This is a genomic window from Desulforamulus putei DSM 12395 (genome assembly GCF_900129195.1).
GTDB lineage: Bacteria > Bacillota > Desulfotomaculia > Desulfotomaculales > Desulfotomaculaceae > Desulfotomaculum > Desulfotomaculum putei.
This window is the reverse complement of sequence record NZ_FQUY01000010.1, coordinates 1-56,542: the sequence shown is the minus strand read 5'-3', so window position 1 is coordinate 56,542 and position 56,542 is coordinate 1. Positions and strand designations below refer to the sequence as shown.

Annotated in this window: 65 protein-coding genes, 1 tRNA gene and 1 other annotated feature (1 of these 67 cut by a window edge); of the genes, 45 read left to right on the top strand and 21 right to left on the bottom strand. The window is 48.6% G+C overall.

Annotated features, from left to right (window positions below; all coding sequences use genetic code 11):
- The 6 genes from BUB67_RS08270 to BUB67_RS08245 all read left to right on the top strand — a co-directional run.
- Positions 1-790, top strand: partial view of a YIEGIA family protein gene (locus BUB67_RS08270; RefSeq protein WP_073238567.1) — the 3' portion only. The gene continues 101 nt to the left of window position 1, outside the view; only the last 790 of its 891 coding nucleotides appear in the window; its start codon lies off the left edge, out of view; it ends in the stop codon at positions 788-790.
- A 21-nt stretch (positions 791-811) separates the two neighbouring features.
- Entirely contained in the window at positions 812-994 is a 183-nt protein-coding gene (locus tag BUB67_RS08265; RefSeq protein WP_073238563.1) for a capping complex subunit for YIEGIA, read from the top strand.
- A 62-nt stretch (positions 995-1,056) separates the two neighbouring features.
- Positions 1,057-2,385 carry a DUF512 domain-containing protein gene (locus BUB67_RS08260; protein WP_073238694.1) on the top strand — a complete coding sequence of 443 codons (1,329 nt, stop codon included), beginning with the start codon at positions 1,057-1,059 and terminating at the stop codon, positions 2,383-2,385.
- A 160-nt stretch (positions 2,386-2,545) separates the two neighbouring features.
- Positions 2,546-3,865 (top strand): ribosome biogenesis GTPase Der, encoded by a 1,320-nt coding sequence (der, locus tag BUB67_RS08255; RefSeq protein ID WP_073238560.1) that lies wholly within the window; start codon positions 2,546-2,548, stop codon positions 3,863-3,865.
- 47 nt (positions 3,866-3,912) lie between these two features.
- Positions 3,913-4,515: a glycerol-3-phosphate 1-O-acyltransferase PlsY gene (gene plsY, locus BUB67_RS08250; RefSeq protein ID WP_073238557.1), complete on the top strand. Its 603-nt coding sequence runs from the start codon at positions 3,913-3,915 to the stop codon at positions 4,513-4,515.
- A 15-nt stretch (positions 4,516-4,530) separates the two neighbouring features.
- Positions 4,531-5,568 carry an NAD(P)H-dependent glycerol-3-phosphate dehydrogenase gene (locus tag BUB67_RS08245; protein ID WP_073238554.1) on the top strand — a complete coding sequence of 346 codons (1,038 nt, stop codon included), beginning with the start codon at positions 4,531-4,533 and terminating at the stop codon, positions 5,566-5,568.
- A gap of 44 nt (positions 5,569-5,612) precedes the next feature.
- Here BUB67_RS08245 and BUB67_RS08240 read toward each other — a convergent pair whose 3' ends face one another.
- Complete coding sequence (locus BUB67_RS08240) at positions 5,613-5,795, bottom strand: hypothetical protein (protein ID WP_073238551.1); 183 nt, start codon at positions 5,793-5,795, stop codon at positions 5,613-5,615.
- Positions 5,796-6,216: 421 nt separating this feature from the next.
- Here BUB67_RS08240 and spoIVA point away from each other — a divergent pair, with 421 nt between their 5' ends.
- From spoIVA to BUB67_RS08210, 6 genes are all read left to right on the top strand, one after another.
- On the top strand, positions 6,217-7,695 hold the full coding sequence (gene spoIVA, locus BUB67_RS08235) for a stage IV sporulation protein A (protein ID WP_073238548.1): 1,479 nt from the start codon (positions 6,217-6,219) through the stop codon (positions 7,693-7,695).
- Positions 7,696-8,039: 344 nt separating this feature from the next.
- The gene (locus BUB67_RS08230) at positions 8,040-8,486 is read left to right on the top strand and encodes an ACT domain-containing protein (protein ID WP_073238691.1); all 447 of its coding nucleotides are present in this window, start codon (positions 8,040-8,042) and stop codon (positions 8,484-8,486) included.
- A gap of 23 nt (positions 8,487-8,509) precedes the next feature.
- Complete coding sequence (locus tag BUB67_RS08225) at positions 8,510-9,802, top strand: homoserine dehydrogenase (RefSeq protein ID WP_073238545.1); 1,293 nt, start codon at positions 8,510-8,512, stop codon at positions 9,800-9,802.
- An 8-nt stretch (positions 9,803-9,810) separates the two neighbouring features.
- Complete coding sequence (gene thrB, locus BUB67_RS08220; RefSeq protein WP_073238543.1) at positions 9,811-10,713, top strand: homoserine kinase; 903 nt, start codon at positions 9,811-9,813, stop codon at positions 10,711-10,713.
- Between the two features lie 53 nt (positions 10,714-10,766).
- Positions 10,767-12,005, top strand: coding sequence for an aspartate kinase (locus tag BUB67_RS08215; protein ID WP_073238540.1), 1,239 nt, complete (start codon positions 10,767-10,769; stop codon positions 12,003-12,005).
- Between the two features lie 164 nt (positions 12,006-12,169).
- Positions 12,170-12,592, top strand: a complete 423-nt coding sequence (locus BUB67_RS08210) for a universal stress protein (protein WP_073238537.1) — start codon at positions 12,170-12,172, stop codon at positions 12,590-12,592.
- A gap of 54 nt (positions 12,593-12,646) precedes the next feature.
- On the opposite strand, the gene BUB67_RS17210 is transcribed toward BUB67_RS08210, so the two are convergent.
- The 4 genes from BUB67_RS17210 to proB form a co-directional block, all read right to left on the bottom strand.
- The gene (locus tag BUB67_RS17210) at positions 12,647-12,775 is read right to left on the bottom strand and encodes a hypothetical protein (RefSeq protein ID WP_274377234.1); all 129 of its coding nucleotides are present in this window, start codon (positions 12,773-12,775) and stop codon (positions 12,647-12,649) included.
- A gap of 68 nt (positions 12,776-12,843) precedes the next feature.
- Positions 12,844-13,689: a pyrroline-5-carboxylate reductase gene (gene proC, locus BUB67_RS08205; RefSeq protein ID WP_073238534.1), complete on the bottom strand. Its 846-nt coding sequence runs from the start codon at positions 13,687-13,689 to the stop codon at positions 12,844-12,846.
- A gap of 17 nt (positions 13,690-13,706) precedes the next feature.
- Positions 13,707-14,954, bottom strand: coding sequence for a glutamate-5-semialdehyde dehydrogenase (locus BUB67_RS08200; protein WP_073238531.1), 1,248 nt, complete (start codon positions 14,952-14,954; stop codon positions 13,707-13,709).
- On the bottom strand, positions 14,942-16,042 hold the full coding sequence (gene proB / locus BUB67_RS08195) for a glutamate 5-kinase (RefSeq protein ID WP_073238528.1): 1,101 nt from the start codon (positions 16,040-16,042) through the stop codon (positions 14,942-14,944). Before proB ends, BUB67_RS08200 begins: the two co-directional genes overlap by 13 nt.
- A 42-nt stretch (positions 16,043-16,084) precedes the next feature.
- Positions 16,085-16,301, bottom strand: a binding site (T-box leader).
- 160 nt (positions 16,302-16,461) lie between these two features.
- Between proB and BUB67_RS08190 the strand changes: the two genes are divergently transcribed.
- From BUB67_RS08190 to BUB67_RS16625, 7 genes are all read left to right on the top strand, one after another.
- Positions 16,462-17,559: a GNAT family N-acetyltransferase gene (locus BUB67_RS08190; protein ID WP_143157026.1), complete on the top strand. Its 1,098-nt coding sequence runs from the start codon at positions 16,462-16,464 to the stop codon at positions 17,557-17,559.
- 108 nt (positions 17,560-17,667) lie between these two features.
- On the top strand, positions 17,668-18,114 hold the full coding sequence (locus tag BUB67_RS08185) for a hypothetical protein (protein WP_073238525.1): 447 nt from the start codon (positions 17,668-17,670) through the stop codon (positions 18,112-18,114).
- Between the two features lie 160 nt (positions 18,115-18,274).
- Positions 18,275-18,502 (top strand): FmdB family zinc ribbon protein, encoded by a 228-nt coding sequence (locus tag BUB67_RS08180; RefSeq protein WP_073238522.1) that lies wholly within the window; start codon positions 18,275-18,277, stop codon positions 18,500-18,502.
- 196 nt (positions 18,503-18,698) lie between these two features.
- Positions 18,699-19,601 carry a potassium channel family protein gene (locus tag BUB67_RS08175; protein ID WP_073238519.1) on the top strand — a complete coding sequence of 301 codons (903 nt, stop codon included), beginning with the start codon at positions 18,699-18,701 and terminating at the stop codon, positions 19,599-19,601.
- Positions 19,602-19,671: 70 nt separating this feature from the next.
- Positions 19,672-21,294 carry a bacillithiol biosynthesis cysteine-adding enzyme BshC gene (bshC, locus tag BUB67_RS08170; protein ID WP_073238516.1) on the top strand — a complete coding sequence of 541 codons (1,623 nt, stop codon included), beginning with the start codon at positions 19,672-19,674 and terminating at the stop codon, positions 21,292-21,294.
- Between the two features lie 66 nt (positions 21,295-21,360).
- Positions 21,361-21,576, top strand: coding sequence for an NEDD8-activating enzyme E1 regulatory subunit (locus BUB67_RS08165; protein WP_073238513.1), 216 nt, complete (start codon positions 21,361-21,363; stop codon positions 21,574-21,576).
- Between the two features lie 107 nt (positions 21,577-21,683).
- Entirely contained in the window at positions 21,684-21,860 is a 177-nt protein-coding gene (locus BUB67_RS16625) for a hypothetical protein (RefSeq protein WP_200798149.1), read from the top strand.
- A 49-nt stretch (positions 21,861-21,909) separates the two neighbouring features.
- Here the strand turns inward: BUB67_RS16625 and BUB67_RS08160 are convergent, their stop codons facing one another.
- Positions 21,910-22,665, bottom strand: a complete 756-nt coding sequence (locus BUB67_RS08160; RefSeq protein ID WP_238456991.1) for an LCP family protein — start codon at positions 22,663-22,665, stop codon at positions 21,910-21,912.
- Positions 22,666-22,757: 92 nt separating this feature from the next.
- On the bottom strand, positions 22,758-23,609 hold the full coding sequence (locus BUB67_RS17205; RefSeq protein ID WP_073238510.1) for a methyl-accepting chemotaxis protein: 852 nt from the start codon (positions 23,607-23,609) through the stop codon (positions 22,758-22,760).
- 168 nt (positions 23,610-23,777) lie between these two features.
- Here BUB67_RS17205 and BUB67_RS08150 point away from each other — a divergent pair, with 168 nt between their 5' ends.
- On the top strand, positions 23,778-24,335 hold the full coding sequence (locus BUB67_RS08150; RefSeq protein WP_073238507.1) for a pyruvate kinase alpha/beta domain-containing protein: 558 nt from the start codon (positions 23,778-23,780) through the stop codon (positions 24,333-24,335).
- Between the two features lie 181 nt (positions 24,336-24,516).
- Here the strand turns inward: BUB67_RS08150 and BUB67_RS16400 are convergent, their stop codons facing one another.
- From BUB67_RS16400 to BUB67_RS17200, 4 genes are all read right to left on the bottom strand, one after another.
- Complete coding sequence (locus BUB67_RS16400) at positions 24,517-24,666, bottom strand: hypothetical protein (protein ID WP_159431821.1); 150 nt, start codon at positions 24,664-24,666, stop codon at positions 24,517-24,519.
- A gap of 2 nt (positions 24,667-24,668) precedes the next feature.
- Entirely contained in the window at positions 24,669-25,577 is a 909-nt protein-coding gene (locus BUB67_RS08145) for a selenium metabolism-associated LysR family transcriptional regulator (protein ID WP_073238503.1), read from the bottom strand.
- 12 nt (positions 25,578-25,589) lie between these two features.
- Positions 25,590-26,612, bottom strand: coding sequence for a YeiH family protein (locus tag BUB67_RS08140; RefSeq protein ID WP_073238500.1), 1,023 nt, complete (start codon positions 26,610-26,612; stop codon positions 25,590-25,592).
- 117 nt (positions 26,613-26,729) lie between these two features.
- On the bottom strand, positions 26,730-26,861 hold the full coding sequence (locus BUB67_RS17200; RefSeq protein ID WP_274377233.1) for a hypothetical protein: 132 nt from the start codon (positions 26,859-26,861) through the stop codon (positions 26,730-26,732).
- A 233-nt stretch (positions 26,862-27,094) separates the two neighbouring features.
- Between BUB67_RS17200 and BUB67_RS08135 the strand changes: the two genes are divergently transcribed.
- From BUB67_RS08135 to BUB67_RS08090, 9 genes are all read left to right on the top strand, one after another.
- Positions 27,095-28,540, top strand: coding sequence for a VanW family protein (locus tag BUB67_RS08135; protein WP_084127678.1), 1,446 nt, complete (start codon positions 27,095-27,097; stop codon positions 28,538-28,540).
- A gap of 178 nt (positions 28,541-28,718) precedes the next feature.
- Positions 28,719-30,236, top strand: coding sequence for a Ppx/GppA phosphatase family protein (locus tag BUB67_RS08130; protein WP_073238497.1), 1,518 nt, complete (start codon positions 28,719-28,721; stop codon positions 30,234-30,236).
- A gap of 508 nt (positions 30,237-30,744) precedes the next feature.
- Entirely contained in the window at positions 30,745-31,542 is a 798-nt protein-coding gene (gene xth, locus BUB67_RS08125) for an exodeoxyribonuclease III (RefSeq protein ID WP_073238494.1), read from the top strand.
- A gap of 145 nt (positions 31,543-31,687) precedes the next feature.
- Positions 31,688-31,764, top strand: a tRNA-Pro gene (locus BUB67_RS08120).
- A 631-nt stretch (positions 31,765-32,395) separates the two neighbouring features.
- Positions 32,396-33,586, top strand: coding sequence for a DNA polymerase IV (locus tag BUB67_RS08115; protein WP_073238491.1), 1,191 nt, complete (start codon positions 32,396-32,398; stop codon positions 33,584-33,586).
- Positions 33,576-33,893: a hypothetical protein gene (locus BUB67_RS08110; RefSeq protein WP_073238488.1), complete on the top strand. Its 318-nt coding sequence runs from the start codon at positions 33,576-33,578 to the stop codon at positions 33,891-33,893. The genes BUB67_RS08115 and BUB67_RS08110 overlap by 11 nt, the downstream gene beginning before the upstream one ends.
- Before the next feature lie 165 nt (positions 33,894-34,058).
- On the top strand, positions 34,059-34,409 hold the full coding sequence (locus BUB67_RS08105; protein ID WP_073238485.1) for a hypothetical protein: 351 nt from the start codon (positions 34,059-34,061) through the stop codon (positions 34,407-34,409).
- A complete protein-coding gene (locus BUB67_RS08100; RefSeq protein ID WP_073238482.1) occupies positions 34,406-35,278 on the top strand; it encodes a diguanylate cyclase in 873 nt (290 codons plus the stop codon). The genes BUB67_RS08105 and BUB67_RS08100 overlap by 4 nt, the downstream gene beginning before the upstream one ends.
- A 421-nt stretch (positions 35,279-35,699) precedes the next feature.
- Complete coding sequence (locus BUB67_RS08090) at positions 35,700-36,161, top strand: hypothetical protein (protein WP_073238478.1); 462 nt, start codon at positions 35,700-35,702, stop codon at positions 36,159-36,161.
- 10 nt (positions 36,162-36,171) lie between these two features.
- Here the strand turns inward: BUB67_RS08090 and BUB67_RS16395 are convergent, their stop codons facing one another.
- Entirely contained in the window at positions 36,172-36,330 is a 159-nt protein-coding gene (locus BUB67_RS16395; protein ID WP_159431819.1) for a hypothetical protein, read from the bottom strand.
- A 4-nt stretch (positions 36,331-36,334) separates the two neighbouring features.
- A complete protein-coding gene (locus BUB67_RS08085; protein ID WP_073238474.1) occupies positions 36,335-36,859 on the bottom strand; it encodes a hypothetical protein in 525 nt (174 codons plus the stop codon).
- A gap of 205 nt (positions 36,860-37,064) precedes the next feature.
- Here BUB67_RS08085 and BUB67_RS08080 point away from each other — a divergent pair, with 205 nt between their 5' ends.
- Together BUB67_RS08080 and BUB67_RS08075 are read left to right on the top strand one after the other, a co-directional pair.
- Positions 37,065-37,247, top strand: a complete 183-nt coding sequence (locus tag BUB67_RS08080; protein WP_073238471.1) for a hypothetical protein — start codon at positions 37,065-37,067, stop codon at positions 37,245-37,247.
- Positions 37,248-37,344: 97 nt separating this feature from the next.
- Positions 37,345-37,944, top strand: a complete 600-nt coding sequence (locus tag BUB67_RS08075; protein WP_073238468.1) for a superoxide dismutase — start codon at positions 37,345-37,347, stop codon at positions 37,942-37,944.
- 43 nt (positions 37,945-37,987) lie between these two features.
- Here the strand turns inward: BUB67_RS08075 and murI are convergent, their stop codons facing one another.
- Complete coding sequence (gene murI / locus BUB67_RS08070) at positions 37,988-38,797, bottom strand: glutamate racemase (RefSeq protein ID WP_073238685.1); 810 nt, start codon at positions 38,795-38,797, stop codon at positions 37,988-37,990.
- A 223-nt stretch (positions 38,798-39,020) separates the two neighbouring features.
- Here murI and selD point away from each other — a divergent pair, with 223 nt between their 5' ends.
- From selD to BUB67_RS08025, 9 genes are all read left to right on the top strand, one after another.
- Positions 39,021-40,085, top strand: coding sequence for a selenide, water dikinase SelD (selD, locus tag BUB67_RS08065; protein WP_143157025.1), 1,065 nt, complete (start codon positions 39,021-39,023; stop codon positions 40,083-40,085).
- The gene (yedF, locus tag BUB67_RS08060; protein WP_073238462.1) at positions 40,069-40,659 is read left to right on the top strand and encodes a sulfurtransferase-like selenium metabolism protein YedF; all 591 of its coding nucleotides are present in this window, start codon (positions 40,069-40,071) and stop codon (positions 40,657-40,659) included. Before selD ends, yedF begins: the two co-directional genes overlap by 17 nt.
- A 235-nt stretch (positions 40,660-40,894) precedes the next feature.
- Positions 40,895-41,443 carry a tryptophan transporter gene (locus BUB67_RS08055; RefSeq protein WP_073238458.1) on the top strand — a complete coding sequence of 183 codons (549 nt, stop codon included), beginning with the start codon at positions 40,895-40,897 and terminating at the stop codon, positions 41,441-41,443.
- A gap of 21 nt (positions 41,444-41,464) precedes the next feature.
- Positions 41,465-42,349, top strand: a complete 885-nt coding sequence (locus BUB67_RS08050; protein ID WP_073238455.1) for an energy-coupling factor ABC transporter ATP-binding protein — start codon at positions 41,465-41,467, stop codon at positions 42,347-42,349.
- On the top strand, positions 42,328-43,179 hold the full coding sequence (locus BUB67_RS08045; protein WP_073238452.1) for an energy-coupling factor ABC transporter ATP-binding protein: 852 nt from the start codon (positions 42,328-42,330) through the stop codon (positions 43,177-43,179). The genes BUB67_RS08050 and BUB67_RS08045 overlap by 22 nt, the downstream gene beginning before the upstream one ends.
- A complete protein-coding gene (locus BUB67_RS08040) occupies positions 43,163-43,957 on the top strand; it encodes an energy-coupling factor transporter transmembrane component T family protein (protein WP_073238449.1) in 795 nt (264 codons plus the stop codon). Before BUB67_RS08045 ends, BUB67_RS08040 begins: the two co-directional genes overlap by 17 nt.
- A gap of 13 nt (positions 43,958-43,970) precedes the next feature.
- Positions 43,971-45,773, top strand: coding sequence for an indolepyruvate ferredoxin oxidoreductase subunit alpha (gene iorA, locus BUB67_RS08035; RefSeq protein ID WP_073238446.1), 1,803 nt, complete (start codon positions 43,971-43,973; stop codon positions 45,771-45,773).
- Positions 45,770-46,360 (top strand): indolepyruvate oxidoreductase subunit beta, encoded by a 591-nt coding sequence (locus BUB67_RS08030; RefSeq protein WP_073238443.1) that lies wholly within the window; start codon positions 45,770-45,772, stop codon positions 46,358-46,360. Before iorA ends, BUB67_RS08030 begins: the two co-directional genes overlap by 4 nt.
- Positions 46,361-46,445: 85 nt before the next feature.
- Positions 46,446-47,651 (top strand): phenylacetate--CoA ligase family protein, encoded by a 1,206-nt coding sequence (locus BUB67_RS08025; protein WP_143157028.1) that lies wholly within the window; start codon positions 46,446-46,448, stop codon positions 47,649-47,651.
- 147 nt (positions 47,652-47,798) lie between these two features.
- On the opposite strand, the gene BUB67_RS08020 is transcribed toward BUB67_RS08025, so the two are convergent.
- The 3 genes from BUB67_RS08020 to BUB67_RS08010 all read right to left on the bottom strand — a co-directional run bounded on the left by BUB67_RS08020 (position 47,799) and on the right by BUB67_RS08010 (position 50,765).
- Positions 47,799-48,938 carry a hypothetical protein gene (locus BUB67_RS08020; protein WP_073238437.1) on the bottom strand — a complete coding sequence of 380 codons (1,140 nt, stop codon included), beginning with the start codon at positions 48,936-48,938 and terminating at the stop codon, positions 47,799-47,801.
- A gap of 311 nt (positions 48,939-49,249) precedes the next feature.
- Entirely contained in the window at positions 49,250-49,510 is a 261-nt protein-coding gene (locus BUB67_RS08015) for a hypothetical protein (protein ID WP_073238682.1), read from the bottom strand.
- Between the two features lie 166 nt (positions 49,511-49,676).
- Positions 49,677-50,765 (bottom strand): NAD(P)/FAD-dependent oxidoreductase, encoded by a 1,089-nt coding sequence (locus BUB67_RS08010; RefSeq protein WP_073238434.1) that lies wholly within the window; start codon positions 50,763-50,765, stop codon positions 49,677-49,679.
- Between the two features lie 128 nt (positions 50,766-50,893).
- On the opposite strand from BUB67_RS08010, the gene BUB67_RS08005 reads away from it, so the two are divergent.
- The 3 genes from BUB67_RS08005 to BUB67_RS07995 all read left to right on the top strand — a co-directional run bounded on the left by BUB67_RS08005 (position 50,894) and on the right by BUB67_RS07995 (position 52,240).
- Positions 50,894-51,100 (top strand): hypothetical protein, encoded by a 207-nt coding sequence (locus tag BUB67_RS08005; RefSeq protein ID WP_073238431.1) that lies wholly within the window; start codon positions 50,894-50,896, stop codon positions 51,098-51,100.
- Positions 51,101-51,109: 9 nt separating this feature from the next.
- The gene (locus BUB67_RS08000; RefSeq protein ID WP_073238428.1) at positions 51,110-51,334 is read left to right on the top strand and encodes a hypothetical protein; all 225 of its coding nucleotides are present in this window, start codon (positions 51,110-51,112) and stop codon (positions 51,332-51,334) included.
- A gap of 288 nt (positions 51,335-51,622) precedes the next feature.
- On the top strand, positions 51,623-52,240 hold the full coding sequence (locus BUB67_RS07995) for a hypothetical protein (RefSeq protein WP_073238424.1): 618 nt from the start codon (positions 51,623-51,625) through the stop codon (positions 52,238-52,240).
- Positions 52,241-52,310: 70 nt separating this feature from the next.
- On the opposite strand, the gene BUB67_RS07990 is transcribed toward BUB67_RS07995, so the two are convergent.
- Entirely contained in the window at positions 52,311-52,787 is a 477-nt protein-coding gene (locus BUB67_RS07990) for a MarR family winged helix-turn-helix transcriptional regulator (RefSeq protein ID WP_073238421.1), read from the bottom strand.
- Positions 52,788-53,007: 220 nt separating this feature from the next.
- Here BUB67_RS07990 and sdaAB point away from each other — a divergent pair, with 220 nt between their 5' ends.
- Both sdaAB and sdaAA read left to right on the top strand, forming a co-directional pair.
- On the top strand, positions 53,008-53,673 hold the full coding sequence (sdaAB, locus tag BUB67_RS07985; protein ID WP_073238418.1) for an L-serine ammonia-lyase, iron-sulfur-dependent subunit beta: 666 nt from the start codon (positions 53,008-53,010) through the stop codon (positions 53,671-53,673).
- Positions 53,674-53,690: 17 nt separating this feature from the next.
- Positions 53,691-54,575: an L-serine ammonia-lyase, iron-sulfur-dependent, subunit alpha gene (sdaAA, locus tag BUB67_RS07980; protein ID WP_073238415.1), complete on the top strand. Its 885-nt coding sequence runs from the start codon at positions 53,691-53,693 to the stop codon at positions 54,573-54,575.
- Positions 54,576-54,643: 68 nt separating this feature from the next.
- Here sdaAA and BUB67_RS07975 read toward each other — a convergent pair whose 3' ends face one another.
- From BUB67_RS07975 to BUB67_RS07965, 3 genes are all read right to left on the bottom strand, one after another.
- Entirely contained in the window at positions 54,644-54,853 is a 210-nt protein-coding gene (locus BUB67_RS07975; RefSeq protein ID WP_073238412.1) for a hypothetical protein, read from the bottom strand.
- A 271-nt stretch (positions 54,854-55,124) separates the two neighbouring features.
- Positions 55,125-56,306, bottom strand: a complete 1,182-nt coding sequence (locus BUB67_RS07970; protein ID WP_238456990.1) for a 4Fe-4S binding protein — start codon at positions 56,304-56,306, stop codon at positions 55,125-55,127.
- A gap of 17 nt (positions 56,307-56,323) precedes the next feature.
- Positions 56,324-56,542 (bottom strand): DUF5348 domain-containing protein (locus tag BUB67_RS07965; protein ID WP_143157024.1); only part of this gene is annotated, 219 nt, incomplete at its 5' end.

The window sequence follows — 56,542 nt, the reverse complement described above, 5'->3', positions numbered from 1 at the left end:
CCATGGTTTTGTGACACACCTTTCCCTGGGCTTTATAGCGGCGTCCCTGGGGGCCATCGCTGTGCCGGCCCTGTTGGAGCCGGATTATGCAGCCTTTACCTTTCTGGCCCTGGCAGCGCAGCAATTTCGAGAAATCCGGAGCATGGAAAGACAAACCCTGGAAAGTCTTGAGGAAAGTGAACTGGTACAGCGGGGGAAAGATTATATCGAAGGGATCGCCCGCACCTTTGAAGCACGCAATTACCTGGTGATGGCCACAGCCTTTCTCACTTCCCTGATCACGCAATTTTTAGGGTTGCTGCCCGGCATCGCCGGTGGAATGGTGTTGATCCTCATCAGCCTGCTTTTTAAGTCCGGCGAGACCATAGGCGATATTTGCGAAGTGGTGCCGGCAAAACTACATTTTAAAGATACTGTTTTGTATGTGGATCATATCAACATTATGTCCGTGGGTCTGAAAGCAAGCCGCAGGAAAATATTAGAAGACGGTCTGGGGGTAATTCTTAAACCCAGGAATGATGACGCCCGGGCCACCATTCATGATATAGGCCAGCGACTGGCCATTGCCCACACGGCGGCTACCATTCTGGGGACCAAAAAAGACGTAGATTTACCCGAATTTACGCCCATGCTTCGTAAAGACCCGGATACCGGCCAGGTTGGTTTTTATATTGTACCCAATGAGCCGGATATGAAGGCCTTGATTGAAGCGGTGAAAAAGGCGCCTGTTTTGGAAAGCGCCGCCTCAAGACCGTTAAAATCCAGGGCAGGACGCTACGCATCCGATTAGCAGCGGTGAGGAGGTGTTCGCATGTCCAAGGGGACTATCATGGCGGCGGTGACTGTCAACCCCGATAACATTACAGGAGACCTTCCTATTATTATAGCGCGGGACGAGGACGAACGGGAAAAATTGGCCCGCCATCTTGCCAATGTTTTACAAAGTACCGTTCATGACCTGGGAAATGGGACATACCTCATTGTTCAACACTAAGTCCTTGACTATGATTGGCAAATGGTGGATAATTGATGCAGTACGTCCACGGGGAGATTTTTATGAACAGCAACGGATTATTAATCACAGGTGTCGATAGGGACAGCATTGCAGACCAATTGGGCATTCAACCGGGAGACAGGCTGGTGGCCATCAATGACCAGCCGGTCCGGGATATCTTGGATTATCGCTTTCTCTGTGCCAATGAAGAACTGGTGGCCCGGGTGGTGACCGGGGATGGCGAAGAGTGGGAAATTGAGATCGAAAAGGATTATGAAGAAGATTTGGGGTTGGATTTTGGCGAGCATTCCTTTGGGCCTACCAGGCGTTGCCGAAATCGCTGCCTCTTTTGCTTTGTAGACCAGATGGCGCCCGGGATGCGGGAGACCCTTTATATTAAAGACGATGATTATCGTCTTTCTTTTTGGCAGGGAAACTTTGTCACCCTGACCAATGTAGATGAGGCGGAACTGCAAAGAATTATTGATCAAAGGTTGGGACCTCTCTACATTTCCGTCCACACCACCAATCCCGATCTGCGCCGTCGCATGTTAAATAACCGGCATGCCGGTAAAATTATGGATCAACTGACAAGACTGGCCGAGGCGGGCATAGAAATGCAAACCCAGGTGGTCCTTTGTCCCGGCATCAATGACGGTAAAGAACTGGTGAGGACCATCGAGGATTTGTCCCGACTGTGGCCCCGGGTGCATTCCCTGGCGGTGGTTCCGGTGGGGATAACCAAGTTCAGAGAAGGGCTTTTTAATCTGCGACCTTTTAACCGGGAAGAAGCCCGGGCTGTGGTGGAACTCATAGAAGACTACCAGCGCAAGTTTTTAGCCCGCTGGGATTACCCCTTTGTCTACGCCTCTGATGAATTTTATGTCATGGCAGGAAAACCCATTCCTCCCACCGAAAACTATGGTGATTTTCCCCAAACCGAAAACGGCGTCGGCCTGGCCAGGCTGTTTTTGGATGAGTGGGAATTGCTAAAAGAGGACCTGCCGGACCGGATTGAACATAACCGCACCGTCACCCTGGTGACAGGCATGTCCGGGGAGCCTTTTTTGCGGCAGGTGGTGGAAGGGTTAAACCAGGTGGCAGGGCTGCAGGTGAACCTGGAGGTTGTCAAAAATACTTTCTTTGGAGAAACTGTCACCGTAACCGGCCTGTTAACCGCCCGGGATATCATTGACAGCCTGCAGGGTAAGGAAATCGGGGACCTGCTGGTACTGCCCACTGTCATGCTCCGCAACGGGGAAGACGTGTTTCTGGACGACCTGCGGGTCCGTGATGTTTCTCAACAACTGCGGGTGCCGGTGGCAGTGGTGGAAGGCCCGCGGGATCTGGTGGAAGTGGCGCTGGGGATTAAACAAGATACAAACTGGTGAAACTTATTAAAAACAAAACCTATGCAGGCAGACCGGTTTTTCAACTACCATGAAAGCTGCGTGAGCATAGCGGTAGGAATTGCCAGGCTGCCCATAACCAAACGACCGTCAGATATCCTTAAATTGAAATGACTACACTGGAGAAAAGGGGGAAAACCCTTTGGCGAAACCCATTGTTGCTATTGTCGGGCGACCCAATGTGGGGAAATCTACGTTATTTAACAGGATTGTGGGCGCCCGGGTTGCCATTGTTGAAGACATGCCCGGGGTGACTCGGGACAGGCTGTATCAGGACGCGGAATGGCGGGGACGTGAATTTACTCTGGTAGATACCGGCGGCCTGGACTTTGCCGAGGATGTCATAACCTCTCAAATCAGAAAACAAGCGGAACTGGCCATAAAGGAGGCGGATGTGGTCCTGTTTGTGGTGGATGCCAGGGAAGGTCTTACCGCTGTCGATGAAGAAGTGGCCAGGAGCCTGCGCAGGGCTGATAAGCCGGTTTTACTGGTGGCCAACAAAGTGGAACAGTTCGATAAGATTCCTTACTACGAATTTTACCAGTTGGGGTTGGGAGAACCCATTCCTGTATCCGCCGCAGAAGGGTTAAACACCGGTGATTTGCTGGATGAACTGGTCACGTTACTGCCCCCCCAGGAGGAGGATCCCTACCCGCCGGATACCGTGCGAATTGCTGTCATCGGCAGGCCCAACGTCGGGAAATCCTCCCTGGTTAATGCCATTCTGGGGGAAGAACGGGTGATAGTAAGCAATATTCCGGGAACCACCCGGGATGCCATTGACTCACCCTTTGAGCGAAACGGCAAAAATTACGTCATTGTGGACACCGCCGGCATGAGGCGGCGCAACCGCATTGATTTGCCCGCTGAGCGATACAGCGTGGTCCGGGCCCTGCGGGCCATAGACCGCTGTGATGTGGTTTTAATGGTCTTTGATGCCACCGAAGGAGTAGCCGAACAGGACAAAAAGATCGTCGGCTATGCCCACGATAAGGGTAAGGCCGTCATTTTGGTGGTCAATAAATGGGATCTCATCGAAAAAGACGATAAGACCATGAACAAATTTGATAAGAAAATAAGAGAAGAGCTGAGCTTTTTACATTACGCGCCCACACTGTATATTTCCGCCCTGACCAAACAGCGGCTGCCAAAAGTGCTGGAGACGGTGGATTACGTGGTGGATGAGGCCAGCAAGCGCGTGTCCACAGCGGACCTTAACAATCTTATTCGGGAAGCCACCCAGGCCACCCCGCCGCCGGGGGATAAACAACGCAAGCTGAAAATCTTTTATGCCACCCAGGGTGGCGTGAAGCCGCCTACCTTTATTTTGTTTGTCAACGAACCGGAATTAATGCATTTTTCTTACCAGCGCTACCTGGAAAACAAGATTAGAGATGCCTATGGCTTCGAGGGTACACCGATCCGGTTCTTCCTGCGCAAAAGGGATGCCAAGGACCAATAAGCATTACTGCCGGTAAGCTTTTTCCTTAAGATTCGGAGGAATGCATTTTGTTTACTATAACCACTATTTTCGTCATAGCCGGGGCCTATTTGATCGGATCAATTCCCTTCGGGTTTTTACTGGCCCGTTTCTGGAAGGGGATTGATATCCGCAAATACGGCAGCGGGAATATCGGGGCCACCAACGTTTGGCGCACCCTGGGCAAAGGACCGGGTCTGTTGGTGTTAGCGCTGGATATGTTGAAAGGTGTAACAGCGGTTTTACTGGCTAAACAGCTAGAAAATACGGACATTACCGTCCTTGCTGCAGCCCTGGCCGTAATGGCCGGGCACAGCTGGCCCCTCTGGCTTGGTTTCAAAGGCGGCAAAATCATCGCCACCGGCGCCGGTGCGGTACTGGCCATTGCTCCACTGCCCTTGCTGCTGGCCTTTCTGGTATGGTTAACCACAGTGGCATGGTCCCGTTATGTTTCTTTAGGTTCCATTTTGGGAGCAGTTTCCCTGCCCCTCTGGATGATAATCTTTCATTATAATAAAGCAACCCTGATATTTTCCGTGCTGGTGGCCGCCTTTGCGGTGTGGAAGCACTCGTCCAATATCAAACGACTTCTCAACGGCACTGAATTTAAAATTGGCCGGAAGAAGTCATAGATTGGAGGACTGGGAATGATCAAAATTGCCATAGTGGGAGCCGGCAGTTGGGCCACGGCACTGGCCCAGGTGCTGGCCCAGAATAACCATGCTGTGGTTCTCTGGGCACGCAGACAGGAATTGGCCCGGTTCATTAATGAAGGGGAAAACCAAAGATACCTGCCTGGGATAAAATTACACCCGAACATCACCGCCGATACGGATTTGGAAAAAGTCCTGCATGAGGCGGCAGCGGTGGTCTTCGGGGTTCCCTCCCATTGTTTTCGGGACCTGTTGCAGCAGTCTTTGCCTTTTATTAAATCCGATGCTGTGATTATCAATGTGGCCAAGGGACTGGAAGAAAGCACCCTTCAGAGGTTGTCCGAGGTGTTTGCCGCCGAGGCGGGGGAAGCAGCCTTGGGACGTTATGCGGTACTGTCAGGTCCCAGCCATGCCGAGGAGGTGGGCCGCAACATACCCACCGCGGTGGTGGCTGCCTCTCGAGAAATTGAAACAGCCAAGTATGTGCAGGACCTGTTTATGACCCGGGACTTTCGTGTCTACACCAATCCGGATTTGGTGGGAGTGGAACTGGGCGGCGCTTTGAAGAACATTATTGCCCTTGGTACCGGCATTGCCGACGGGTTGGAATATGGGGATAACACCAAGGCTGCCATGATGACCCGGGGGCTGGCGGAAATCACCCGCCTGGGTTTGAGCATGGGGGCAAACTTGTCAACCTTTGCCGGGCTGGCGGGGGTGGGTGACTTAATCGTTACCTGCACCAGCATGCACAGCCGCAATCGCCGCTGCGGCATTGCCATCGGCAAAGGGAAATCCCTGGAAGAAGCCGTGGCCAGCGTAAACATGGTGGTGGAGGGTGTAAGAACCACCCGGGTAGCCTGGGAACTGGCCAAACGGCAGGGGGTGGAAATGCCCATTACCGAACAGATTTATAAAGTATTGTTTGAGAAACTCCCGCCCCGGGAGGCGGTTTTAAATTTAATGGGGAGGGGCAAAAAATTAGAGGTTGAGGAAATTGCCCTCAGCAAAATAAACTGGACACTGGAGTAAATAAACAGTAAAAAGCAGGGAACGCCCTGCTTTTTACTGTTTATTTACCTTTTCTTTTGCTTCTTGCCTCCAAAGAACTGACTGAAATCAAAGGGGAAAGGCGGTGTTTTCATGTGTGGCTTTTTAGGATTTGCCGGTTTTTCATGTACCGGGGGTTTTACAGCCGGTTTATCCTGAACCGGTTTTTTTACGGGTTTATCCCACCCGGGACCAAATCCGTAACCCATTTGCAATCCTCCTTCTTTTTTAAAATGGTATATAGTCAATATATGGAAGGGTTTTGGGGTTGGTGACATATTCTAACCCGGTTAGAAGAGAAAATTTAATTGTAAAATAATTTCTCAGGTTGCCGTAAACAGTCATAAAGGGACAAATATCAAATATCTTTAAAACAACAGGAAAAAATGATGCAATCAACCGGAATAAGCCAAGAATAAATTTTCTGTCATAAAGTACCGTGACCATCATATATATATAATGTTAATGTATGCCAATGGAAAAAAATTCAGGGAAGAAGGGACTACCTTCCTCCTGCAAAGTAATCAGTTTTTCCGGTCTCTACGGTCCATTATCGCGGAGGAGGGATGCAGTATTTCAATATAAATTTCCCTATCATTTTATGAACTTTGAAGGAGGGGATAATCGTTTATGGAAAAGATGGATATCTTCCGCGATATAGCGGAGCGGACCGGGGGAGATATCTACCTCGGTGTGGTCGGCGGTGTGCGAACCGGTAAATCCACATTTATTAAAAGATTTATGGAATTGGCAGTAATTCCCAATATCAAAAATGTGTATGATAAAGAACGGGCTAAGGATGAACTCCCCCAGAGCGGCGCCGGAAGAACCATTATGACCACCGAACCCAAATTTGTTCCCAACGAGGCCGTTGAAATTGCTGTTAATCCAAGCCTTAAGATAAGAGTAAGATTGGTGGATTGTGTGGGTTACCGTGTGCTGGGCGCTCTGGGTTACGAAGAAGAAGAGGGGCCCCGGATGGTAACCACCCCCTGGTATGAAGAACCCATTCCATTCCAGGAAGCCGCTGAAATCGGCACTCGCAAGGTGATCTCCGAACATTCCACCATCGGCGTGGTGGTCACCACCGACGGCACCATTACTGATATACCCAGGGAAAATTATGTAGACGCCGAAGAAAGGGTGGTGGAAGAACTTAAGGATATTAACAAACCCTTTGTTATTATATTGAACTCCGTGAAACCCCATGCCAATGAAACCCTTCAGCTGGCAGCCGAGCTGGAAGAAAAATATGATGTGCCGGTACTGCCCATTGACTGTGCGGAGTTAAAACAGCAGGATATCCTCAAGATTCTGGAGCAGGTTCTCTTTGAATTCCCGGTGAACGAAGTCAATATCAGCCTGCCCCTCTGGATTGAAGAACTGGAAAGCAAACACTGGCTCAGGCAAAACTTTGAGGATGCGGTCAGAGATACCGTGCGTCACGTGCGTCGCCTGAGAGATATTGAAACCGCTGTGAACAATCTGGACAGATATGATTTTGTGCACCAAGTCAATCTTAAACAAATGGATATGGGCACCGGTTCTGCTTCCATTGAAATGGTGGCGAAGCCGGAGCTGTTTTACCGGGTACTGGCCGAAGAAACCGGTTTTGAAATTGAAGGAGACCATCACCTGTTCCGGTTAATGAAAGATCTGGCTGTGGCCAAACGGGAATACGACAAAGTGGCCACTGCTTTGCAGGAGGTGCGAGACACCGGTTATGGTGTTGTGACCCCCAGGTTGGATGAAATGAATCTGGAGGAACCGGAACTGATCCGCCAGGGAAATCGCTTTGGTGTTAAACTGAAGGCCAGCGCTCCTTCCCTGCATATCATCAGGGCCGATATTACCACTGAAATCACGCCCATTATCGGGACCGAGAAACAATGCGAAGAGCTGGTCCAGTACATGCTGGCAGGGTTTGATGAGAATCCTCAGAAAATCTGGGAGTCCGAAATCTTCGGTAAAAGCCTGCATGATCTGGTTCGGGAAGGCATTCAGAATAAACTGCACCGGATGCCGGAAAATGCCCAGGTTAAGCTGCAGGAGACCTTGCAAAGGATTGTTAATGAAGGCAGTGGCGGTCTAATTTGTATCATTATTTAATTAGAGTAAAAACAGCCCCACAGGCAATGTAGAGAGTCTGTGGGGCTTACTGTTTTGCTTTAGGAAATTATACCTGGCCATATTTCTTTTTACCATACAATTTCCGGGCAGCAATTGGTAATAGTAATAGTGAAACTTCACTAAATGTCAGAATATTGGGAAAATGTGTAAAATAATTGCCAGGGGGAGCAAGACGGAGGGAAACCAAGAACGGCAGCCACATATTTTAAAAATGAACATAAACATCTATATATTCGGTTTGAAGGGTTATTTTGGGAATGGTATAATGTCTACTGTAAAAGGATAAATATCCACTCAAAATGGACTGCGAGGTTAGGGAAGCTGTGTCAAAAAAAGAGTTAAGATACTTTTTGGTGCAAGAGGATATTCTTCCGGAAGCCATTTTAAAAACGGTAATGGCCAAGGAGCTATTGTTGAGAGGCGAAGCCAATACCGTCAATGAAGCGGTGGAGAAGGTGGATTTAAGCCGTAGCGCCTTCTATAAGTACAAAGACAAGGTTTTTCCCTTTCACCAGTGGAGCAAAGGGAAAATTGTCACCCTTGCTTTGCTAATGGAACACCGTCCCGGTGTCCTCTCTACAGTATTAAATATTATTGCCTCTGTCAAGGGCAGTATCTTAACCATCAACCAGAACTTGCCGTTGCAAGGGCTGGCCAATGCCACCCTTTCCATCGAGACGGCAGAAATGAATCAGGACCTGGAGGAATTATTGCGAATTATCAGCGAGGTGACAGGGGTTCGGGATGTCCGCCTGGTGGGCCAGAACTAGCCTGTGAGGGAAAGGAGATTCGTATGGAACAAGTCATTAAAATAGGGTTGTTGGGCCTTGGTACCGTCGGCCGTGGCGTATATCGCATCCTGGCGGAAAACCAGGAAAACATCCGGCAGCGGGTGGGCGTAAAACTGGAAATTAAAAAAATTATGGTGCGCAGTTTGGATAAGGACCGGGGAATCCCTTTGCCGGAGGGAATTCTTACCACCAACCTGGGGGATATTACCAATGACCCGGAAATCAAAATCGTGGTGGAAGTTTTGGGAGGTATTCATCCTGCGCTGGATTATGTTTTGGAAGCCTTAAACCATGGTAAAAGTGTGGTTACGGCCAATAAGGATATGGTGGCGGAACACGGCCAGCGGCTCTTCAAAGCGGCCCAGAGCAATAAGTGTGATTTATTCTTTGAGGCCAGCGTAGCGGGCGGCATTCCCATTATTCGCACCTTAAAACAAAGTTTGGCCGGCAACCGCATTGAAGAGGTCTTTGGCATTATTAACGGAACTACCAACTATATGCTGACTAAAATGACCCAGGAGGGCTGCGATTTTGACGATGTTTTAAGGGAAGCCCAGGCCAAGGGTTATGCCGAGTCCGATCCCACCGCAGATGTGGGCGGTTTTGATGCGGCAAGAAAAATTGCCATCCTGGCTTCCATCGCCTTTAATACCAGGATACCGTTACATCAGGTTTACACAGAGGGAATCACTAAAATCACTGCCCAGGATATTTCATACGCTAACGAACTAGGGTATATCATTAAATTGCTGGGTATTGCCAAGGACCGTCCCGAAGGAGTTGAAGTGCGGGTTCACCCGACCTTTATCCCCAAAAATCATCCCCTGGCTGCGGTTGGAGATGTCTTTAATGCAGTCTTTGTGCGGGGGAACGCTGTGGGAGATACCATGTTCTACGGCCGGGGAGCCGGCGAATTGCCCACCGCCAGTGCGGTGGTGGCGGATATTATGGATGCGGCCAGGGATATTTTGCGGAATGTGCCGGGCATCATCGGCTGCACCTGTTTCAAGGAGCGTCCTGTACTGGCCATCGGTGAAACCTTCAGCAAGTATTACATTCGGCTGCAGGTGACAGACAAACCGGGCGTACTGGCTTCCATTGCCCTGGTCTTTGGTAACAAGGAGGTCAGCCTCAAATCCGTTATTCAAAAGGAAGCCACCGGAAAGACTGCGGAACTGGTGCTGGTGACCCACAGGGTACAAGAACAGAATGTTCAAGATGCTTTGATGGACATCAAACAGCTTTCTTCCGTGATTGAAGTGGCAAATGTGATTCGGGTGGAAGGAGAAGAATAATTAATTCTATGAAGAATACTGTCAGTGTATCGGTACCGGCCACCACTGCCAACATGGGTCCGGGCTTTGACTGCCTTGGTATGGCCCTGGGGCTCTATAACGAAATTCACATGTCCCTTTCCCCCGGCAGGATCTCCATTGAGGTAGAGGGAGAAGGGGCGGATGACATTGAAAGAGATGAAAGGAATATTGTCTGGCGGGCTGCCCAGCGTCTTTTTCAGGAGATTGGCCGGGAAAATCCCGGGCTCTCCATTACGCTGGTGAATAGAATACCCACAGCCCGGGGCCTGGGCAGCAGCGCTGCGGCCATCGTTGGCGGCCTGGTGGCCGCCAACCGGTTGACCGGGGAAACCCTGTCCCGGGAGAAAATTCTGGCCCTGGCCACCGAACTGGAAGGACACCCTGACAATGTGGCGCCGGCCCTGCTGGGGGGGATGGTGATCTCGGTGGTGGCCGAGGGAGTGGTCCATTATCTAAAAATTACTCCCCCCAAGGAATTAAAGGTGGTGGTGGCCATCCCAGATTTTAAGCTGTCCACCCATGCTGCCAGGGAGGTATTACCCAAAGAGGTGAGACTGCAGGATGCCATTTTTAACCTGAGCCGTACGGCGTTACTGGTGGGAGCCCTTTGCGAAAAGAGGTTGGACTTGCTGTCTGTAGCGTCACAGGATGCGCTGCACCAGCCCTACCGGGCCCCTCTGGTTCCCGGCCTCACAAAGGTCATTGAGGCAGCCAATCAGGCCGGCGCCTTGAGTGTCACCCTGAGCGGCGCAGGTCCCACTGTGATTGCTCTGACCGACGGCCACAACGAAGGGATTGCGGAAGCTATGCATAATTCCTTTCGGGAAGCCGGTGTTACCTGCCGGGTGAAAGCGCTGCAACCGGCGGTTGATGGAACACAAATTTTATGATTAAATAATTTTATGCGAGTAAAGAATTAAATCACCAGAGAGGCGGTAGCAAAATGCTGGTTGTCAAAAAATTTGGCGGCAGTTCCGTGGCCACCCCCGAGCGCATCAAGCGGGTCGCCAAACGGGTTGTGGAAGAGCACCAAAAGGGAAACCAGGTGGTGGTAACGGTCTCTGCCATGGGGGATACCACGGACGACTTAATTGCCTTAATGAAGCAGGTTACCAATAACCCCTCGGAGCGGGAAATGGATATGCTGCTCTCCACCGGGGAACAAGTTTCCATTGCCCTTTTATCCATGGCCATCCGGGATCTTGGTTCCGATGTCATTTCTCTTACCGGTGGTCAGGTGGGTATTTACACCGACGATGTACACACCAAAGCCAAGATTTTAAAGATCGAAACCGGCCGTGTTATGGCAGAACTGAACCAAGGCCGGGTGGTGGTGGTTGCCGGTTTTCAGGGCATCAATCCCAATAATGATATTACAACCCTGGGCCGTGGCGGTTCCGATACCACTGCCGTGGCTCTGGCGGCGGCATTGAAGGCCGATGTGTGTGAAATTTTTACCGACGTAGACGGGGTTTATACCGCCGATCCCAGGGTGGTGCCGGAAGCCAGCAAACTTCCTCGTATTTCCTATGATGAAATGCTGGAACTGGCCAGCCTGGGAGCCCAGGTTTTACATCCCCGTTCAGTGGAGTTGGCCAAACAGTACGGGATTCCCATTCATGTTCGTACAAGCTTTAATTACAGTGAAGGAACTATTGTGGAGGAGGCTCCGAATATGGAAAATGCACCGGTGGTCAGCGGAGTGGCCCATGATTATAACGTAGCGAAGATTGGTTTATTTGACGTGCCGGACAGGCCCGGGGTGGCCATGAAAATTTTTAAAGCTTTGTCCGCCCAGAACATTAACGTGGACATGATTATCCAGAGCGCCATGCGCAATAACATGAACGATATCGGTTTCACCGTCACCCAGGATGATCTTAGAAAGACCCTGCTGACCATTGAAGCCATTCAGGAAGAAGTAGGTTTTAAAGGCTACACTCATGACGAGGATGTGGCCAAGGTATCCATTGTGGGGGCCGGCATGATTTCTCACCCCGGGGTGGCCGCCGACATGTTTGAGGCCCTGGCCGAGGAAGGGATCAACCTGGAAATGATCACCACTTCGGAAATTAAAGTTTCCTGTGTCATCAAAAGATCCGAAACCGAAAAGGCAGTCCGGGCCCTGCACAAAAAATTCAAACTGGACAACCTGGAAGAAGCCAGAAACTATGCAAAATAATACCCCCATTAAAGGGGGTTTTTTCTTTGCTGACGCCTCGGAACCATTGCATTAAAAAAGTATGACGCATTAATAAATATTTTGCTAAATATTCACATAACTACTGCAATTGTCCCTTACATGTCCTATAATGTAAAACAAAAACAATGAAAGGGGCAACCAAAATGAAGATACTTGTACCCTATGATGGTTCCGATGCTTCCCACAATGCAGTTCAATATGCGCTTAATTTGGCCAAAAGCCACAGTTCCAACGAAATAACCATTCTCACAGTGGCATGCAGCGACGCTCCCTTTGCCCGGGATTTTGTGGCCAACCCCATTGAGGTCCTTAACGCCTGCCAGGACTTCTTCAGGGGCAGTTTAAATAAGGCAAAGGCCTTGTTTGAGGCAGAGGGGATTAAGGTTAATACCGTTTTGGAGTCCGGCGACGCCGCTGAAGTGATTATCGATATGGTGAAAGAGCAAGGTTTTGATAAGGTTATTATGGGCAGAAGAGGGTTGTCCGGTTTGACAGGCTGGGTATTGGGCAGCGTAAGCGCCAAGGTACTGGCCAATGTAGATGTTCCCGTAACATTAGTCAAGTAAACCTTATTGAGATAGGGAATCCCCGCAACCTGCGGGGATTTTTCTTTAGCGGGGTCAGCCGTCGGAACCATTGGGCTGGTAAACTCCGCCTTCACCGCAATCGGCCGGAGAAGTCGTGGTTTTCTTGCCCTTATAAATAACTTGCACAGGCTCTTTCAGGTTCTTCGTTGTCTTTTCTTCCAATGCAGCTCACCCCCCTGAGCATAGCTTGCGATTTGGGGGGCGGCTTTAAACCAATAATCCTTTGCTAATTACTGGTGGGCATACTGTTTTTCCACAATGATGCGCCCCAACTCCCGGGAACGCTGGGTGGCCCGCAAAACAGCCCTGCGAATGGTGGTTTGAAAATTTCCTTTGTTTAATTCATTGATACCGGCCATGGTTGTACCGTTGGGAGAAGTCACCTGGCGCCGCAAGACCTCGGGGGGTTCCCCTGTCTCCATGAGCATTTTGGCGGCCCCCATCAGTGTCTTTAAGACCAGGGGTCTGGCCAGTTCCCTGGGAATGCCGGCGCACTCGCCGGCCTTTTCCATGGCCTCCACCAGGTAATAAATATAAGCAGGGCCGCTGCCGGACAAACCCGTCACCGCATCCAGCAGACTTTCCTCGACGATGACCACTTCACCCATCATACGAAACACTTCTTCCGCCAGCCTGAGCTGCTCCGGGCGGGTATATCGGCCGGCGCAGAGCCCTGTGGCTGATTCCAGCACCGCACAGGAAGTGTTGGGCATGGCCCGCACCACAGCCACTTCAATGCCCAGGCCATCTTCAATCAGAGAAGTGGGAATCCCCGCCAGCACGGAAATCACCAGCTGGTTTTCCTTGACGGAGCCCGCCAGTTCCTCCAGGGCCGAAAAGATATCCTGTGGTTTCATGGCCAAAATGATGACATCGGCCTCACCGGCGGCCGTCTTTTTATCCGTAACCGGCACAATTCCATAATAATTGCGCAGGAAGTTCAGCCGCTCCTGGTTGCTCCGGTTGGACACCCAGATTTCACCGGGGCGCACTATTCCGGTGGACAGCAGTCCTTTTACCATTGATTCGCAGATATTGCCGGCGCCTATAAAAAAGAAGGTCTTTCCTTCCAGCACGATTGAGCCCTCCTTTACTAGGAACGAACCTGACCGGTTCCCCTGACCACATATTTATAGCTGGTCAGTTCCCTGAGACCCATGGGTCCCCGGGCGTGAAGTTTTTGGGTGCTGATGCCGATCTCAGCGCCAAAACCATATTGGAACCCGTCGGTAAAACGGGTAGAAGCGTTATGGTAAACCGCGGCGGCATCCACCTGCTGTAAAAACTCCGCTGCAGTATCCTGGTTGTTGGTCACGATACATTCCGAGTGACCGGTGCCATAGGTTTGTATATGGTCCAGGGCCTCAGACAAATCTGCTACGATTTTGACAGCCAGAATGGGCGCCAGAAACTCGGTGGCCCAGTCCCTTTCGTCCGCCAACTTAACTTCCGGCACAATCTTTAAAACAGCGGGACAGCCCCGGACCTCCACACCCCTGTCCCTCAGGGACTGCAGGGCTCCCGGCAGCCAGGACGGGGCAATTTCCCGGTGCACCAGAAGGGTTTCTGCCGCGTTGCAAACTCCGTAGCGCTGGCACTTGGCATTGAGAATGATGTCAAGGGCCATGGCGGGGTCTGCCTCTTTATCGACGTAAACATGACAATTGCCGACGCCGGTTTCAATAACCGGCACCGTGGCGGTTTCCACCACCCGTCGAATCAGGCCGGCGCCGCCCCGGGGAATAACCAGGTCCAACAGGCCGTTCAGCCGCAGCATTTCATCCACCGCTTCCCGATCACCGGTATCCACAAATTGTACCGCTGCCACCGGAATGGCGGTGCCTTCCAGCCCCTTTTTGATGGAGGCAACCAGTGCCCGGTTGCTGTTGAGGGCGTTGGAACTGCCTCTGAGAAGCACCGCGCTGCCGGCCTTTAAGCAAAGGGCGCAGGTGTCCACCGTAACGTTGGGACGGGCTTCATAAACCATGCCCACCACACCCATGGGAACCCGGACCTTGGCAATGGTTAAACCATTGGGCCTGCTCCAGGATTCCATCACCTGGCCCACCGGGTCTGCCAGTTCCACCACCTGTTTGATGCCTTCCACCATATCCTCGATACGGGCGGCGGTAAGGGCCAGGCGGTCCAGCAGGGAAGGGCTGAGGCCGGCTTGTTTGCCCTTTGCCAGATCGATTTCATTAGCTCGCAGGATGCTTTCCCGGTCTGCCAGGAGCTGCCGGGCCACGTTCAGCAAAGCATCGTTTTTGGCCGCAGTTTCAAGGGTTGCCAGTTTTCTGGAGGCCGCCTTGGCCTGCTTGGCAAGTTCTCTTACGATTGACATGTGGAAAAACTCCTTTCACAGACTAACCAGTCTCGATTAATGACTTCCAGGCCCCGCCCGGGGTTTTTAATGACCAGCCGCAGATCATCGGATGACAGGTTGGAGATTCCCCGGGCCAGTTCGCCCCCCCGGTCATCCTCCACAGCGACCACGCTGCCGGCGGGGAAGTTTCCCCTGACCCCGGTGACGCCCACTGCCAGGAGACTTTTGTTGTCCTCTGTCAACGCCTTGACAGCGCCCTGGTCAATGGTCAGGGTGCCTCTGGCTACGCTGCCAAAGGCAATCCACTGTTTGCGGCTGCGTAAGCAGTGGGGCGAGGGTTCAAAGCAGGTGCCTAGGCGTTCCCCCGCTGCAAGGGACAGGATGATGGCCGGGTCTTTGCCGCCGGCCACCACGGTACGCACGCCGCTGCGGGCGGCGATGCGGGCGGCAGCCAGCTTGGTGCGCATGCCGCCGGTACCCACCGGGCTGCCGCTGCCGCCGGCCGCCTGCACAATACTTTCATCCACCTGGCGGACCACCGGTATCAACCTGGCGGTGGGGTCCTTGCGGGGATCCCCGCTGTAAAAACCGTCAATGTCCGTAAGGATAACCAGAAGTTCCGCTTCCACCAGCCCGGCCACCAGAGCGCTTAAGGTATCGTTATCCCCGAATCGAATCTCGGCAAAGGCCACGGTGTCGTTTTCATTGACAATGGGCAGCACATGCCGGTTCAGCAATACATTGAGCGTGTTGCGGGCATTGAGATAACGGCGCCGGTCGGCCAAATCTTCTTTGGTCAATAACACCTGACCCACCTGAATGCCCCGGGCCTGGAACAGTTCGTTGTACTTTTCCATCAGCAGACCTTGCCCCACGGAGGCGGCGGCCTGCCTTTCCGGCATGGTCAGGTTGGACCGGCTCCAGCCCAGTTGCCCCAGACCGGCAGCCACTGCTCCCGAAGACACCAGGACCGGCTGCCAGCCCCTGCGAAAAAGTTCAGCCATGGCGTCGGCCAGAGCCATCATACGGGAGTGATCCAACAAACCACGGTTATTTGTCAAGCTACTGCTGCCAATTTTAATGACAATTCGTTTGTAGTGTTCCATTTTGGTTGCCCCCTTATCTCTGAAAACAAAAACCCTTTCGTCCCAAAGGACGAAAGGGTTGACTTTCGCGGTACCACCTTTATTAATGCATAAATATTATGCATTCACTCTTTGCCCTGTATCGGAGGCCGCCGGTCCGGTTTATTCCCGAACAACTCCGGAGCGGGTTTCAAAATCGTAGTCTGAGGAACCTTCCAGCCGCCGAGTTCCACTCTCTGTCAGACGTCGGATTTTTACTGTTCTCCATCATCGCCTGGATATGATATTTGCATCAATTATAACGATTTTAAAATATCAATGTCAAGTAAACCGTTAATACTACATAAATTTTCTAAAAAGTTGACAGGCGCTTTGTCTTTGGCACCATACCGGAGGGAGAAACATAAAATGCATTAATGAAAAACTTGGAGGAATTTATTTTGTTAGAAATTATTAATGTAAGCGGGCAAGGTCACTGGCAAAACTTTTTTGAGATCCCCCGGCGAATCTATGCCCAGGATCCCCTTTGGACGCCAATTCCCCGGGACAGTGAGAGACAGATGTTCAACCCCCAAGCAAACCCTGTGTTAAGGCATGTGCACCTGGAATGCTTTTTGGCAATGGATGATAAAAGACCCGTTGGGCGTATTGCAGCCATCACCGACGACCTTCTGGCAGATGAAAGAGTGGGCTTGTTTGGCTGTTTTGAATCGGTTAACCGTTCTGAAGTGGCCCGGGAGCTTATCAAAGCGGCATGTCAAAGCCTGGCTGATCGGGGAAAAACACTGGTGCAGGGACCTGCCACATTAAATACCACCCAGCAGGTGGGATTGCTGGTGGAGGGTTTTGATTTACCGCCCCAGCTGATGATGCCTTATAATCCCCCCTACTATGCAACCCTGCTGGAGGAAAATGGTTTTTCCAGGCTGCTTGACCTATATTCGTATCTCTGGCGGCCGGAATTTACCAGGGAACGCCGTAAGCTGACAGCCGTGGCTCGCAGAGCGGCCAGGACTCCCGGCTTGCAATTACGCTCCATAAATTTTAATGATCTCTGGGGAGAAGGAAAAAAATTAGCCGACATAAACAATGAGGCCATGACAAGTCAGTGGGGTTTCGTTCCCATGGACGAGGAAGAGGCAGCCCATTTTTTGGCCGGTTTAAGAAACTTTACCGACCCGGACATGCTGATCTTTTGTGAAGTGGAGAACAGAACGGTGGGGGTCTGCCTGATGATGCCTGATTTGGGCCCGAAGTTGCGGGCCGCCCGGCGGTCCGGTTTTCTTAGAAACATCCCGGGACTTTTCAGACCGACATCTTTACGGGTAGGGGTGCTGGCAGTCATTCCGGAATACCGGCGCCGGGGAGTGGTGGCACTGCTAATTAACAGGGCAATGGAGACCATTATCAAAAAGGGTTACCGGCAGGCGGAGCTTTCACTGATTATGGATACCAACAAAGACATGAACAGCATCATTACCTCCGCCGTGGGCAGTAAAGTGAATAAAATATTCCGTGTCTATGAAAAGAAGCTGTAAAACCATGATTGCAGACCACCCAATTTTATGGAAAAATATGTGACCCATTAAAGCGATAAAACGTATTATAAAAAATAAAAGGTTTCACTGTGAAAGGAGTTAAAAGCCATGTTTAGATTTCCGCCCCTCAGAGACCCGCGGGTTGCACTGTTTGGCCTTACCCTGTTTAATCATGCCAATCCCGGCCTGGAAAAACAACTTGAAATCTTTGCCAACATCCTGGAAGCCACCCGAAACTCACTTTCCGCTATCCGTAGTGAAATGCATAACTTTGAATCCTCCATGTTTTCCATAACAGCCCCCAAAACCGAATTCACCACCCAACCGGTTCATGAAACCGTCCAACAGGATGCCGCCATCAGCTATACCAACCCCAATTACACACAACCGGCCTCCCAAGTGCAGCAGCCATACACAACCGTTCAGACCATGGACATTAAAGATGAACGGGAGAACCAGGTTAAAGACCAACTGGAGAGATTTATCCGGCAAAACCCGGACAAAATGAATGAGTTTCTGGATGACCTGGAACGCCTCATCAGAAAATACCGTTAAGATATAATCCACGGTTCTTTTTATGAAACCGTGGATTTTAATATTTTATCCATTCAGGCAATAATGCAAGCATGACTCCTCTTTTGCTTTTGGTGAAGGAGTTTTGCAAATTATGTCGAATAACATATAGTTGGAAAGCTGACTGTTTGGAGGTGATAAAGTGCCGATCTTTGAATTTTCCTGTAAAGCTTGTGGTAAAGTTTTTGAGAAACTTCAGCTGGCTGGTCGCGAGGAGGAAGTAAAATGTCCCCAATGTGCCAGTGAGTCTGTAGAGAAAAAAATCTCTGCTCCTTTTCTACCCAGTTCCGTCGGCAGACCGGCAGACAGCGGTTCCTGCAGTGCCTCCAAGGCTGCGCCCAAGGCAGACGGATGTGGTTCCGGCGGTTGAGGCATTTAAGCCGTTACGATCCGTAACGAATACAGTTTAGCAAACCGGGGTTTCCCGGTTTTTTGCTTTTTGTAAAGTCTGCCTGAAGTACCCTCGGAAGTTTTGTATTCAGTGAATTTAAGTACGGCTTTTAGATTCTAACTTGTCCCTTGCCTGGAATATAGTTAGAACAAAGGGTGGGCAGGGGGTGCTGTAGTTGGACCTGTTGGAAATGTTACATAGCTTTACGGTATTGTTTGTTTTGTTGGGAACATTGTTGCTTTTAATTCACTCCATCAGCCCTGTAGCTCCGTCACAAAAAAGACAGCCTGTGGTTGCCGTTAGTTTTTTCGGATTGGCCGGACACGCTGCCAGGTTAATCAAATATTCACTGGGGTCAATCGCCCGGATGCCCCTGTTGTTGTTGATTTTTTTAGTGATCTATGGTTTATTGTTGTCATTCTATTACTGGTACCAAAGAATTCAGGTCGGGCTCATCGGTATTCTCGGGTTGAGTATTATGACAACCATGATTTCCCTGGGTTTTGTAGCCCTGTTGATGTCACCCATCATTTTTATTAGTCAGAAACTGCTGTTTGATTGTGAAATTGAGTCCCGGATTTTTAGGGTTGCGGTTTATTCTGTCTTGGTGCCTTTTCTCTATATTTACGTGATAAACGATGTTCCTGCACCGGGACCCCTGGTAGAAGGGATTATGCTGACGGGTCTCATCTTAAATTTTTACCAGATATTTAAAGGAATTTTTTTCTGTCTGCAGGCCCCCGGAGCCATGTTTGCCTATTTGGACAGACGTTTTATTCCCGTCCTAATGATAATCTCCTGGTTGCTGGTCATTATTTTTAACCTTTATACCATGATTTTACTGGTTTCCCGTACCGACCCCTATTCTTTTATCGACGGTTCCGGACCGGTTACCGAACCGCTGCGACTCCTTTACTTTACTGTGATCACCTTTACCAGCGTGGGGTATGGCGACATTACGCCAAGGGGAAGCTTTGCCGAATTTATCACCATTATTGTCTCAATCACCGGCTTCCTGTACTCCGCCTTATTTATAGGAGGTATTCTGGCCGTCTTCACCGGCCGTAGAAAAGAGTAGTCTTTGCAGGATAATCCTCGCTAAAAAAAGAAAAAATGCTTAAAGGACATCAGTGATGGAGGAATTTTGTTTGCGTATTCAGGAGCTCAACGGTTTCTATTCCCAGCCCCTGGCAAAAGCATACCTCAGCGACTTTTCGGAGGTTAGCCGTTTTTTTACTTACGACCCAAGGCAAATTGACGGGTTTGCCGTCCGTCTGAAACATTTGTCCGCTAAAAAAAAAGGACAGCTTAAGTTTTTGGCGGAAACCCTCAAGCATGATAATTTGCAACTGGGCTGCGGGGATCAAACATTACACAATATCGGCCTGTTGGAAAAAGGTTTAGGGGTGGCTGTGGTCACCGGGCAGCAGCCCGGCATACTGACCGGACCGCTGTACACGGTTTATAAAGCCATGGGGGCCATCAAACTGGCCCGGGAACTTGCGGCAAAGTTGAATTACCCGGTGGTTCCGGTGTTTTGGATTGGTGCTGACGATCATGATTTTGCAGAGATAAACCATATTTTTGTGCCCACTGCCGAAGGGCCCCAAAAAATTACTTTAACAGAAAAGCCGGCCGGGCGGTTTTCCCTGGGACATGTTTCTGTGCCGCAGGAGGTACCGCTGTTTCTTCAGCAACTGGAGAAGCTAACACCTCCAATAGGATGGCAGCAGGAAGGGCTTGTCCTGTTAAGAGAGACTGCCCGGCAGTCGGCAAATCTCGCCCAGTGGTTTGGCCGGTTAATGACTTTTCTTTTTAAAGATGACGGCCTGATTCTGATGAACCCGGTTCTGCCGCCTCTGCGCAGGTTATCAGCCGGTCTCTTTTACAGAGCGGTTAAGACGGCGCCGGAAGTGGACCATTTGCTGCAACGGACCTGTCAAGAGGTTGCGGCAGCGGGTTTTTCACCCCAGGTACAGAGCGAAGAAGATAAGCTTCATTTGTTTATCTATATAAAAGGCCAGAGAACCGCGTTATATTTGAAAAAGGGTCAGTTCACCGACCGGGAAGGGGTGAACACCTGGGAGAAAGAGCAACTGGCGCAGCTCTCTTTGAGCAACCCGGAGTTGTTCAGTCCGGATGTTGTCCTGCGACCGGTGGTTCAAGAAGAACTGCTGCCGGTGCTGGCCTATGTGGCCGGACCCGGAGAGATCAGCTACTTTGCCCTGCTTAAGAACATCTTTCGGCATTTTGGCCAGGAAATGCCCATTGTTTACCCACGTCCCAATATTACCCTGGTGGAACCCCTGGTGGAGAAGTTACTTACCAAGTACCAGGTTCCACTGCAACTGCTGCCCGTGGGTTTAGAAGGATTTATCGATGCTTACGTTAAGCGAACGGATGAAGTGGGGATAGAGGAGATATTTAATGATTTCCGTTTTGTTTTAAGAGAAAAACAGACAAACCTTGTGAAAGAAGTGGCGAGTATAGACCCGGAACTGAAAGGGCTGGGCAAAGAAAACCTGAGACGTTTGCTGCGGGTTGTTAACTCCTTTGAAGATAAAGTGAAACAGCGTCACCGCAAAAACAATGAGGTGGCCATCCGTCAATTAAACAAGGTGAATGCCATGCTTCATCCCTTGGGACAGTGGCAGGAAAGGGTCTATAATATATTCCCGTACTTAATGAAATATGGACCGGATTTGTTAAAAGAAATATACCATGCCATTGGTCTATTCGACTGGAAACAAAAAATACTCTTTTTTGATTGAGAAAGTATTCACTTTCCTACGGAAATGGAATAAAATATAGCAAAGGGAAAAAGGAGGTATACAGGGATGAAGTACCAGCTCAACGTGATAGAAGCTATTAATAGATTCCGAGAATTAAATTTAACTGTTTCCCCGGTTCCGGGCACCAGCAAGTATTGTATTTCCTTTCCGGAGGGTCGCTCCGCCCTGTTAAAGGAGAAGATGCTCTTGGAAATGGCCTGTAACCTGAAGGGTGAGCAAGCAACTGAAATCTACGAGCGTCTCCAAGCCTCCGCACGTTAGAAATCCCATCAAAAGCAAATCTTCACCGCAGGGTGAAGATTTTTTATCCTTTTATGGTATAATTTCTAGGAATCTTAAATCATTTCAATGGGCCAGGGAGGCCAAAAATGCTGGCGGTAAGCTTTTTCTTTGTACTGGCAGGGGGTATCCTGCTTTTTGTGGGTATAATGGGTCTTTTTTTAAACCGGTTGACCGGGCAGCGTTCCAATCAAAAGAGGTGGCTTGTTTTATCGTCAGGCGGTTTTATTTGCTTTCTTTTAGGCATGTTGATGGCCATGACCTGATGCAGGCCCAATGAAAGAACGCAGTAAAAAGTGCCTGGCCCCCGGTGGGCTAAGCGCTTATTTCATTCATAATATTTTTCCAGGTGGTCGGCTCTACATAACGGTACCGGCAGCCGTCCTGATAATAATCTTTACCCTGGAGGGCCTTTTTCGTGAGGATGGTCGGCCCCTCGTGACTGACCACCTTGTAGATTCTTAGCATGAGCTCCGGGTGGATATCGCTGTCCACCTGCGTGGTAAATAACCATAACAACCGGGGTACTTTTTTTATCCCACTGGGTGAAATAATGTTGGCTGCCATGGCCCGAATGACATCCTGATCATCCTTGCGCCGCTCTGTCCGGGTATCTTCGAAAGCCTGTAGTAACGTAGTTTCCCTCCCCTTCACATCAATGGAGCCAACCAGGTTGCTGGCCTTTTCAATGACGGGTTGATCAAAGGTAATGTGACCGTCGATCTGAATCTGCAGGGCCTCTTCCAATCTTCTTTTTAACCCATTCCTTCCTTCTTGAACCCAGAGCAGGCCAATGGTGGTTTGTTTCCCATTTGCTTCAAGACGAGCAAAAACAGGAACACTAAGAATGCCAATCCTGCCGTTAAGAGCGTCAAAGTTCATCAGGGTCACTGCCTTGAGGTGTTGCTGGTCTGTCCAGATGCACAAAATATTGGTCTTATTTTGTTTCAGGCTGGCTGCTTCCAGCATGGACATCGGGGCCAGGATTAAAGAAAGGATAATGGTTGCCGAAAGCAAAATTTTCCCTGTTTGCACTTTTCGGTTTACCATGATTTGTAGGATTCTTTTCATAATCCTTAGTATGCCGGGCAAACAGGAACTTTATAACAAAAAATTTTAAATTTTCACTATATAAAAGGCATGCCCAGATTGGGCATACCTTATTAATCTGCAAATTCCGCTAATTTAGCGGCAAATTCCTTCATCTCGCCCGCCATGCGCCCTAATTGTTTAACAGCTATACCTACCTGCTCGGTGGTAGTGGTTTGCATCTGAGCAATGCCGGCTGTTTCTTCGATACCGGCGATAATGGTTTTCATGGATTCCTCAATATTGCCAAGGATTGTACTAATTTTCTTGGCGGACACAACACTGTCCTCGGCCAGCTTGCGAACTTCGTTGGCCACCACCCCGAAACCACGACCGTGGTTGCCGGCCCTAGCTGCTTCAATGGCGGCATTGAGGCCCAGCAGTTTTGTTTGGTCTGCTACTTTTTTAATAAATTCGATCACTTCGTCGGTATCTTTAATATGTTTTTCTGCCTGGGATACAGCGGTGTTTAACTTTTCACAGTGACTGCCCAGCGCCCTTGTTACAGCATCAATGGCCGCCGGCACACTTTGTACCGTGTTGTTTAATTCTTCTGCCATGCCGGCCAGTTGTTGGGCCTGGGTCCTCAATTCTTGGGCTGCTTCTTCCTGGCCCCGGGCCACCATATACATCAGCCTGGAGATAACAGCATCAGCTAGGCGGGTGCTTTCCTGCTTGTTTTCCATGATAGCCTGATTTACGGAGGCATTACCGGTTACGTCCAACACAATATCTAAATTCGGTAGTTTCAAGAGCTGCATGAAGTCTGAAAAAGTCGGGATTCCAGATTCCCTGGCGGCCACAATGGCAGGGGCGTTTTCATTTAAGTCCGCAATACCAATTACGGTTATTTCTGAGAGGGAGGACATCAGGCGTAACATGGCTAAACCGCCCCGACCACCACCCACAATTCCTATGCGTATCAATGTTCCAACCTCCTATTCAGACACTGTCGCATTTATTCTCTATGAACCCCTGGTTTTCCTACCATGGAATTTAAAAAATTATGATAATTTATGTTGATACTTGTTTCAAACTCTTAAGATTTGATATGGTAATAAAAAGAACATTCGTTTAAAGGGAAGTGATATATTTTGGTTTACTGGGACAAGGAAGGAAAAGAAAATACCGAAGCAACCATAGAGGCGGCCCTTCAATATGCCAGGGAAAGAGGAATTAACTACATTGTGGTGGCCTCCAGCACAGGGACCACTGCGGAAAAATTCATCGACTGCGGTAAAAAAGTGGTCTGTGTAACCTACCAGGCCGGTTTTAAAGAACCGGGTAAGTTAACCATGAAGCCGGAAGCCAGGCAGCGGTTGCAGCAGGCAGGCATAGAGGTTCTGGCAACCACCCATCTGATGGCCGGTTTGGACCGGGCCCTTCGCTATAAGTTCCAAGGAATTTACCCTTCAGAAATTATGGCGTATACATTAAGAATGTTTGGACAGGGTGTCAAAGTCTGTGTTGAGGTAGCGGGCATGGCCCTTGATGCCGGCTTGATACCTCACGGAGAAGAAATTGTGGTGGTGGCGGGAAGCGGCAGAGGAGCAGATACGGCCGTTGTTATGGTTCCGGCCCACTCCCAATATATCTTTGATACAAAAATTAAAGAAATTATTTGTAAGCCCAGAGAATTTGAACATCACTAATAAACAATAGGGTCAGGCTTTACTTTGTGAAATTGTAGCTAGGGCGAGAAGGATATTTCTATATTTGGCGGTCAGCAACGGCCTTTTAACCAGAAGCAGGTGGTTTAGGACTGACCACAAAAGCCGTCTCCTGCTTAGATTCTTAAAGCATGAGACGGCTTTTCTACATTTATTGTCGGTTTTACTGGTTTAGCATGATTTTTTGCCCACCGACGCTGACTTTGATTCCTTTACCGCATCTTGCCATCGACGGTAATAACCACTTCCCGTACGGGTCCGCAAAATCAAAGGAGTCAAGAATGTTCATATGAAAGGTATACTTTTTTAACATTACTATTGTCTAACCCCCATGGAGCAAAAGGAAATGAGAAAAGCAATAAACTCCTCCATCGCCGGGGATTGAAATTTTCCTTTGTGATAAATTAGATAAAACTGACGAAATAAAGATAAATCTTTTATTTTAACAGGGACAAGGGTTCCCAGCTTTAATTCCTTTTGTACCGCCCATTTGGAAATAATCGTTGTTCCAAACCCCGCTTCCACAGCCGCCTTTACTGCTTCTGTACTTCCTAATTCCATTACCACATTCAAGAAAGACGGGTCTACTCCCTCCTCTTCCAGTCGCTCTTCAGTAATCCTCCTGGTTCCAGATCCTTGCTCCCTTAGAACCAAGGGTAAGGCTACAAGTTCATCTAATGAAATAACCTGTTGTTGAGCCAGTGGATGGTCCTTTGGTATCACAACAATGAGTTCGTCATGCAGGAAAGGTTTTACGGTCAATTCCAAATTTTCCACCCGGTTTTCCACCAGTCCCAAATCTAGCTCTTGCTTCACTACCATACTCACGACATGTTCTGTGTTTGTCACCTGGAGTAAGGCTTTTACCTGAGGATGTTGTTCATTAAATGCCCCCAGTATTTTTGGTATAACGTATTCCCCTAACGTAAAACTTGCCCCCAGTGATAATGGTCCCTGGATACTGCCGGTAAATCTTGCGATATCTTTTTCTGCCGCATCCATTAAGGATAATATCTTGTCCACATATTGATACAAGATTCGGCCAGCTTCTGTAATCGTTACCTGCTGGGTGTTACGCTCGAACAATTTGGTGCCAAAATGGTCCTCCAAGGACTTAATGTGCATGCTGACTGCCGGTTGAGAAATAAAAAGGGCCTGTGCAGCCCCTGAAAAACTTTTTTTGTCTGCCACTGTCTTAAAAATCCGGAATTGGTACAAACTCAAATACGATTCCTCCTAAAAACTAATTATGCGGATGGCTAAAAAACCAGCAATTGAAATAATAACAGAACCAATTATTCCAATAAGAAATGCCTTTTGTCCCATTCGTTTAAACATTTTTAAATTGACGCTAAGCCCCATACCTGCCATAGCTACAGTCAAAATTACAGCGCTGGCCTGCAACATAAGTGAAACAAGTTTTCTATCTATTATACCAACAGTATTAAGACAACTCATAGCAATAAAACCAAAGATAAACCAGGGAATTGTAATCTCATTTATTCCACTCTTTTCTTTGTTACGCAAGTTGAACCAAAAACTAGTTACTAGAGTAACAGGAACAATCATTGCCACCCGGCCAAGTTTCGTCAAGATAGCCATATCTGCAGCTGCACTACCAAAAGGTTGAGAAGCTGCTACTACATGGGCCACCTCATGAAGGGTTGCTCCGGCAAAGATCCCATATTCTTTTAAACTCAAACCTAAATAAGGCTGTAACAAAATGTAAATAATACTCCCAAAGGTTCCCAGGATGGCAACCGTTGCTACCGATACTACCGTTTCATCCTCATCGGATTTAATCGTTGGTGCAATGGCGGCAATGGCGGCTGCACCGCAAATCCCAGTTCCTACCGCCGTTAATAAGGCAAGTTTTTTCTCAACACGATATATTCTCCCCAAATAATAAATAATACCAATAGCTAAAACAATAACTGAGACATCAAGAAGAATTATTTGTGGAGCCGCAGTGAAGATAGCATTCAGATTAAGTCGTACACCCATTAAAATAATTCCCAGTTGTAGAAGTTTTTTACTAGCCAATCTTATACCGGCACTGGCATGAGCAGGTATTCCCATCAGGGCCCGCCATGTTATCCCCACTATAATTGCAATAATTAAGGGACCAGGTATTGATAAAAGAGGGAGACTCACGATGTTGTGAGCAAGCACCCCCATCACTACTGCCAGAACAAGCCCCCGGATTTCACCCCGAATTTTTCTTTGTTGGTTGCTGTTAAGTAAAGCATTTTCTTGCATAATAACCATCTCCTAACAATTTGTTCTATTCAGAATCTCCTTTCTAAGTCTAATGGAATTATTTTTAAATTGGAAATAATTCATGATGATAAACCCTATAAAGATATCCTTATAAACCTATCCTTTATCGGGTGTTACCACCAGCGCAGATTGGCCTAAAAAACGAATAAAACAGGGGGCAGGCAGTTCACACAAAACCTGTCCCCTGTTTTTATTACTTGTTTTTGTATTTGGTTTTTCCTTTGCCATTCACAAATCCCTCCTTATAAAGTATTTTGTATCCCGTAAAGAAGATTACTCTAACAAGTTTTTATTCTGCTGCCAGTTATTGCTTAATCTATTTTCATTGCCAGAGGAAAGGATAAAGGGACTAAACAGAACTGAAAAATTGTATTAATTTAAAAGACAAAGAAACCTTTTGTCTTTTTTTGCGTCTTATTGCTTGGATCATATTAATTTGTCAGAGAAGGAAGGTTTTTAATTTGGCCAAAAAGGGTAACGGATCCAGGTTACTGTTCCTGGCGATTTTCCTGGGTATTGCTGCTTCACTGACAGGCGCAGTATTCTGCGGCTTGACTTTCCAACTGCGGAGCGCCGAGGCAAAGCGTGTCCCACCCGGGGTTTTTGTCGAGGGTATTGAGCTGTCAAACCTGGAAAGGCAGCAGGCTACGGAGAAGTTAAATGAACTTGAACAGGCCTTGATGAATAAGCAAATACAGCTGAGATATCAGGACAAATCCTGGCCCATGACGCTAAAGGAACTTGGCTTTACGGTAAACGTTGAGGATGTTCTGAACCAGGCCTTACAAAATGATGTCAATTTCTTGTTGAGACATATACAAGCATACTTTCACCCGGTAAAAAGAGAAATCACCCTTTCCATAGGATTGAACAAGGAACAATTGGCTTCCGCCCTGGCCCCCGTTGTACGGGCCATTGAGCGACCAGCCATCGATGCAAAACTTGTGATTTCAGACGACGGGCGAGTAATCATGGTACCCGACCAAAAAGGTCTTAAGGTAAATCTGGATCAGGCTTATACAGAACTTCTTAATACCGACATTCGTCAGGCAAATATTCAACTAAACCTCAAAGTGGATGAGCTAAAGGCTGGGAAAACCCTGGCGGATATTGAGAGGTTGAGAATAAATGGCAAAATAGGAGAGTTCACCACCCATTTTGATGCCAAGAACATAGACCGGACCGTCAATATTCGGACCGCTGCCAACCGAATCAACGGCGTCATACTGGCACCGGGCCAGGAATTTTCTTTTAACAAAATCGTGGGAGAACGGACAAGTAAAGCCGGCTATCGCCCGGCGGCAGTGATTGTGGCCAATAAATTCGAAGAAGCTTTAGGAGGCGGGATTTGCCAGGTTTCCACCACACTGTACAATGCTGTCCTGCTAGCCAATTTAACCCCTGTGGAACGCCATAACCACTCCCTTGCCATCGGTTATGTTCCATTGGGACGGGATGCAGCGGTGGCCTGGAACCAGCTAGATTTTAGATTTAAAAATACGCTGCCCGGACATGTATACTTGCGAACCGTCGTTAGAAGTGGTTCTATTACCGTTCAAGTTTACGGTGACACCGCAATCAAGAAAGACGTTGTTGTGCGCAGCTGGGTTACCGAGACCATTGTGCCGGACCAGGTTATTAAAGAATTTGATCCCACCCTGCAGCCGGATGAGGAAGTGTTAGTTTCACCGGCCTATGCAGGTTTCCGGGCCAAGGCGGAAAGAATCATTAAGGAGAACGGCGCCGTGATCAAGAAGGAAGCATTGCCGGACAGTTATTATCACCCGCGGCCTAAAGTTGTTAAAGTCGGGCGGAAAAATGAAGAAGAAAAGCCTCAAGATGCAAAGGCCAATTTACAAACTCAACCCAATCAACCCCGGAACAATATTGTCGAAACTGAATATTAAAAGACATGAAGGCCACCGGCAGGTGGCCTTCATGTCTTTTAATAACCGTTGGTTGGATAAAAAAGGAATCCTGTGGCACCTCCTCGGAGAATCTGTTAGAATAGAAAGTAAAACCTTAAGGGATTTGGTAACAAATTTAAGAAATGCAATGTCAATATTTGTCGTATAGGAGGAATTTATGTCAAGAAACATTGGGATTATCGATCTGGGCTCCAACTCGATACGACTGATTTTGATGAAGATCGATGAGAACGGTTCCTATAAACTGCTGGACGAGATAAAGGAAACCGCCAGAATCGGTGAGAACATGGGGCCCGAAAGGGTTATCAAAGGGCCGGCCGTTGATAGGGCCGTTCAAACAATAAAACTGTTTCAGAAGTTTTGCCGGGCCAACAGGGCTGACAGCGTGCATGGTGTTGCCACCGCCGCCATTCGCAACGCGGTGAACGGCGGTGAGGTACTGGAAACCATTATGAAGGAGACCGGAGTATACTTCCGGATCCTTTCGGAAGAAGAGGAAGCCCGCTATGAATATCTGGGTGTTGTTAACAGCATGGAGTTTAACGATGCCTTGCTTGTTGATATCGGCGGTGGCAGCACAGAGTTGATTTTATGCCGGGACAGAAAAATTGTGCACTGGGCAAGCCTCCCATTTGGCGCTGTCAATCTCACGGAAAACTTCTTGCCTTCACCCGCACCCCAACCCGCTGAAATCAAACAATTGGAGAAGTATTTGAAAGATCAATTTTCTACCATTCCCTGGCTGGAGTCCGCCCGTGGTTTAGAAATCATCGGGATTGGCGGCACCATACGGAACCTGGGGCGTATCGACCGGAAACGTACCCGTTACAGTCTCAACTTATTGCACAACTATAGGATCCATGCTGAACGAGTCAAGGAAATTTATCAGCACCTGCAAAACACAACAGTGGAAGAGCGCAAGGCTGTTCCGGGTCTGTCCAAAGAAAGGGCGGACATCATTTTAGGCGGTGTGGCAGCAATTTCCAAACTGCTGGATTACACAGGGGCGCCGGGTATTCGTATCAGCGGCGCAGGGCTGAGGGAGGGCGTTTTCTACGAATACCTGTTCAAGAATTGGCCCTATCCCGTGGTAGACAATGTAACCGAACATAGCGTGCAAAACTTTATGGATCTCTATCAGGTTCGACGGTATCATGCAGAGCACGTGGCCAAACTTTCCCTTTCTTTGTTTGACCAACTGCAGCCGCTGCACGGTTACGGCCTCTGGGAACGTAAAATTCTTCGCATTGCAGCCCTGCTACACGATGTGGGGAATGTGGTCAGCTACTACAACCATCACAAACATACCATGTATGTACTGTTGAACGCCCGGCTCAACGGGCTTTCCCATCGGGAATTGGTATTGGTATCCCTGGTGGCGGCCTGTCATGACAAGATGGATCTTAAATTTAAACTTCAGCAGCATTCCGATATACTGTTTCCCCAGGACGGCAATCTGGTCCGCAGGTTGGGCGTCTTTATTCGTATGGCGGAAAATTTGGACCGCACCGAGGCAGGTGTGGTGCAGGATGTCATTTGCACCATCAAGGAAAAAGAGGTACAAATTGATTGTGTTACCACTGAAAACGCAGATTTGGAAATCCGGGAGCTCTATAAAAAAGTGACCAACTTTAATAAAGTTTTTGGGATAAAATTTAAATTTCCCAAGGAATAAACATGAGCGGCAGAACAAGATAATACGGAAGCAGATATAGAAAAGCAACCCCCTGAATATGATAATGGTAGGGGAATGCCGAAAATACCACTCATGAGGAGATCAATTAGAAAAAACCTCTTAACGAAGACTGCGTTTCCGTAAATATAAACCAGAAACCGGCGAAACAACCGGTCACTGGACGATATGAGGAAACAGGCAACGAGTACGGCCGTTCAGGGAATGATTAACTGACCATGAGTGAGGTTTTGGTACAGGAGAGGGGTGAATGCCTCCGGATGTGGTTGATTCTTTGTTTGTTTGTCATCCTGGCCTGGTGTGTTAGAACGGTGCTGAAAGAGGTTAAAGAATTTTAGCCAAGATAATCAATTGCGGGGCTCCCGCAATTTTTTTATGTCTTTAAAGAAAGGGATTATGATACCGGAAGTCTGTCAAAGTACAGGAAGGTATTAAGAACCTGAAAGGAGAAGTATCCTTGTAACATAAAACAAACAAGGAAGGATCAAACATGAACTTTAAGGTTGCCAGCTTTAATGTAAATTCCATTCGCAGCCGTAAAGAAATACTGCTGGAATGGCTGCAGGAAAACAAACCGGATGTCATCTGCCTCCAGGAGACCAAGGTGATGGATGCGGATTTTCCCGAAGAGTACTTCAAACCAGCTGGTTATCACGCCCTCTACAAAGGACAAAAATCCTATAACGGAGTTGCTACCCTGAGTCCCCACCCAATGGTTCTGCTAGACAGCCACCTGGGAGACATCGCCGAACCGGGAGAAGCCCGTTTGCTGGCTGTGTCTGTGAAAGGGATTCCTGTCATCAACACTTACATCCCCCAGGGACAGTCCCCGGATAGTGAAAAATTTAAATACAAGATTGCCTGGATCAAAGCCCTGCGGGACTACTTCGACCGCAACTTCTGCCCGGACCAGCCGGTTCTCTGGATGGGCGACTTCAACGTAGCCCCGGAACCAAAGGATGTCCACCACCCTAAGCAACTGCTGGGCAAAGTGGGCTTTCACCCGGAAGAACACTTGGCCCTGCAGTATGTGAAAGAGTGGGGCTTCCAGGACGTATTCCGCCTCCACCAACCGGAGGGCGGCCAGTTCACCTTCTGGGACTACCGCATCCCCAAAGGACTGGAACGAAACCTGGGCTGGCGCATCGACCACATCTGGGCCACCGCCCCCCTGGCCGAGCGCTCAACCAAAGCTTGGATTGACATGGAACCCAGGCGTAAAGAAAAGCCCTCCGACCACACCATTATCGTAGCGGAATTTGATTTGCCACCCGAACTAAGAATTTAACATTGCTTTTTAGACATAAAGCAACTTTCGCCAGCCAAAAATAGAATTTAAAAATATATAATTTGTCTGTTGACTTTTAATATGGCATTAGCTATAATAACATTTGTCGACAGGGCAAGCTGCTCTGCAAGACAAGTGTATAGACCGGGGCGTAGCTCAGTTTGGGAGAGCGCTACCTTGGGGTGGTAGAGGTCGCAGGTTCAACTCCTGTCGCTCCGACCAGTAAGTACAAGGGTTTGCAGAAATGCAGACCTTAATTTTTTGCATTGGTACAGCAAACGGTACAGTAACCGATTTTTAAAAAGAAAATCCTCTCAGTTTTAAGAAGATGCTTGATCAATAGCAGCCCGGGCCCGCAACCGCAGGGTCGGGCCGGACCGGGTACGGGAGCCGGGGAAGAACGAAGAAGCGACCCAACTGAGTTTCTTCGACGCGGCCGAGAAAAGCCGGCGGCAGGCCTGGGAAGAGGATCCCCTGACCTTTGCCCGGGAGGTAGTCCACAATGAATAACAAAACTACCACACCATTCGACCGCGACCAGGACCTGCCGTTGTTCGAGTCTGCCGGACATCAGGAAGTTTTTACCCGCCTGAAGCTGATGGTTGAAAATCATTAATGTTAATCCATATTATGGAAAACATTTCATAAATGTTACACCTGAAAAGGGGAAAAATAAAACTGCCAGTAGGCAAAAAAATCTACTCTCCGTTAGAAGACCCGGGTTCATAAAACCTGGGTCTTGGCATTGTTATACAACTTTTTCCAGCTGCTATAGACAGGCTTTCCCTTGATTCAGAACAAATGTTTGGTGTATAATAGGGATATATAACCGAATAAATGTTTGGTGATAACAATGTCCAGGACCATTTTGTTATGTGATATGAACAGTTTTTTTGCTTCTGTTCATCAGGCCATGGATCCAGGTCTGCGGGGAAAGCCTGTCATTGTGGGAGGGGACCCGGCCAAAAGAACAGGTATTGTTTTGGCGGCCAGCTATGAAGCCAAGAAACAATATGGCATTAAAACCGGTATGATTGTCACGGAGGCCCGGGCCCTTTGTCCCCATGCTGTTTTTGTTTCACCTTCCCATAGGGACTATGCCGCTTTTTCCAGCCGTATCAATAATATCCTCCGGGATTTCAGTGACCTGGTGGAACCTTTCTCCATTGACGAAAGTTTTGTCGATGTTACCGGCTGCCTGAAACTATTCGGCAGCCCCCTGGAGATTGCCCGGAGAATCCAGAGCCGAATTAATGAGGAAGTGGGGGTGGGGGTCAATATCGGCATCGGACCTTCCAAGCTGGTGGCGAAAATGGCGGCTGAAATGGAAAAACCCAATAAAATCATTGCCCTTACGTTGGAGGACTGGCCCCACAAGGTCTGGCCGTTGCCGGTGAAGGAACTGTTTGGGGTGGGATCCCGCATTGGGAGATGGTTAAACCAGATCGGCGTTAAGACCATCGGGGATCTGGCGGCCCTGCCAGTGGACTTGTTGAAAAAGAGGTATGGTCTGGTGGGGGAGATTCTGCACTATTCCGCCCATGGTATTGACTACAGTCCAGTGAACCCTGGTTCCCTGGATGTGATCAAGAGTGTGGGCAACCAGGTTACACTACCTAGGGATTACCGGGGTTATGACCAGATAAAGGTGGTCATTGTCGAATTAGCCGAAGAAGTGGCCCAGCGAGCCCGCAAGGCAGGTTGCCTGGGCAACAGGGTGAGCCTTACCATTAGGGACCCCAACCTTTTTACCGAGACCCATTCCAGGGTGCTGCCTGCTTATACCGATATTACCCGGGAGGTTTACGAAATGGGAATGTTTTTGCTGAAAAAATACTGGGATAAGGACGTGAAGGCCAGGTTGGTGGGACTGACACTTTCGGGATTGGTCAGAATACAGGAGAGGCAAATGGACCTCCTGTCCCAACGGGAGAAGCAGGAGAAGATTGACCGGGCTACGGATTTAATTCGTTCCCGGTGGGGGCAACACAGCATTAAGAGGGCGGTGTCCCTGACAGACTGCGGGGTTTACTATGGACGATAAAGTAAAGAACTATTATAAAAATAACTTTCTCTTTGCCGGTCACCGGATGGTTATGCCCCAGGCCGGGGAGAAATTTCAACATTCCTGCAGCCAGTGTAAATATTTTGTCAAGGTCATCGGGCGGCAGGAAACCCGCAGGGTGTGCCTGGCCAGGGTAAAGGCCTATCAAAACAGAAGCAAAAGGGTGCCGGACAGTATTGAAATTGTTGAATTGATGTTGTTGCTGGGAAAAGAAGCATTAGAGAAACTGCTGGGGGAAGGCGGCCAGTACCAAATGGCCTGTGGAGCCTTTGAACGAAAAATCTAGAGCAAACCAAAAAGATTTCGGGGTTTCGTTTCCTTGTTAATAAAGATAAGTTACCATATGGTGGTAACCATCGGATACAGTTACTACTATATAATGGACTTTTTAGTATATAATATGATAAAATATATAAAGTAATCCAAATATATTATTGTAAAGGTGAAATTAATGAGTGATTTTGTCGAATCTACCAGGAAGGCTGAAATTACAATACGTCTCTCGGAATTCGAGGTTCCTCCCATGCAAGATGTATTGATTGTGGGCAGGAAGGCTCCCATAGGACCGGAAGCTGCCAGAAGAATGGTTGATATTTTGTCTCCGGAGCAGTATGAAATAGTTGAGATAGAGCACCCGGTTATTGAAGCGATTGTAATTAGAAAGTCATTGACTAACATGATCACAAAAGACAGGCTTATTCCTTTAATTCTGGATGAAGGGGGGAAAGTTGCTAACGAGTCTACAATTATTAAAGCACAATTAAATATTGTGCTTCAGGTTAGCAAATCTATTGATTTATGATTTCTTGTGTTTCGAATATTATGATAAAAAAAATAAATACTGTCGATGCTTATGACGGTATCTGCAAAGCAGAAAGGATTATGGATGAAAATAATATCAACTGCATTCCCGTCATGCACGATGGAAAGCTGGTAGGGGTATTGACCTCCAGGGATATACGAAAAACCCATCCCAACAGAATTGTTGCCGACGCCATGACAAAAAAGGTTATATCAGTTACACCAGAGACCTCATTATGGAAAGCAAAGCAGGTATTTGAGGAAAATAAAATTGAGACGCTCCTGGTTAAAGAGAAGGATAGCTTGGTGGGGTTGGTTACCAAAACCTGTCTTTATACAGAGCTTGGTAAATACTATGACCCTCTTACCGGGCTTTACCGAAGCGAATATATATATCATATGGGTATGGAGCTTTTAGAAAAAGGTTTTGAAATATCTGTAATATTTATCGACCTTAATGAATTCGGGCAAATAGACAAGGAATTCGGACATGCACAAGGGGATCTCATATTAAAAGAATTAGGAATGCTTTTGAAAAGTCATTCTCATGGAGATACCTATCTTTGCAGGTTTGGAGGAGATGAATTTGTCGTGCTTACGCAATATAACCTGGATAAATGTATGGTATTGGCAGAAATATTATTAAAAGCAATCTCTACCCATAAATTCAAAAATAATATTAATGTTACTGCTTCGGCCGGTATTGCAGGAGGAAGGCGGCAGGACGCAAGGGCACAGAACCCCAGGGAAACGGTAATGGACCTTATAAATTTAGCCAGCCTGGCATCAACAAAAGCGAAGAAGGAGAAAACAAAACTGGCTGTAGCAGACGGATTTTTTCAGAATGAAATAGCTTGTGGAAGTGCATAGAGTACAATTATTGACTATGATTTGTGACTGTAGTGGCTTTAACTTAAGGACATTGTTTGCGACAATTAACTAATAATTTTTTTGTAATATGAGGGGTATTTCATGATACCCCGGTTTTTCATTTTAAGGCAATGCCTCTGTCAACGGCTTCATAATTCCCATGATTATATACCATCACGAAAGATTTGACGGGACCGGTTATCCCTGCGGACTAAAGCGCTTCCGCCAGGTTTTCGGTGGACATCTCGATATCATACAAGTGATCTCTTTTGTAACAGTCAGGAAAGTAAAGGAGTTGAATTAATAAATAAATGGAAAGTGCTAGGCATTTCAGTGTTGTTTTTTTATGTATGACTATGTAATATAAGAAACAATGGACAAAATAGGTAAGGAATTGTTTCTTACAAAAGGAGGAACTTTTGTGACCACGCATCCTAAAATTAAAATAATTGAACCCGTCGGTGGCAGTATAGGTACCATCAAACCAAGAAAGGCCAAAGAAACCGTAGGAATTATTCTGGAACACCCGGATTTTGAAGTCCCCTATCAGGCTATCCATCCCAACAACCGGATTGCTGCGGCACACACCGGAAAATTTGAATATCGCTGGGAGTACAATAAAGAGGAGGACGCCTACCTGCTTTACCTGGCTTTTACCGACGGTGTAGGCTTTGCTATCAAATTTGCCAGAAACAAAGCCGGGCAGATTCTGGAGAAGCTGCAGGAACTTAATAAAAAGTCTCCTATGTTTGGTCTCATTTTAAGATTCAAGGAACACCATAGCCCCGATATCTTTGAAAATTCCATATCCATGATCGGGCTGGAGTTTGATAAGGACCCCGCCGCAGGCTGGCCTCAACAGCAAACGAACCGGGATTTTTGATCCCGGTTCGTTATTTTTTCCTGCTGATGTAAGGGGCCAGGATAATGAAGACAATAGCCATGAGAATGCTGTAGGCCCAGTCAATATGACCATAAAGGAGGTGCTGGGTAACAGAACTGCCCACCAGTACGATGGAGCTGATGATGGCGCTTTGTTTATCGATTTTCATGGGGTTACCTTCTGGTTTCTTCGATGAACAAATTATTTAGACGGGTTTTGGAGATGATGTGGTATACGCCATCCTGGGCTTCGATCTGTCTGACCACACCGCTTTTGAAAGCCTGAAACTCTTGTACCTCTTTGTTTTGCTGCTCAAGGATATTGATCATTTCATTGATTTTTTGTCTCAGTTGTTGAAACTGAGGGTGATCCCCCAGGGTTGCTGCCAGTTCATGGGTCAGCAGGACCGTGCTGGACATGAGCTTGGTGACTTCATCATCCCCGATATAGATGAAAGTGGTGGGATCCGTCAACTCTTTGCCCCGCTCTTTTACTTGAATGGTGCCTTTTTGTTCCAGTTTGTCCAGAGCATCCACCACGATGGCGGGCAGCAGCAGGCCCATTTCGTCAGCAATTTCGGCTATGCTTTTTACACAAATACCGTCAACGGACTTATCCCGAATAAAATTGGCCACCCTTGTCAGCAGCCCTTTGGAGATTCTGCGGGGTTTACAGCCGCAGGCGTTGTTTTCGGTCATGGCAATACCCTCCTACTAAAACCATCTTTCATAATTAAACCAGACAAACTTTTCACTGTAAATATATAACCACGATGTTTTATGTTATGTCAAATAGGCAGCATGAAATGAACTGGATAACATAAGAAAATTTAATGGTTAAATAACAACTGGTTAATGGTATTGTCAGGTTTTATTGCTAAACTGCTGCTGGGAGGTAGAGAAGATGACTATTTCATCCATGGAACAGTTTATCAATGTGTTTGGCAGGCACCCGGTGGCTGTTTACCTGGAGGACCCTGGATTTTTTTGCTCCAGAGACTTTAGTTACCCGGATGAATTTATCGACCATGTACTGCTTTTGGCAGAAACCTATTGTAAGACCTTTCGAGAAGATTGCCATCGATAAGTAAGTATAATGTAAGAAACAGGTAATAAACAGTTCGTAACAGTGTATTATAATATGGGGTATAACTTAGTTATTATTTTGAAACGGAGGAATAAAAATGAAACACCAGTTACCTGCCTTGCCCTATGATTATAATGCTCTGGAGCCTTACTATGATGAGCAGACCGTAAGATTACACCATGACGCCCATCATAAAGCCTATGTGGACGGACTGAACAATGCCGAGACCAAACTGGCTGAAGCCAGGGAAAAAGGAGACTTCGCACTGATTAAACACTGGGAGCGGGAATTGGCTTTCCATGGTTCCGGCCATATCCTGCATACCATGTTTTGGGAGAACATGAGCCCCAACGGCGGCGGCCCCGCCACCGGGCCGGTGGCAGAAGAAATCAACAAATCCTTTGGCAGCTTTGAAGCCTTTAAAAAGCAAATGTCCGCTGCCGCCGTGGCGGTGGAAGGTTCCGGCTGGGCCCTGCTGTGCTACAATCCCATGTTTAAAAAGCTGGAAATTCTAACGGCAGAAAAACACCAGAATCTGACCCAATGGGGCGCTGTTCCCCTGCTGGTCCTGGATGTCTGGGAGCATGCCTACTACCTGAAGTATCAAAACAAGCGGGCGGCCTTTGTGGAGGCCTGGTGGAACCTGGTTAACTGGGAGGACGTCAACCGGCGTTTAGCCGATTGCCTGAACAAGTAACGATAAGATAAAATGAAATGCGGCAGAGACACTGCCGCATTTATTATGAGGTTGCATGTAAGGGCAGATTTTTTACCTGAATGTTATCCCGGATCCAGAGGGCGCGGATCACCTTTTCCACTTCCTGCTGGTTACCGCTGGTGAAGAATTGCTCTGTGCCCGGGGGGCCTTCCTTCACTGCCAGGTTGTTTTCATCTAATACCTTACTGACCTGTTTGGCCACGGCGGCGCCGGTGTCGATAACCGCAACGCCGGGGCCGGCCAATCGTTCAATCAGGGGACGTAAAAAAGGGTAATGGGTACAGCCCAGGACGATGGTGTCTGCTCCCTGTTCCAGCATCGGTTGGAGAAAACCTCTTAATACCCTTTCTGTCTCCGGTTCCTCCAGCTTGCCACACTCTACTAACTCCACCAGGCCCGGGCAGGGCTGGGTGATGACCCTGGTATTTTCGGCATAGCGCTTTACCAGGGAAGCAAAGCGGTCGCCGGTAATGGTCACACCAGTGGCCAGTACGCCGATTTTGCCGTTACGGGTGGCGGCGACGGCAGGTTTAACGCCCGGTTCCATTCCCACAATGGGTGCGGCAAAAAGTTTTCGCAATTCCTCCAGGCCGGCGGAGGAGGCGGTATTACAGGCCACCACGATCAGCTTGGCGCCCCGGGATAGGAGAAATTCTACAATGGCCCGTTCACGCTGACGAATGATTGCCGGGTCTTTTTCTCCGTAGGGACAGTAAGCAGAGTCCGCATAGTATATCAGGTCTTCCATAGGAAGCAACCTGCGAATTTCCCTGGCGACCGATAATCCACCTACACCTGAGTCAAATACGCCTATGGGTTGCCGTTGGGTCAAGAAAATCACCTCGAGGTTGGTAAATGCTGTAATTCATTATACTCTCCTGTTTACCTGGAAGCAAGCCAATCATTTTTACCAGAGAAACCATTCTTATCTATAATAAAATGAAATAGTTGACAATGCTTGTTGTTTTTATAACAAAAAGTTATGTAAAGCCTAAAGGAAAGTACATAAATCTTGGCGAAGGGCTAATAATGTCATTTGTAAAGGGGGTGGCGCCGTGGCAAAGATCAGATTGACGCAAATGACAAAGGCTGCCGGGTGAGCGGCCAAAGTAGGACCGGAGGTCCTGTCGCAGGTACTGCGTCATCTGCCCAAGAATACGAACCCTGACCTGCTGGTGGGTCTGGATACTTCAGACGATGCGGCGGTTTATCGTCTGAATGATGAACTGGCCACCATTCAAACCGTGGATTTTTTTACACCCATGGTGGATGACCCTTATCTTTTTGGCCAGATTGCGGCAGCCAACGCCTTGAGCGATGTTTATGCCATGGGCGGCACGCCGCTGTTGGCCCTTAATATCGTTTGCTTCCCCGCCTGCTTGTCCCCGGACATCCTGAAAGAGATTTTAAGGGGTGGTGCGGATAAAGTCACCGAGGCCGGCGCCATCATTGCCGGTGGGCACAGTGTGCAGGACGACGAACCCAAATACGGCCTGGCCGTTACCGGGATGGTACACCCGGACAAGATCTACAGCAACGCCACTGCCAAAACAGGGGACCTTTTAGTTTTGACCAAACCCCTGGGCACGGGCATTATCAATACGGGTATTAAAGCGGATCTGGTAGGTCCGGAAATCATGAACAGGGCCATTGCCACCATGGCTTCACTGAATAAAGAGGCGGCCGGCGCCATGCTGGATGTTGGAGCATCCGCTTGTACGGATATCACGGGTTTTGGCTTCCTGGGACATGCTGCCGAGATGGCCCGGGCCAGCGGCTTAAGTATAAACCTTTACGCCGGGGAGGTTCCTGTTTTACCCGGGGCAAGGGAACTGGCCCGGATGGGGATTATACCTGCCGGGGCTTATAACAACCGGAACCACCTGGGCGATCAGGTAAAGATTGAGGAAGGGGTTACCCGGGAAGAGACTGATATCTTCTTTGATCCTCAAACCTCCGGAGGGTTGTTGATCGCCGTACAACCCGCTAGGGCAGAGACTTTAGTAAAGGAATTACACCTCCGGGGCGTGGCAGATGCTAGGATTGTCGGCGAACTAACACCCCCGGGTCAATATTTGATCACAATCCAGAGGGGGAAACAGCATGATCAGGGAAATTAATAACCGCGGGCTGGCTTGCCCGCAGCCGGTTATCAATACCAAAAAGGCGCTGGAGGAAATGGAACAGGGTACCGTGGTCTCCGTTGTGGATAACCGGGTGGCCCTCGAAAATGTAACCCGGTTTGCTGAAAATGCCGGTTGTAAGGTCAGCGTGGAGGAAAAGAACGGGGAATTCTATATTACCATCACCAAGGGCGAAGGAACAGGGCCGGCAGTGGCGGTACCCGGCAAATGTGAGACCGGACCCGTGGTTTATCTTATCACCAGCAATACCTTTGGCAACGGGGCCGAAGACCTGGGAGAGACCTTGATGGTGAGTTTCTTTAACAGTCTCCTGGAAAAACCCGCCCCTAGGGTGATCATGCTGGTGAACTCGGGGGTTCGTTTGGCCGTTCAACAGTCCCGGGTGCTGGAGCAAATTACAAAACTGGCCCGGCGGGGCACCGAAGTGCTTTCCTGCGGCACCTGCCTGGATTATTATAAATTAAAGGATCAACTGGCGGTGGGTCGGGTGACCAATATGCTGGAGATTCTGGAAAACCTGACTGCCGGAGGGACGGTCATTACTTTATAATACCGTGCCGTCCTGTTTAAAAAATGGGTGACAGGTGCGCCTGTTTGTGCTAAACTAAATGACAAGGTTTAGTCATAGAACCATTTTTAGCTGAGGGTTTCTACAACTTAATATCGGAGGTGAGCAGAGATGAGTTGAGCTGAGGGGAGTACCGGTGCGCTTAGTTTTGCCGTGTCTTTAACCAGGCTGCTCTTGCCTGGTTTTTTAAATTTAATTGAGACAAGGAGAGATGGTTATGAGCAATCCCGTAGTTGAGCAAGTGATTATCGGTAAGATGAGCAAGACCAAAGAAATTGCGGTGGTGGCCTTTTTGATTGCCATCGGCGCCGTTCTTCGCATGTTTTCCCCAGCCATATTAGGCATTACACCGAACTTTGTCATCGCCATGTACTGTTTGGCGATCCTTCTCCTGCGCCCTAGGATCGGCATGGCTCTGGGGATCGGCATTGTAGCCGGCGCTGTGAGCATGATTTTTTCCAAGTCTCCCATCCCCTACCTGAACCTGGCCACTGAGCCGGCCGGCGCCTTGGTTTGTGCCCTGCTGGCCAGTTATTTGCCGGAATTTTCCATCAAAAATTATTCCTTCAAGCCTTCCTTGGCCACCCTCATGGGGACCCTGGTCAGCGGCGGTTTATATGTGGTCTTAAATTTCCGGTTGGCCTTGAACTTGCCTGTGGCTGCCATGCAGGCTGCCTTTGTGGGCGTGGTGATACCGGTGGCTGTCATTAACATGGTGATTGCCCAGGCATTGTACGCGCCGGTCAAAAAATTTCTCTATCGTTAGCGGCAGCGGGAGGGACCGACCATGACAGCAGCGGCGGAACCGGTGGTTTGTTTTAAGCGTTTCAGCTACCGCTATCCCAATACCGATTTTTATGCCTTGAAAGACATCAACCTGACCCTGCCAAAGGGATCTTTTATCGGTTTTACCGGCCCCACCGGGGCTGGTAAAACCACTTTAATAAAGTCCATCAACGGTATCATTCCTCACGTGGAAGGAGGCGCCTGCAGCGGCCAGGTGCTTCTCAAGGGTTGCCCCACCGGCAATTTATCCACGGCGGAAATCGGCCGCCTGGTGGGCACCGTATTGGATGACCCGGAGGCCCAAATCATTTGCCTGGATGTGGAACAAGAACTGGTCTTTGGCCTGGAAAACTACGGGGTGCCGCCGGATGAAATGGAACAGCGGATCACAACTGCTTTGTCCAGTGTAGGAATCAGCCACCTGAGGCACAGGTCCACCCGCTCCCTTTCCGGCGGTCAGAAACAGCGTCTGGCCATTGCCGCCGCCTTGGCCCTGCTGCCGGAGGTGCTGGTCCTGGATGAACCAACTTCAGAGTTGGATCCTCTGGGCACCGAAGAAGTATTCACGGTACTAAAACAGCTGAACGTTAAGCATGGTATCACAGTGCTGGTGGCGGAACAAAAAACCGAATTGCTGGCCCGCCACTGTGATCAGTTGGTGATTTTATCCCAGGGAGAAGTGGCATTGGCAGGAACGCCCCGGGAGGTTTTTAAGCATAAAAGCATTTACCATCTGGGGGTGGCGCTGCCCCAGGTCACCGAATTGGCTTTGAGGCTTAACGGCGGCCGGTGTCATTTGCCCATTACCCTGGAGGAAGGCATTGAATTTTGCCGGGCACTGGTGCCCGGCGGCGGAGGAAAATTATGCAACCGCTCATTGACATAAAGGGTTTGTCTTACAGTTACGAACAGGGTCAACCGGCCCTGCAGGATATTAATCTAACCATTTACCCGGGTGAGCTGGTGGCCCTGGTGGGCCAGAACGGCGCCGGCAAAACCACGCTGGTTAAACATTGCATCGGACTGCTGCGCCCCCAGACCGGTCGGGTCACCGTGTGCGGGCAGGATGCTGCGAAGACCCGCATTTCCCACCTGGCCCGGCAGGTCGGATTTGTATTTCAGAATCCCGACCACCAAATCTTCCATGACACGGTGCAAAAGGAAGTGGCCTTTGGTCTGCAGAACCTGGGCTTACCCCGGGATGAAATTGAGAAACGGGTGGCGGCAGCCCTGAGGGATGTAGGCCTCCAGCATCTGGCCCAGGTTTACCCCCACCGGCTAAGCCGGGGGCAGCGCCAGAGGGTGGCCCTGGCTTCCGTGCTGGCTATGCAAACCAGGATCATCATTTTGGATGAACCCACCACCGGGCAGGATTCCCTGGAAAGGCTGCAGATTATGGAACTTGTCCGTGACCTGAACCGGGAGGGGCATACCATCCTCTTTATTACCCACGATATGACCCTGGTGGCCCGGTACGCTCGGCGAGTGATTGTTCTCTGTCAGGGAAGGGTGATTGCGGACGGTTCTACCAGAGATGTATTAAGCCAGACCCAACTACTGGCCCAAACCTTACTGGAACCACCCCAAATTACTCTGCTGGCCAACCGGTTGAACGGTTTGCTTACCCCGGGTTCAGAAGTCATCTTGACGGTGGACGAAATGGTTGAACACTTGCACAAGGTGAACGGAGGTAGCATCGATGGCCCGTGTGATTGAGTATGTATACCGGGAATCCGTGGTCCATAGCTTAAATCCGCTAAGTAAGCTGGCCTGGGCGCTGGGGGTTATGTTTTTGGCGCTCGCCTTTAACAATGTGTACTATCTGTTAACGCTGTTATCCACGGTGGTGGCGGTGGCGCTGCTGGGTAAAGTGCTGAAGGATTTGGCTACTGTTTTTAAAGGTTTGACGGTCTTTGCCGGCATCTTAGTGCTTCTACAGGTTATCTTCTTCCAGGGTGAGGAAGTCCTGTTTTACCTGTTGCCCGGCCATATTCTGCCGGTTACCGGGGAGGCCCTGTACATGGGGCTGGCCATGGCCGTAAGAATGATGGCGGTGGTATTAAGTTTTATCATCTTTTTAGCCACCACCCAGTATAAAGACATTATCCTGGTTCTCACCGAGAAGCTTAAACTTCCCTATGATTATGTGTTCATGTTTATGACGGCCCTGCGGTTTGTGCCCACTTTTATGGCAGAAGCGGTACAGGTCCGTTATGCCCAGCAGGTAAGGGGTTGTCCCGTGGACAGCGGGAACCCTTTACAAAAAATAAAAGCCTATGCCACAGTGGCTTTGCCGCTGGTCCTGATCTCACTGAAAAAGGCGGAACGCTTGGCCATTGCCATGGAGACCAGGGGCTATGGCAGCGGCATCCGCACATATTATAAGGAACCTGCCATCACAAAGCTGGATATGATGGTCATTTTATCAACCTTAATCTTCATTGTTCTGGCATTGTTTTTAAGGATGCAAGGATACGGAGTTGTTCAACTGTAACGGAGGTCGTTTGATGAAGAAACTGTTAATGGGCAACGAGGCCATTGCTTATGGAGCGTTGGAGGCCGGGGTGCAGGTGGTCACAGGCTACCCGGGAACTCCGTCTTCCGAGATTTTTACCACCCTGGCTTCCCTGGCCAAAGAGAGGGGATTCTATGCCGAATGGTCAGTCAACGAAAAAGTGGCCCTGGAGGTGGCCGCCGGGGCCGCCTACGCCGGCGCCAGAGCCATGGTCACCATGAAACAAGTGGGATTGAATGTGGCGGCAGACCCCCTGATGACCCTGGCCTATATTGGGGTGAAAGGGGGGCTGGTGCTGGCGGTGGCCGATGACCCGGGGCCCCACAGTTCTCAAAATGAGCAGGATACCCGAAAGTTCGCCCAGTTTGCCAAACTGCCGGTCCTGGATCCGGCGGATCCCCGGGAGGCCAAAGAAATGGCCAGGGAAGCCTTCCGGCTGTCCGAGGAACTGGGGCTGCCGGTGATTCTTCGGCCAACCACCCGCACCTGTCATGTTTGCCAGGACGTAGAAGTGGTGGACAAAACTTTGCCATCACGGGGGCATACCGGTTTTCAAAAGGGTCCGGAGTGGGTAATTTTCCCCAGCCTGGCCGCCCAACGTCATATTTGGCTGAATCAGCAACAAGAAAAGGCCAGGGAAATGTTGGAAACCAGTCCCTTTAATACTGTCAGCCCCGGCACCGGGCGACAGGGGATCATCGCCGGCGGCGTAGCCTATCATTACGTTAAGGAGGCCCTTGCATTGTTAGGCCTCAACCTGCCGGTGCTGAAAATCGGCACGCCTTACCCGCTGCCTGTAAACCTGGTGTTACGGTTTCTGGATCAGCTTGACCGGGTCCTGGTGGTGGAAGAGCAGGAACCGGTACTGGAAGACCAGCTCATAAAGTTAGTCTGGCAGCACAGGCGCCCCCTAGTGGTAAAGGGCAAATACAACCACCTGGTGCCCCGGGAGGGTGAATTGGACACCGACAAAGTCAAAGGGATTTTAGCAAAATTTTTAAGAATTGATTTACCACCGGAAGAAGCCATGAGCCAACCTCCTTTGCCGGTTCGCCCGCCGGTGTTGTGTGCCGGGTGCCCGCACCGGGCTTCCTTCTATGTCTTCAAACAAGCGGCAGCCGGCAGCGATGCCATTTTTACCGGAGATATTGGCTGCTATACTTTGGGCAACATGGCCCCCTTGCACGCGGTGGATACCTGCCTGTGCATGGGAGCCAGTATTACCATAGGTTCCGGGCTCCAGTTGGCAGAGAAAGAACGAAGAGTGATTGCTTTTCTGGGGGATTCCACCTTTTTCCATACCGGCCTTCCCGGATTGATCAATGCTGTTCACAACGGTTCAAAGATCACTGTGGTGGTTTTAGATAACCGGACCACTGCCATGACCGGTCACCAGAGTCACCCGGGGCTTAACCGGAACGCTGCCGGTGAGCCGGTGCAACCGCTGGATATAGCAAAACTGGCGGAAGCCTGCGGGGTTCCATTGGTAAAAGTGGTGGACCCCCTCGATTATCAAGCTGCGCTGGCTGCCGCCCGGGAAGCCCTGGAATTTAACGGCGTCTCCCTGGTCGTCATGAGAAAGGAATGTGTGGCCCTGGTAAAAGAGCGCAAGGCTCCCAGGACCATTGATGCTGCAAAGTGTATCCACTGCGGGCTTTGTATTGAAGAGTTGGGCTGTCCGGCCATCTCCAGGGGAGAGCAGGGACCGGTCATCGGCGCCACCTGCACCGGCTGTGATTTGTGCCGCCAGATCTGCCCCTGTGAGGCCATAACAGAGGGAGGAGTGATCCGATGAGGCTGGATATCGTGATTGCCGGCGTCGGAGGACAGGGGAATGTCCTGGCCTCCCGTATTTTAGCCCGTGCTGCCATGGAGGTCGGTCTGCCCGTACGAACTTCCGAGGTCATTGGCATGGCCCAAAGGGAAGGGGCGGTCATGAGCCAGGTACGAATGGGGGCTGGTGATTATAGTGCGTTAATCCCCAACGGCCAGGCAGATGTACTCCTGGGGTTGGAACTGGCGGAAACAGTTCGTGCGGTAACGAAACTAAAAAAAGGCGCCGTTGTTATTGCCAACTCCGCCACCATCTATCCTGTTTCGGTTTCCCTGGGGTTTTCCTCCTATCACCCCGAACAGTTGACTGCTTTTCTCAAGGAAAGAACAGACTCCCTATATTTGTTTGATGCTACTTCGTTAGCCAACCAGGCCGGTACTTATAAAGCCACCAATATGGTCATGCTGGGGGCGCTGTCTGTATTAGACCTGCTGCCCTACAGCGCCGATCACCTCAGGGCGGTGATGGAAGATGTCATCCCCCCGAGGCTGCGGGAAATGAATCTGACGGCCTTTGCACTGGGCCGGCAGGCAGTGGGAGGTGCTTAATTTGTCCTTATTTCTTCAACAAAGAGATTCCTCTTTTAATTACGATCATCTTTTTGCCCTTCAGGAAAAACAGCTGCCAAAGTTGATGCACCGCATCTATAAACATTCGCCTTTTTATCGCCGGAAGCTGGATGAAGCGGGGATAAAACCTGAACAAATACGGACCATCAAGGATCTGGCCATGGTACCCTTTACCACCAAAACAGAACTACGGGCGGGTTATCCCCTGGGACTGCAGGCCGTTTCCGATGAGGAAGTGATTCGCATTCATTCGTCCTCCGGCACCACCGGAAAACCTATTATTGTCCCATATACCGCCGGTGACGTGAATGTTTGGGCGGAGATGATGGCCCGCTGCCTGGCCGCCGCCGGTGTAACCAGAAAGGACCGGGTGCAGGTCACCCCCGGTTACGGTTTGTGGACCGCAGGCATCGGCTTTCAGGCCGGAGTAGAGCGTCTGGGGGCCATGACCATACCCACGGGGCCGGGCAATACCGAAAAACAACTGGAACTCATGGAAGATTTGCAGGCCACGGTGCTCATCGGCACATCTTCCTACGGGCTGCTGTTGGCGGAGGAAATTCATAAACGGGGTATCAAGAACAGACTGGCCCTGCGCAGGGGAATCTTCGGCAGTGAACGCTGGGGAGACAAAATGCGGGGGCGCATTGAGGAATTGCTGGGAATTGAAACCTATGATATTTACGGGCTAACGGAAATCTACGGTCCCGGCATCGCCATCGATTGTCCAATTCATAACGGTTTGCATTTCTGGTCCGACCATTTGTTGTTTGAAATCATCGATCCGGTTACCGGCGAACAACTGGCCCCCGGCCGGCAGGGAGAACTGGTGATTACCACACTGACCAAAGAAGGAATGCCCCTGCTGCGGTATCGTACCCACGACATCACCCGGCTGCGCCCAGAGCGCTGTCCCTGCGGTTCTCCCTTCCCCATGATCGACCGGGTGCTGGGCAGGACCGATGACATGGTCAAGGTAAAAGGGGTCAATATTTATCCCGGGCAAATTGATCATGTGTTAAAATTATCAAAGGGAGCCGGCAGTGAATATCAAATGATTCTTACCCGGTCGGCGGGGAAAGACCGTCTCTCTATCAAAGTGGAGGTCCGGGAGGGCTTTGACCCGGTACAGGTGAGCGAAGAATGCCGGAGGAATATCAAATCCCGCATCGGCATCCAGTGCGAAGTGGAAGCGGTGGCCTACGGCAGCTTACCAAGGTCGGAAAAGAAGAGTAAACGTGTCTTTGATTTAAGAGAAAACTACGAATAAACTGCGCCTGCCTGTCTTGTCTGAACCCGTTCATAAACGGGTATTTCTTTTTATACGGTATTTTCTTCCGCCCTCTCTAAACATAAAGAAAATTGCCGGCAAATGACGAACTAACAGTATCAGGAACCCTGGCGGTATTTAACAACCTTATCTAACAGCCCCGGCAGACAGGTTAGTTTCCTGGCAGAACTCGCATACCAGGCTGAGCCCCGCCTTTAAGGGCATTTTCAGCCGGAATCTTTTCATGGAACGTTTATCCAAAACCGTATTGGGCACATAAACCGCCCCGGCCAGATTTTGAATGGCCGGGGGGACATTTTCCTGCTCTACCTGGTAGGAAAGCCTCAGCACCTGGTTATCTGACGCCGGGGTTACCTCACTGACCTTTAAGTGAACCACATCCAGGGGTTTGTAGGTGGTGGCCGGGACCACGGATTTAATGGTTCTTATTTTTCTTTCGTAAACAGACAATGCGGCATCCAGCAGGGCTTTGTACCCCACGTTATATTCAATGACCACCGGGTAACCGTTGATGGTGGCAAGGGCCGTTCGCTGTAAACTGCGGGCCAGGGGAGCCATCTCTTCGGTTCGCAGCAGTTCGTTAAAGATGGTGAAAAGATCATGGCTGTGTTCGGGAATTAATTCCCCCTGCAGAGGCTGCTGCAATAATAAAAGAATTTCCCGGAAGTCAGGGATTTTTTTTGTTTTTTTGGCTAGTCCCGGCAGAGTTAGCCCATCCAAGGCCAAAATTTGGGACATCAGACTGCGGATTTGCCGGTACCAGTGAAGAACAGGCTGGCCGGCCATAAGCTCCGGCAGGTGAACCACATAAATCCCGTGGGCGTTGGCGTACTCCCAGGCCGGGTAGGAAAATTCCCCGGCCACAAAGACGCCTCCTACGTAATTCACGGTCAGAGTTTCCTTCGCTTTTTTGCCCCCGTAAATGCGGTGAAATAAATCACCCCGGTTGTTATCCAACAGGTCCCGGATCAGTTCCCGGCGGGAAGGTAATGTTTGCTCCAGGTCCAGGAGGGTGGCTTTCAGGTTGCGGACCAACTGCATGTCAGCGGTGTGGTTGGCCGGAGCAGGACCCCTGGCAGCCACCAGCAAAACCGTATTTAAACAAAAGGGGCTGTTGTTTAAATCAATACCAATCACACCAACCTCATGCTGAGTCCCCCGACCGCCTAATTTGCGCCGGGGGACGCCGGCTATATAACCATTGTTGCGCAGGATATATGCAACCATATACTCAAATAATTTATCTCCGGAAATGTAGAGGGACAATGGGCACCTCCAGATTTGAAATATTGTCCATAGTTAATATGGCCAGATCAAAAATCTTTATGACAAGTTCCAGCTATTGTTAAATGGGAGCATAAATAATCTTGTTAAAAATTGACGATATTATAATCACCGGACCGGTTGTGCAACCTTAGGCGTTCGCCTCCGTCCGTTAAAGGAAACCCTCCTTATTGGAGGGTTTCTGGATTTTTATAAACAAGTAACCCACCTGAAGTGGGTTCTCTGAGGAAAGCATTCTATTTGATTTAAGGTACTGTCAGGCACTTTCACATAAGAACCAAACCAATCATCCACTAAAACCCGCCCCATGGTTTTGCCCTGGAATAGGCATACTCCCTGGCCCATTTCTCAGCTTCGGAACAAGCTTTGAAGACCCTGCGGTCCCCCGCACCCCGGACGCAGGATTCCGCCAGCCACATGTGGCCGTCGTTATTTACCCGCCAGTAGGTATTTAAATGATTGTTGCTGGTTTCGCCGTAACCCTGCTCTTCAACGAAGGGGGTTGGTTTATAATACTGGCGATTACGAGGGTTAATCGGGAATAATTTGTTCATCAAAATAAACCACTCCTTCCTGTCGAGATATTTATCTGATTATAAAGCATATGTGTTAATAATAGAACATAGTTCTGTTAATTAGTAGTAAATTTTATAGAATTTTTCAGGCGGCGATGTACAATTTTCTGTCACAAACCATCCTATGCAGACCTTGCAGGATTTGTTAACGGATTGTTTTTTCGTGTTCGGAAACTTTATCCAACCAGAGATGAATGAGAGGATCCGCCATCTTCATTACATTAAGGTTGGTGTGGTAAAGAGAGTGTTTTAAAACAGGGCTGCCCATCAATCGAATGGCCCGGTCCAAATTCCTGTTATTGAAGCCATCCCATAAGAGACGGAAACGAGCCTGCCTCTCCATAATTTGCTGGAGAAACCGTATTCTTTTTTCGTAATTGCTGCCCAGGGCAATGGACCGGGCTGCTTCCACCCCGCTGGCGATACAAGAAAAAATACCGATTCCCAGCCAACCGGTGACAAAGCCGCCGCTGTTTCCCACAAAGAATGTATTCCCCACCCGGTGTGGGAAAACCAGGCCGGTTTCATAATCAGTGTCCCAATTCATAACATTTTCAGGATTTATCTTTTCCTGTTCAATAAAAGCCTGCCAGTACCGGGGTAACTCATCCCGGATAATATAAGAAACACTCAGCGTTAAGGCTGCTCTTTCGGTTCCCAACGGAACCATGTGGGCAAAACCGCTTCCGGCATAACCGGTATTGAACCAGAAGCGAACTTCCCGGGGGTTAAATTCGCCTAATATATTGGCACCCCGGACCCAGGACTGATAAGTGCTTTTCCAGACACCCAGTTCTTTTGCATATTTTTTGGTGCCGTCCGCCACCACGATGTAGTCAAAGTCTTTTAGTAAATCTTTGGGTTTAACGGGGGATTCAAACCGGACAGGGGTTTTTAACCTGCTGGCCAGTTGCGATTCAATGGCATACTGATCTTGACCCCGTAAAACGGTATAACCAAGATGCCCCCTTACGGTATATGCCGTGCCGGGTCCCTGCACCCGCAGCAGCCGTATGTCACTGATTGGTTTAATATCTATGTCAAAACTCTTTTTTAATTCCTTTAGCTGATCTTTGACAGGACGGAATATAAAGTTCAACAACATGGGAGCAAAGGGAAAAGGACTTCCCAGGCGGTGTCTTTGTTCAAAGATAACTGGTCGGATACCATGTTTCTCAAGTTCCAGGGCACAGGAAAGCCCGGCAATCCCTGCACCCACAATGGCTACTTTCATATAATCTTTCCTTCCCTGATCGTTAAGTAATCCATTACCTTAATATTTTCCGCTGAAAAGATAATAATATGCCTTAGAATGATGATTGCTAAGAAGATGGATGAAAGGAAGCATGGGGGTGAAATTGATTGGCCAAACTTACCCAGAAGGACGTAGAAAATAATGTCTTCAAGCAGGCCTATGACGGGGAAGAGCTCCGCCGGGCAAAATATGCCTATTTGTCCAAAACAGTGAAAGATAAGCGTTTAAAAAAAATCTTTAAGGTTTTTGAAATGACCGCCCAGAGTCACCTAGCCGAATTAAGACAAGAAATGCAAAAGCTGGATATCAAATAGGAGGCCGCTATGGACAGCCTGGAATTCCTGAACGACGCTTTAGAAGATAAAATTAAGAACCAGGTCTTTTATAATGATGCTGCCATCAGGGTGCGGAATCCCTCCGCCAGACAGCTGTTTCTCAAGTTAAGGGATGAGGAAATGAGGCATATCGAGATATTGCAAAAAGAAGTTGTGGCCATCGAAAACAAACCCTTTCCAGTCACAAAAATCCTGGCCAAGATTAAGAGCTAGCATGGGGCTGGCTCTTTTTCATGTCACTTTATTACCTCCTGTCCAAACGGGAGATGAGAATAAACCATAGAGCTGTAGCCAGGCCGATCAATGCGGTGAGCAGCGTAAAAAACCAGAGATTCATCTTTTTCCCCCTATCTTATGACCCTTTAAGTAATTTGTCCTCCGGTATAACTTTAATATACACAGCATCATCTTTGATTTTATGAATTTGTAACACTTAACGGATTTTCTCGTAATATATACCAGGGTCAATTTTTTAGTTTTTAAAGAAAGGGGTTAGTGCAGGTGGCAGGTGAGCGGGGGTCTAATTACAATGCATTTACACTATTTTTAATCTTTATTCTCCTTTACTTATCTCAAAAGGGTACCAATGCCAGTGCTTACTCTGAGAGCGGTCAAACAAAGGCGGATGAGTATCAACAGCCGGAACAGCCGGCGGAAGAAAAAGTGGCTGTTGGTCTGTCCAATGGCGAGGTTGCAGAGTATCAACACACGGTCAGTGAGATGGATGAGGAGATTACCGATGACCAGCAAGAGATTTCCGTACAGCACCCAGAGGTGATTGAACAAACCGAAGAACAGGCGCTGGAAGAAACCTTGGTCGATGAGCCGCAGGAAGCTCCGGAGATTTCCGTGGAAGAACCTGTTGAGGAAACGCCGCAACCGGTTGAAGAGAGTGCCGACCAGGCGGATGAAGTTATGCCAACAATACCCCAGGAAAATTTTGAAGTGAGTGTGACAGAACCTGAAGCAGAGGAGGCAGAAGCTTCCAGCAACGAAGTGACCGATGAACCTGTACTGGGGGGTCAGAATAATTTATTCTTAAAGCCAACGGTTATGACGGACATTCATGTGAAAAAGCAACATACCGGCCCTAAGGTTAACATTAAATTTGGCAGTTAGGCGAAAGATAAAAAATCAGGTGTTGGAATGCCTCCAACACCTGCCTTGCTTAAGGCTGATTGATATCCAATTAGTCAAGATCCGGGTCGGCGGAACCGGGCCCGTTGGTTTCTTGCATCATTAGTTGATTAATTTTTTCCAGGCCTGTTAGTAGTCCGGTTATTTCCTCCTGTGTCATGGAGGCCAGAAGACTTGCCAGATAGTTTGTACGCATTAAAGATATGTTATGGCCGAGCTCTTTCACCTGGGGGGAAAGGTCAATGTGAACTACCCTGCGGTCTTGTTCATTGCGCTTTCTAATAACTTTATTTTGTTTCTCCAGCCGGTCAACAATGCCTGAAACAGTGCTTTTAGCCAACCCCAACCTTATACTTAATTCACCCAGTGTGATGCCTGGATTTTGAAACAATTCCTGCATTAAATGAAGCTGGGGAACGGTTAAACCGCAGCCAACGGTTTGAGCCATCATATATTGACGAAATTTTCGGTTAAGAGTTCTTAATAAGTCCTTTAATTGTTCAGCTTGTTCAATTAGTTTTTGCTCCACAGGATCACCTCCGTTGCCAAAAAAATAAAAATATTCATTGTATTTAGAATATCATTAATTCGAATTATAGTAAATACTAATAACTAAAACATAAACAATATTCAGAAAAATATATATCATTTTACATTTTTGTATCTTATTTACAGACTCTTCCTGTTGAGAATGTTCTCAAGAAGTGTTATGATCTTCCTGGATTGTTATTCGTGTAAGGAGACTCATAATGCGATACAATTCTATTTTTGACATCATTGGTCCAATCATGGTGGGCCCGTCCAGTTCCCATACGGCCGGTGCAGCCAGAATTGGCAAGACAGCCCGGGATATTTTTGGCAGGCAGCCAACCAAAGCCGAGATTACTTTATATGGTTCCTTTGCCCAGACTTACCGCGGTCACGGAACGGATCTAGCATTGGTGGGAGGTATTTTAGACCTTCATGCAGACGATGAAAATATTGTTAACTCCTTTCAACTGGCCCGGGAACGTGGCGTGGAAATCGTCTTTAAAATTATCCCGGAAGAATCGGATTATCATCCCAATACTGCCAAGGTGCGGCTAAGTGACCACACAGGATCCCTGGAAGTGGTCGGTATTTCTCTGGGCGGCGGGAAGATCACCATTACGGAAATTGAAGGGTTTAGGATCTCACTGAGCGGGGACAGTCCCACCCTGCTGGTGTTTCATCATGACAGGTACGGGGCTGTAGCCCGGGTAGCGCAGGTGCTGGCTTGTAATGAAATTAATATCGGTCATATGGAGGTTGCCAGAAAATCCAAGGGAGATCAAGCCCTGATGGTCATTGAAACGGATCAGGATTTAACTGATGAAATCATTAAAGATGTAAAACAAATTGACCATGTATACAGTGTAGCATTACTTACAACTTAGATGAGAGGGGAAGGCTGTTGAAATATCGTACTGTAGCCGAACTGGTTGCACTTGCCCGGCAACATGGTAAAACCATCGGGGAAGTGGTGTTGGAACAAGAGGTACAAGCCGGCGGTCGTACCAGAGAAGAGGTTTTTTCCAATATGGAAAAAAGCCTGCTGGTGATGGAACAGGCCGTGGAAAAAGGAATGAATGAAGTTGTATTATCCCGCAGCGGGCTGACCGGTGGAGATGCCAGGCGTTTAAGGGAATATGCCCAAAGGGGCAGGAGTTTGTGTCAGGGAGTTGTCCTGGATGCCGTAAATTATGCCCTGGCAACTTCTGAGGTCAATGCTTCCATGGGGTTGATTGTGGCAACGCCTACCGCCGGTTCCAGTGGTGTACTGCCCGGAAGCATCCTGGCCGCCGGACGGCATCTTGGGAGCGGCCGGGAGCAGATGGTGTATGCCTTGTTTAATGCCGGCGGCATTGGTTTTGTCATTGCCAACAATGCTACCATTTCCGGAGCCGCCGGGGGATGCCAGGCAGAAATTGGAGCGGCTGCCGCCATGGCAGCATCCGCTGTAGCTGAACTGGCCGGGGGGTCAGCGGAGCAATGTGCCCATGCTGCCGCCATTGCCCTGAAAAACCTGTTGGGCCTGGTCTGTGACCCTGTGGCAGGTCTTGTGGAAGTGCCCTGTGTGAAAAGAAATTCCATGGGCGCTGCCGTATCCATCGTTGCCGCGGATATGGCTCTGGCCGGGATTACCAGTGTCATCCCCTGTGACGAAGTCATTGAAGCCATGTATAAGATAGGCACTATGCTACCTTCCTGCCTGCGTGAGACTTCTCTGGCCGGATTGGCCACAACTCCCACCGGTCAGGAACTAAACCAAAGGATTAATAAAAAAGATCAAGAGTAAAGGTGATGGGTATTTTCCATCACCTTTTTCGCCTTTATCCTTTCTAACCTCTCATATCTCACTTCTAACTAGCCTGCGGCCACCTTTACATCATCCAGGGCCGCCCTGATCAATGCTTCCACCACCCTTGATACCGGCAAACCTGTTTCCTTCGCTAACCGTTTTATATGACGAACGGTCTCCTTATTACTTACAATGTTAACTTCTTGAAAATCAGCCAAATAGACCATTTGTTCCTGAGAGATCTGCTTAATATGTCTGTGAACGTTATTCAGCATGAACTACGCCTCCAACTTTTTTTATTTAGCAAATCTATTCCCCATGAAAGGGTGATATACCTTCGGAGAATTCTCTGTAGGTTTGTCGATATGATAGAAAGATTCGACACATTTACAACTTTGCATTTTATATGTCGAGAATAGGAATGAAAAATTACAGATAAACTAACCATTATCCCATCGGAGTATCCCAGGTTATCGTGACCAGAAAAAATTAACTACCCTCCGCTTAGAGGGTAGTACTGTTATTTTCATCTACCTTGTTATAGTTTTATGGTTCTTCTATATTATTAGCGGTATTTTCCGATCCTCCGGCTTTTGCCTTAGCTTCGTCAAAATTATAGCCTGGTACTTCATTCGATATTTCTTTCATTTTCGTATTCTTTGAAACATTTTCCGGGATACCTAGCTTTTCATATACTTCTTTCAATGATAAGCCGGTTGCAATGGCTGTTTCTTCAATCGTATAATAACCTTTTACTTCAGATATCGGCACAATCTGACCCTCCTTCCGTGCTGAAGGAGTAGTTTGAAGATTTCCAGTTGTTTGAGCTATTAGTATGGTGCCAAAAAACAAACCTACTACTATAAGAAGCATTGCAATAGGATGAAATGCCTTTCTTGCTGTCTTTACCTCCAGTGCTCCCATTTTAGAGCAGGCCAAAACACACTCATTACAGTTAATACATTCTGCATCGGTAACTTTGACTGCTTTAGCTATATCAATATTGACAGGACAAGCTTTGTTGCATGCTTTACAATGAATGCATAGATTGTCATTCCGTTCAACTCTTGTAGGACTTATCTTACCGATAATTCCGTAGAATGCTCCCACAGGGCAAAGATATTTACAGAAGAAACGATCATACAGGAAAGAGCCCAATAGCGTAACTGCCAACAGGATAAACCCTACGATGGCATGGGGATCTTCTTTAATGGACTCAGAAACAGTCCATATGTGTGAATAGGCTGAATATGGGTCATAAGGAGCCATCCAGAGTTTCCCATAATACCATGCCATTGCGACAGTAAGCAATAGTATGACATATTTTAAGTAACGCAAAGGTTTATCAATTTTCTGCGGTACAATAAACCGCTTTTTGAATATTTTTCGTCCAAGAAGGGAAAATGCCTCCTGCAACGCTCCGAAAGGACAAAGCAAGCCGCAAAAGCTTCGACGGAAAAGAATTGCCAAAATAACTGTCAATATCAGCAAAACGAAAGTTCCTAAATAGATTTTCTTAATAAAGCTTTCCATAAAAAGCAATGAATACAAACTTTCAAGTGCACCAAAAGGACATAGTGCATGTATAGAAGGAGCTTTCCTCCCTCCAAGAACCTGATTGTTATTAACGCTGCATAATGTCCTAAGATTGATGTTGCATGATGACCCAAAGTTGACGGATATAATGACCGATATTTTAGAAAGGGAGGAAGTGGCAAGAACAACCACTCCCCCCTTTTTCTAACTTAAATTATCACCCGGTATGTTTCCTGAATTTTTAAATTTAATCGTACATCTTGCATAATAACATACCATTCACTATCCAACTCTAATCTACAGGCAATGTTGGTATTTCCGACCAAAAGTTGAAAATATTCTCCGCAATAAAGGCCATACTCGCGATTTCCTAAAACGACAACCCAGCGATCCTGTTGAGAATCATATCTCATTTCTACCCCACGACG

Excerpts from the sequence above, each read along its gene's own strand:
- BUB67_RS08080 (WP_073238471.1), top strand. The coding sequence starts at position 37,065 with ATGACTATTTCATCCATGGAACAGTTTATCAATGTGTTTGGCAGGCAC.
- proB (WP_073238528.1), bottom strand. The coding sequence starts at position 16,042 with ATGGAACACTACAAACGAATTGTCATTAAAATTGGCAGCAGTAGCTTG.
- BUB67_RS08240 (WP_073238551.1), bottom strand. The coding sequence starts at position 5,795 with ATGGGTTACGGATTTGGTCCCGGGTGGGATAAACCCGTAAAAAAACCG.
- BUB67_RS08160 (WP_238456991.1), bottom strand. The coding sequence starts at position 22,665 with ATGAAAAGAATCCTACAAATCATGGTAAACCGAAAAGTGCAAACAGGG.
- BUB67_RS08000 (WP_073238428.1), top strand. The coding sequence starts at position 51,110 with ATGGACAGCCTGGAATTCCTGAACGACGCTTTAGAAGATAAAATTAAG.
- BUB67_RS07975 (WP_073238412.1), bottom strand. The coding sequence starts at position 54,853 with ATGCTGAATAACGTTCACAGACATATTAAGCAGATCTCTCAGGAACAA.
- BUB67_RS08055 (WP_073238458.1), top strand. The coding sequence starts at position 40,895 with ATGAGCAATCCCGTAGTTGAGCAAGTGATTATCGGTAAGATGAGCAAG.
- BUB67_RS08265 (WP_073238563.1), top strand. The coding sequence starts at position 812 with ATGTCCAAGGGGACTATCATGGCGGCGGTGACTGTCAACCCCGATAAC.
- spoIVA (WP_073238548.1), top strand. The coding sequence starts at position 6,217 with ATGGAAAAGATGGATATCTTCCGCGATATAGCGGAGCGGACCGGGGGA.
- BUB67_RS08105 (WP_073238485.1), top strand. The coding sequence starts at position 34,059 with ATGAGTGATTTTGTCGAATCTACCAGGAAGGCTGAAATTACAATACGT.
- BUB67_RS08050 (WP_073238455.1), top strand. The coding sequence starts at position 41,465 with ATGACAGCAGCGGCGGAACCGGTGGTTTGTTTTAAGCGTTTCAGCTAC.
- iorA (WP_073238446.1), top strand. The coding sequence starts at position 43,971 with ATGAAGAAACTGTTAATGGGCAACGAGGCCATTGCTTATGGAGCGTTG.
- BUB67_RS08200 (WP_073238531.1), bottom strand. The coding sequence starts at position 14,954 with ATGTCAATCGTAAGAGAACTTGCCAAGCAGGCCAAGGCGGCCTCCAGA.
- BUB67_RS08110 (WP_073238488.1), top strand. The coding sequence starts at position 33,576 with ATGGACGATAAAGTAAAGAACTATTATAAAAATAACTTTCTCTTTGCC.
- BUB67_RS08085 (WP_073238474.1), bottom strand. The coding sequence starts at position 36,859 with ATGACCGAAAACAACGCCTGCGGCTGTAAACCCCGCAGAATCTCCAAA.
- BUB67_RS17200 (WP_274377233.1), bottom strand. The coding sequence starts at position 26,861 with ATGGCAAAGGAAAAACCAAATACAAAAACAAGTAATAAAAACAGGGGA.
- BUB67_RS08215 (WP_073238540.1), top strand. The coding sequence starts at position 10,767 with ATGCTGGTTGTCAAAAAATTTGGCGGCAGTTCCGTGGCCACCCCCGAG.
- BUB67_RS08025 (WP_143157028.1), top strand. The coding sequence starts at position 46,446 with ATGCACCGCATCTATAAACATTCGCCTTTTTATCGCCGGAAGCTGGAT.
- BUB67_RS08245 (WP_073238554.1), top strand. The coding sequence starts at position 4,531 with ATGATCAAAATTGCCATAGTGGGAGCCGGCAGTTGGGCCACGGCACTG.
- BUB67_RS08030 (WP_073238443.1), top strand. The coding sequence starts at position 45,770 with ATGAGGCTGGATATCGTGATTGCCGGCGTCGGAGGACAGGGGAATGTC.
- BUB67_RS08100 (WP_073238482.1), top strand. The coding sequence starts at position 34,406 with ATGATTTCTTGTGTTTCGAATATTATGATAAAAAAAATAAATACTGTC.
- BUB67_RS08075 (WP_073238468.1), top strand. The coding sequence starts at position 37,345 with ATGAAACACCAGTTACCTGCCTTGCCCTATGATTATAATGCTCTGGAG.
- BUB67_RS08040 (WP_073238449.1), top strand. The coding sequence starts at position 43,163 with ATGGCCCGTGTGATTGAGTATGTATACCGGGAATCCGTGGTCCATAGC.
- BUB67_RS08115 (WP_073238491.1), top strand. The coding sequence starts at position 32,396 with ATGTCCAGGACCATTTTGTTATGTGATATGAACAGTTTTTTTGCTTCT.
- BUB67_RS16400 (WP_159431821.1), bottom strand. The coding sequence starts at position 24,666 with ATGTTAAAAAAGTATACCTTTCATATGAACATTCTTGACTCCTTTGAT.
- BUB67_RS08140 (WP_073238500.1), bottom strand. The coding sequence starts at position 26,612 with ATGCAAGAAAATGCTTTACTTAACAGCAACCAACAAAGAAAAATTCGG.
- BUB67_RS08210 (WP_073238537.1), top strand. The coding sequence starts at position 12,170 with ATGAAGATACTTGTACCCTATGATGGTTCCGATGCTTCCCACAATGCA.
- BUB67_RS08045 (WP_073238452.1), top strand. The coding sequence starts at position 42,328 with ATGCAACCGCTCATTGACATAAAGGGTTTGTCTTACAGTTACGAACAG.
- BUB67_RS16625 (WP_200798149.1), top strand. The coding sequence starts at position 21,684 with ATGCTGGCGGTAAGCTTTTTCTTTGTACTGGCAGGGGGTATCCTGCTT.
- BUB67_RS16395 (WP_159431819.1), bottom strand. The coding sequence starts at position 36,330 with ATGAAAATCGATAAACAAAGCGCCATCATCAGCTCCATCGTACTGGTG.
- BUB67_RS08015 (WP_073238682.1), bottom strand. The coding sequence starts at position 49,510 with ATGAACAAATTATTCCCGATTAACCCTCGTAATCGCCAGTATTATAAA.
- BUB67_RS08165 (WP_073238513.1), top strand. The coding sequence starts at position 21,361 with ATGAAGTACCAGCTCAACGTGATAGAAGCTATTAATAGATTCCGAGAA.
- BUB67_RS08185 (WP_073238525.1), top strand. The coding sequence starts at position 17,668 with ATGTTTAGATTTCCGCCCCTCAGAGACCCGCGGGTTGCACTGTTTGGC.
- sdaAB (WP_073238418.1), top strand. The coding sequence starts at position 53,008 with ATGCGATACAATTCTATTTTTGACATCATTGGTCCAATCATGGTGGGC.
- xth (WP_073238494.1), top strand. The coding sequence starts at position 30,745 with ATGAACTTTAAGGTTGCCAGCTTTAATGTAAATTCCATTCGCAGCCGT.
- thrB (WP_073238543.1), top strand. The coding sequence starts at position 9,811 with ATGAAGAATACTGTCAGTGTATCGGTACCGGCCACCACTGCCAACATG.
- yedF (WP_073238462.1), top strand. The coding sequence starts at position 40,069 with ATGATCAGGGAAATTAATAACCGCGGGCTGGCTTGCCCGCAGCCGGTT.
- BUB67_RS08225 (WP_073238545.1), top strand. The coding sequence starts at position 8,510 with ATGGAACAAGTCATTAAAATAGGGTTGTTGGGCCTTGGTACCGTCGGC.
- BUB67_RS08260 (WP_073238694.1), top strand. The coding sequence starts at position 1,057 with ATGAACAGCAACGGATTATTAATCACAGGTGTCGATAGGGACAGCATT.
- BUB67_RS08010 (WP_073238434.1), bottom strand. The coding sequence starts at position 50,765 with ATGAAAGTAGCCATTGTGGGTGCAGGGATTGCCGGGCTTTCCTGTGCC.
- BUB67_RS08130 (WP_073238497.1), top strand. The coding sequence starts at position 28,719 with ATGTCAAGAAACATTGGGATTATCGATCTGGGCTCCAACTCGATACGA.